54 protein-coding genes, 1 tRNA gene and 2 pseudogenes (1 of these 57 running past the window's edge) are annotated in these 56,522 nt (G+C 63.0%); 29 read left to right on the top strand and 28 right to left on the bottom strand.

The genetic code is table 11. The annotated features are described in order from the left end of the window. A protein-coding gene (locus tag H1S03_RS11865) for an urease accessory protein UreD (RefSeq protein ID WP_185804643.1) crosses the window boundary here: on the bottom strand, window positions 1-752 show its 5' portion. It extends 88 nt beyond the left edge of the window; only the first 752 of its 840 coding nucleotides appear in the window; it begins with the start codon at window positions 750-752; its stop codon lies off the left edge, out of view. 154 nt (window positions 753-906) lie between these two features. Between H1S03_RS11865 and H1S03_RS11860 the strand changes: the two genes are divergently transcribed. Further along, a tRNA-Gly gene (locus H1S03_RS11860) sits at window positions 907-982 on the top strand. Window positions 983-1,035: 53 nt separating this feature from the next. Here the strand turns inward: H1S03_RS11860 and H1S03_RS11855 are convergent. Further along, entirely contained in the window at window positions 1,036-1,746 is a 711-nt protein-coding gene (locus H1S03_RS11855) for an SDR family NAD(P)-dependent oxidoreductase (RefSeq protein ID WP_185804642.1), read from the bottom strand. 127 nt (window positions 1,747-1,873) lie between these two features. Between H1S03_RS11855 and H1S03_RS11850 the strand changes: the two genes are divergently transcribed. Together H1S03_RS11850 and H1S03_RS11845 are read left to right on the top strand one after the other, a co-directional pair. Next, window positions 1,874-2,827 (top strand): radical SAM protein, encoded by a 954-nt coding sequence (locus tag H1S03_RS11850; protein WP_249777898.1) that lies wholly within the window; start codon window positions 1,874-1,876, stop codon window positions 2,825-2,827. 44 nt (window positions 2,828-2,871) lie between these two features. Continuing rightward, window positions 2,872-3,765: an EamA family transporter gene (locus H1S03_RS11845; protein ID WP_185804641.1), complete on the top strand. Its 894-nt coding sequence runs from the start codon at window positions 2,872-2,874 to the stop codon at window positions 3,763-3,765. Window positions 3,766-3,821: 56 nt separating this feature from the next. Here the strand turns inward: H1S03_RS11845 and aroB are convergent, their stop codons facing one another. Both aroB and H1S03_RS11835 read right to left on the bottom strand, forming a co-directional pair. Then, window positions 3,822-4,961: a 3-dehydroquinate synthase gene (gene aroB, locus H1S03_RS11840; protein WP_185804640.1), complete on the bottom strand. Its 1,140-nt coding sequence runs from the start codon at window positions 4,959-4,961 to the stop codon at window positions 3,822-3,824. Then, window positions 4,958-5,503 carry a shikimate kinase gene (locus H1S03_RS11835; protein WP_185804639.1) on the bottom strand — a complete coding sequence of 182 codons (546 nt, stop codon included), beginning with the start codon at window positions 5,501-5,503 and terminating at the stop codon, window positions 4,958-4,960. The genes aroB and H1S03_RS11835 overlap by 4 nt, the downstream gene beginning before the upstream one ends. 145 nt (window positions 5,504-5,648) lie before the next feature. On the opposite strand from H1S03_RS11835, the gene H1S03_RS11830 reads away from it, so the two are divergent. The 5 genes from H1S03_RS11830 to H1S03_RS11810 all read left to right on the top strand — a co-directional run bounded on the left by H1S03_RS11830 (window position 5,649) and on the right by H1S03_RS11810 (window position 10,833). Beyond that, window positions 5,649-5,786: a hypothetical protein gene (locus H1S03_RS11830; protein ID WP_185804638.1), complete on the top strand. Its 138-nt coding sequence runs from the start codon at window positions 5,649-5,651 to the stop codon at window positions 5,784-5,786. After that, complete coding sequence (locus H1S03_RS11825; RefSeq protein ID WP_185804637.1) at window positions 5,783-7,243, top strand: hypothetical protein; 1,461 nt, start codon at window positions 5,783-5,785, stop codon at window positions 7,241-7,243. Before H1S03_RS11830 ends, H1S03_RS11825 begins: the two co-directional genes overlap by 4 nt. Next, window positions 7,240-8,166, top strand: a complete 927-nt coding sequence (locus H1S03_RS11820) for a tyrosine recombinase (protein ID WP_185804636.1) — start codon at window positions 7,240-7,242, stop codon at window positions 8,164-8,166. The genes H1S03_RS11825 and H1S03_RS11820 overlap by 4 nt, the downstream gene beginning before the upstream one ends. Before the next feature lie 169 nt (window positions 8,167-8,335). Next, window positions 8,336-10,297 (top strand): DNA topoisomerase IV subunit B, encoded by a 1,962-nt coding sequence (gene parE / locus H1S03_RS11815; protein WP_185804635.1) that lies wholly within the window; start codon window positions 8,336-8,338, stop codon window positions 10,295-10,297. 194 nt (window positions 10,298-10,491) lie between these two features. Next, on the top strand, window positions 10,492-10,833 hold the full coding sequence (locus tag H1S03_RS11810) for a hypothetical protein (protein ID WP_185804634.1): 342 nt from the start codon (window positions 10,492-10,494) through the stop codon (window positions 10,831-10,833). 2 nt (window positions 10,834-10,835) lie between these two features. On the opposite strand, the gene H1S03_RS11805 is transcribed toward H1S03_RS11810, so the two are convergent. Beyond that, window positions 10,836-12,647, bottom strand: coding sequence for an ABC-F family ATP-binding cassette domain-containing protein (locus H1S03_RS11805; protein WP_185804633.1), 1,812 nt, complete (start codon window positions 12,645-12,647; stop codon window positions 10,836-10,838). A gap of 75 nt (window positions 12,648-12,722) precedes the next feature. Between H1S03_RS11805 and H1S03_RS11800 the strand changes: the two genes are divergently transcribed. The 3 genes from H1S03_RS11800 (at window position 12,723) to trpE (ending at window position 17,371) form a co-directional block, all read left to right on the top strand. Beyond that, entirely contained in the window at window positions 12,723-13,907 is a 1,185-nt protein-coding gene (locus tag H1S03_RS11800) for an aminotransferase (protein ID WP_185804632.1), read from the top strand. A gap of 89 nt (window positions 13,908-13,996) precedes the next feature. After that, a complete protein-coding gene (locus H1S03_RS11795; protein WP_185804631.1) occupies window positions 13,997-15,856 on the top strand; it encodes a peptidylprolyl isomerase in 1,860 nt (619 codons plus the stop codon). Window positions 15,857-15,859: 3 nt separating this feature from the next. Beyond that, window positions 15,860-17,371, top strand: a complete 1,512-nt coding sequence (gene trpE, locus H1S03_RS11790; RefSeq protein WP_185804630.1) for an anthranilate synthase component I — start codon at window positions 15,860-15,862, stop codon at window positions 17,369-17,371. Between the two features lie 96 nt (window positions 17,372-17,467). Here the strand turns inward: trpE and H1S03_RS11785 are convergent, their stop codons facing one another. Beyond that, a complete protein-coding gene (locus tag H1S03_RS11785; protein WP_185804629.1) occupies window positions 17,468-18,874 on the bottom strand; it encodes a polysaccharide deacteylase family 2 protein in 1,407 nt (468 codons plus the stop codon). A 175-nt stretch (window positions 18,875-19,049) separates the two neighbouring features. On the opposite strand from H1S03_RS11785, the gene H1S03_RS11780 reads away from it, so the two are divergent. The 7 genes from H1S03_RS11780 (at window position 19,050) to lexA (ending at window position 24,609) form a co-directional block, all read left to right on the top strand. Then, on the top strand, window positions 19,050-19,646 hold the full coding sequence (locus H1S03_RS11780) for an anthranilate synthase component II (RefSeq protein ID WP_166191560.1): 597 nt from the start codon (window positions 19,050-19,052) through the stop codon (window positions 19,644-19,646). Then, a complete protein-coding gene (gene trpD / locus H1S03_RS11775) occupies window positions 19,639-20,652 on the top strand; it encodes an anthranilate phosphoribosyltransferase (protein WP_185804628.1) in 1,014 nt (337 codons plus the stop codon). The genes H1S03_RS11780 and trpD overlap by 8 nt, the downstream gene beginning before the upstream one ends. A 26-nt stretch (window positions 20,653-20,678) precedes the next feature. Then, the gene (locus H1S03_RS11770; protein ID WP_185804627.1) at window positions 20,679-21,359 is read left to right on the top strand and encodes a uracil-DNA glycosylase; all 681 of its coding nucleotides are present in this window, start codon (window positions 20,679-20,681) and stop codon (window positions 21,357-21,359) included. Further along, window positions 21,356-22,171 (top strand): indole-3-glycerol phosphate synthase TrpC, encoded by an 816-nt coding sequence (trpC, locus tag H1S03_RS11765; protein ID WP_185804626.1) that lies wholly within the window; start codon window positions 21,356-21,358, stop codon window positions 22,169-22,171. Before H1S03_RS11770 ends, trpC begins: the two co-directional genes overlap by 4 nt. Next, window positions 22,168-22,635, top strand: coding sequence for a cyclic pyranopterin monophosphate synthase MoaC (moaC, locus tag H1S03_RS11760; protein WP_185804625.1), 468 nt, complete (start codon window positions 22,168-22,170; stop codon window positions 22,633-22,635). Before trpC ends, moaC begins: the two co-directional genes overlap by 4 nt. Beyond that, window positions 22,632-23,801, top strand: coding sequence for a molybdopterin molybdotransferase MoeA (locus H1S03_RS11755; RefSeq protein WP_185804624.1), 1,170 nt, complete (start codon window positions 22,632-22,634; stop codon window positions 23,799-23,801). Before moaC ends, H1S03_RS11755 begins: the two co-directional genes overlap by 4 nt. Window positions 23,802-23,922: 121 nt before the next feature. Further along, window positions 23,923-24,609 (top strand): transcriptional repressor LexA, encoded by a 687-nt coding sequence (gene lexA, locus H1S03_RS11750; RefSeq protein ID WP_185804623.1) that lies wholly within the window; start codon window positions 23,923-23,925, stop codon window positions 24,607-24,609. On the opposite strand, the gene H1S03_RS11745 is transcribed toward lexA, so the two are convergent. Beyond that, a complete protein-coding gene (locus tag H1S03_RS11745) occupies window positions 24,603-26,699 on the bottom strand; it encodes a ComEC/Rec2 family competence protein (RefSeq protein ID WP_221892689.1) in 2,097 nt (698 codons plus the stop codon). The two genes, lexA and H1S03_RS11745, sit on opposite strands and share 7 nt — an antisense overlap. A gap of 46 nt (window positions 26,700-26,745) precedes the next feature. Here H1S03_RS11745 and gltX point away from each other — a divergent pair, with 46 nt between their 5' ends. Both gltX and gltA read left to right on the top strand, forming a co-directional pair. After that, a complete protein-coding gene (gene gltX / locus H1S03_RS11740; protein ID WP_185804621.1) occupies window positions 26,746-28,146 on the top strand; it encodes a glutamate--tRNA ligase in 1,401 nt (466 codons plus the stop codon). Between the two features lie 110 nt (window positions 28,147-28,256). Then, window positions 28,257-29,549, top strand: a complete 1,293-nt coding sequence (gltA, locus tag H1S03_RS11735; protein WP_185804620.1) for a citrate synthase — start codon at window positions 28,257-28,259, stop codon at window positions 29,547-29,549. Window positions 29,550-29,603: 54 nt separating this feature from the next. Here gltA and lpxB read toward each other — a convergent pair whose 3' ends face one another. From lpxB to pyrH, 12 genes are read right to left on the bottom strand one after another with little or no spacing between them, the layout of a single operon-like run. Further along, window positions 29,604-30,776 (bottom strand): lipid-A-disaccharide synthase, encoded by a 1,173-nt coding sequence (gene lpxB / locus H1S03_RS11730; protein ID WP_185804619.1) that lies wholly within the window; start codon window positions 30,774-30,776, stop codon window positions 29,604-29,606. After that, window positions 30,773-31,594, bottom strand: coding sequence for a UDP-2,3-diacylglucosamine diphosphatase LpxI domain-containing protein (locus tag H1S03_RS11725; protein ID WP_185804618.1), 822 nt, complete (start codon window positions 31,592-31,594; stop codon window positions 30,773-30,775). The genes lpxB and H1S03_RS11725 overlap by 4 nt, the downstream gene beginning before the upstream one ends. Next, on the bottom strand, window positions 31,591-32,391 hold the full coding sequence (gene lpxA, locus H1S03_RS11720; protein WP_185804617.1) for an acyl-ACP--UDP-N-acetylglucosamine O-acyltransferase: 801 nt from the start codon (window positions 32,389-32,391) through the stop codon (window positions 31,591-31,593). Before lpxA ends, H1S03_RS11725 begins: the two co-directional genes overlap by 4 nt. Continuing rightward, window positions 32,391-32,885: a 3-hydroxyacyl-ACP dehydratase FabZ gene (gene fabZ, locus H1S03_RS11715; RefSeq protein WP_185804616.1), complete on the bottom strand. Its 495-nt coding sequence runs from the start codon at window positions 32,883-32,885 to the stop codon at window positions 32,391-32,393. The genes lpxA and fabZ overlap by 1 nt, the downstream gene beginning before the upstream one ends. 15 nt (window positions 32,886-32,900) lie before the next feature. Continuing rightward, window positions 32,901-33,458, bottom strand: coding sequence for an OmpH/Skp family outer membrane protein (locus H1S03_RS11710; RefSeq protein ID WP_185804615.1), 558 nt, complete (start codon window positions 33,456-33,458; stop codon window positions 32,901-32,903). Next, the gene (gene bamA / locus H1S03_RS11705) at window positions 33,458-35,806 is read right to left on the bottom strand and encodes an outer membrane protein assembly factor BamA (protein WP_185804614.1); all 2,349 of its coding nucleotides are present in this window, start codon (window positions 35,804-35,806) and stop codon (window positions 33,458-33,460) included. Before bamA ends, H1S03_RS11710 begins: the two co-directional genes overlap by 1 nt. Window positions 35,807-35,855: 49 nt before the next feature. Then, entirely contained in the window at window positions 35,856-37,190 is a 1,335-nt protein-coding gene (gene rseP, locus H1S03_RS11700; RefSeq protein ID WP_185804613.1) for an RIP metalloprotease RseP, read from the bottom strand. Window positions 37,191-37,202: 12 nt separating this feature from the next. Beyond that, window positions 37,203-38,363, bottom strand: a complete 1,161-nt coding sequence (gene dxr / locus H1S03_RS11695; RefSeq protein ID WP_185804612.1) for a 1-deoxy-D-xylulose-5-phosphate reductoisomerase — start codon at window positions 38,361-38,363, stop codon at window positions 37,203-37,205. Further along, on the bottom strand, window positions 38,357-39,130 hold the full coding sequence (locus H1S03_RS11690) for a phosphatidate cytidylyltransferase (protein ID WP_221892688.1): 774 nt from the start codon (window positions 39,128-39,130) through the stop codon (window positions 38,357-38,359). Before H1S03_RS11690 ends, dxr begins: the two co-directional genes overlap by 7 nt. A 38-nt stretch (window positions 39,131-39,168) precedes the next feature. Beyond that, window positions 39,169-39,894 carry a polyprenyl diphosphate synthase gene (uppS, locus tag H1S03_RS11685; protein ID WP_185804610.1) on the bottom strand — a complete coding sequence of 242 codons (726 nt, stop codon included), beginning with the start codon at window positions 39,892-39,894 and terminating at the stop codon, window positions 39,169-39,171. Window positions 39,895-39,941: 47 nt separating this feature from the next. Further along, on the bottom strand, window positions 39,942-40,505 hold the full coding sequence (gene frr, locus H1S03_RS11680; RefSeq protein WP_185804609.1) for a ribosome recycling factor: 564 nt from the start codon (window positions 40,503-40,505) through the stop codon (window positions 39,942-39,944). A 15-nt stretch (window positions 40,506-40,520) separates the two neighbouring features. Further along, window positions 40,521-41,249 carry a UMP kinase gene (pyrH, locus tag H1S03_RS11675; RefSeq protein WP_166191622.1) on the bottom strand — a complete coding sequence of 243 codons (729 nt, stop codon included), beginning with the start codon at window positions 41,247-41,249 and terminating at the stop codon, window positions 40,521-40,523. A gap of 152 nt (window positions 41,250-41,401) precedes the next feature. Between pyrH and H1S03_RS11670 the strand changes: the two are divergent. Continuing rightward, window positions 41,402-42,946: pseudogene (locus H1S03_RS11670) on the top strand (Hint domain-containing protein); the annotation flags it as partial. Between the two features lie 146 nt (window positions 42,947-43,092). Here H1S03_RS11670 and H1S03_RS17485 read toward each other — a convergent pair. The 6 genes from H1S03_RS17485 to H1S03_RS11645 form a co-directional block, all read right to left on the bottom strand. Then, window positions 43,093-43,506, bottom strand: a complete 414-nt coding sequence (locus H1S03_RS17485; protein ID WP_249777897.1) for a YitT family protein — start codon at window positions 43,504-43,506, stop codon at window positions 43,093-43,095. A 9-nt stretch (window positions 43,507-43,515) separates the two neighbouring features. Next, on the bottom strand, window positions 43,516-43,755 hold the full coding sequence (locus H1S03_RS11665; RefSeq protein ID WP_185804727.1) for a hypothetical protein: 240 nt from the start codon (window positions 43,753-43,755) through the stop codon (window positions 43,516-43,518). Window positions 43,756-44,210: 455 nt separating this feature from the next. After that, on the bottom strand, window positions 44,211-45,086 hold the full coding sequence (gene tsf / locus H1S03_RS11660) for a translation elongation factor Ts (protein ID WP_166191627.1): 876 nt from the start codon (window positions 45,084-45,086) through the stop codon (window positions 44,211-44,213). 78 nt (window positions 45,087-45,164) lie between these two features. Beyond that, the gene (gene rpsB / locus H1S03_RS11655; protein WP_166191630.1) at window positions 45,165-45,935 is read right to left on the bottom strand and encodes a 30S ribosomal protein S2; all 771 of its coding nucleotides are present in this window, start codon (window positions 45,933-45,935) and stop codon (window positions 45,165-45,167) included. A 277-nt stretch (window positions 45,936-46,212) separates the two neighbouring features. Continuing rightward, on the bottom strand, window positions 46,213-46,692 hold the full coding sequence (locus tag H1S03_RS11650; protein WP_185804607.1) for a hypothetical protein: 480 nt from the start codon (window positions 46,690-46,692) through the stop codon (window positions 46,213-46,215). A gap of 48 nt (window positions 46,693-46,740) precedes the next feature. After that, window positions 46,741-46,953: a hypothetical protein gene (locus H1S03_RS11645; protein ID WP_185804726.1), complete on the bottom strand. Its 213-nt coding sequence runs from the start codon at window positions 46,951-46,953 to the stop codon at window positions 46,741-46,743. Between the two features lie 8 nt (window positions 46,954-46,961). Between H1S03_RS11645 and H1S03_RS11640 the strand changes: the two are divergent. Then, window positions 46,962-47,843: pseudogene (locus H1S03_RS11640) on the top strand (IS1595 family transposase); the annotation flags it as partial. Window positions 47,844-47,969: 126 nt separating this feature from the next. Here the strand turns inward: H1S03_RS11640 and H1S03_RS11635 are convergent. Together H1S03_RS11635 and H1S03_RS17775 are read right to left on the bottom strand one after the other, a co-directional pair. Next, window positions 47,970-48,692: a DUF3800 domain-containing protein gene (locus tag H1S03_RS11635; RefSeq protein ID WP_185804606.1), complete on the bottom strand. Its 723-nt coding sequence runs from the start codon at window positions 48,690-48,692 to the stop codon at window positions 47,970-47,972. A 68-nt stretch (window positions 48,693-48,760) separates the two neighbouring features. After that, window positions 48,761-49,006, bottom strand: coding sequence for a hypothetical protein (locus H1S03_RS17775; RefSeq protein WP_430700911.1), 246 nt, complete (start codon window positions 49,004-49,006; stop codon window positions 48,761-48,763). 235 nt (window positions 49,007-49,241) lie between these two features. Between H1S03_RS17775 and H1S03_RS11630 the strand changes: the two genes are divergently transcribed. The 6 genes from H1S03_RS11630 (at window position 49,242) to miaA (ending at window position 54,165) form a co-directional block, all read left to right on the top strand. Beyond that, entirely contained in the window at window positions 49,242-50,162 is a 921-nt protein-coding gene (locus H1S03_RS11630) for an AEC family transporter (RefSeq protein WP_185804605.1), read from the top strand. Then, the gene (locus tag H1S03_RS11625) at window positions 50,159-50,983 is read left to right on the top strand and encodes a PfkB family carbohydrate kinase (protein ID WP_185804604.1); all 825 of its coding nucleotides are present in this window, start codon (window positions 50,159-50,161) and stop codon (window positions 50,981-50,983) included. The genes H1S03_RS11630 and H1S03_RS11625 overlap by 4 nt, the downstream gene beginning before the upstream one ends. Then, the gene (locus tag H1S03_RS11620) at window positions 50,980-51,885 is read left to right on the top strand and encodes a pseudouridine-5'-phosphate glycosidase (protein WP_185804603.1); all 906 of its coding nucleotides are present in this window, start codon (window positions 50,980-50,982) and stop codon (window positions 51,883-51,885) included. Before H1S03_RS11625 ends, H1S03_RS11620 begins: the two co-directional genes overlap by 4 nt. A gap of 80 nt (window positions 51,886-51,965) precedes the next feature. Further along, complete coding sequence (gene modB / locus H1S03_RS11615; RefSeq protein ID WP_185804602.1) at window positions 51,966-52,661, top strand: molybdate ABC transporter permease subunit; 696 nt, start codon at window positions 51,966-51,968, stop codon at window positions 52,659-52,661. After that, a complete protein-coding gene (locus H1S03_RS11610; protein ID WP_185804601.1) occupies window positions 52,658-53,251 on the top strand; it encodes an ATP-binding cassette domain-containing protein in 594 nt (197 codons plus the stop codon). Before modB ends, H1S03_RS11610 begins: the two co-directional genes overlap by 4 nt. Next, on the top strand, window positions 53,248-54,165 hold the full coding sequence (gene miaA, locus H1S03_RS11605; protein WP_185804600.1) for a tRNA (adenosine(37)-N6)-dimethylallyltransferase MiaA: 918 nt from the start codon (window positions 53,248-53,250) through the stop codon (window positions 54,163-54,165). The genes H1S03_RS11610 and miaA overlap by 4 nt, the downstream gene beginning before the upstream one ends. A gap of 4 nt (window positions 54,166-54,169) precedes the next feature. On the opposite strand, the gene H1S03_RS11600 is transcribed toward miaA, so the two are convergent. Then, window positions 54,170-55,054 (bottom strand): MBL fold metallo-hydrolase, encoded by an 885-nt coding sequence (locus H1S03_RS11600; protein ID WP_185804599.1) that lies wholly within the window; start codon window positions 55,052-55,054, stop codon window positions 54,170-54,172. A 50-nt stretch (window positions 55,055-55,104) separates the two neighbouring features. On the opposite strand from H1S03_RS11600, the gene H1S03_RS11595 reads away from it, so the two are divergent. Then, complete coding sequence (locus H1S03_RS11595) at window positions 55,105-56,442, top strand: ATP-binding protein (RefSeq protein WP_185804598.1); 1,338 nt, start codon at window positions 55,105-55,107, stop codon at window positions 56,440-56,442. Window positions 56,443-56,522 lie beyond the last annotated feature (80 nt).

Here is a 56,522-nt window from a genome sequence, read left to right as displayed (position 1 = left end):
GCATGCAGGCGAACGATCAACTGGCCGTTCCACGCGCTTGCCCCGCATGCTACGGTTTGAGGCAGGCGCGCGCGCAGCGGCTCCAACCTGTCGGCGGCATCCGGCGCGCTCAGAATGATCGTGGCGACGGCCCGGATATCGCGCAGGGTGGCGGGGCCGGACAGTACTTCGTGCAGGTCACCGCTCAGACGGAAGGCCTCTGCCTGAACCAGTTTGCCATCGCGCCGGATGCGCCAGTGATCGGCGAAATGCGCATGGGTCAGCGTTTCCCCCATCGCGGCACGGCCCAGCACCAGCGCCTCGACCCCCAGAAAGGTCGCATCGCCTGACAGGTCGATTTCGATCCGGCGGTCAACGGCGCAGTGTTCGAACAGGATCGTTTCCATTGGCAGCCAGTGCAGCGTCGCCCCGGCAGCGGCGGACAACACGGTCTCGATCCGTCCGCGACCACCGCTGGCGCAATACAGACGCTCCGCTGCCTGCGTGGTTCCGGTGGCCGAAGCGCCCTGCCCGACCGACAATTCCCAGCGGAAGCGGTCGCCGCCCGTGACCCCCCCGCAGGTGTTTACGAAAACCGCCTCCGGCATCGCGCCGTGGGTGCGCGGCAACATCACCTTGCCCGATCCCTGCTGACGCAAAGCTGTCAGACGCCCCTCTGGTCCGAAGCCCACCCGTGCAAGGCCGCGCGCCCGCTGATGCGGCACGATCGGACTGTCGGGCGGACTGTCGGCAAGGTGGCGAAGCTGTTGCATTGCACAATATAAAGCAGGCGCGCGCCGAACTGGCAACGCCTTATGCACCTTTCGCGCCACTGTGCAGAAATCAGGCGGTGAGGCGCTGAGGCGCGTCATGTGCAGGAACGCTTGACGCCCGGACAGACGTGTCGTAGCCCATCTGCACTGGAACGCGGGTGTAGCTCAGTTGGTAGAGCATCAGCTTCCCAAGCTGAGGGTCGCCGGTTCGAGCCCGGTCGCCCGCTCCAGTAAACCACCCTTACAACTTCATTCTTGCGGACGCGGTGCTGGCTGGTGCGGATCACAATCTGTGCCACAGCATCTCCGGCATACGCTCGATAGCCCAGGCGACGTATCGCCAACGGCGGGTGACCACGATGCGGCTGCGGCGGGCCTTCATTCCAGACAGGATCTGGCGCACGGCCTTGTCCACCGGTTGCAGCCACGGAACCTTGCCTTGCACGATGGCGGTATCGACATAGCCGGGCTGCACGTCGGTCACTGTTATGTTGCTGCCCTTGCGGACCGCATATTTCCGCAACCCCTCGGCATAGCGAGCCTGATAGGCCTTCGACGCGTTGTAAGCCGGTGCCGCCCGATCCCCCCGGCGCGACGCGATCGAGGAGATGATGACCAGATGCCCCGCCCCCTGACCCAGAAAGTACCGCATCGCGGCGAGGGCCAGATGCGTGAAACCGATCACATTCACGTCGATGGTCTCCACCTCCGGCAGTGTCTCGAGCGCCTTGTTGAACTTGCCGACGCCTGAGGACAGGACGATCGTGTCCACACCGCCCATGCGCGTGATCAGATCGGCCAGCCCGTCCTCGGCCGCTTCGGGGTCGGTTACATCCATGCGCTGCACCTCGACCTTGCCGGGATGCGCGCGGGCGAGCGATTCCAGCCGGTCGATCCGGCGGCCTGTAATGCCGACGTGCCAGCCTTCGTCCAGCAGCTGACGTGCCATTTCCTGACCAATTCCACTGGTCGCGCCGATTATGATTGCCCGCATCGCGCCTTCGCTCCACATTAAGACGGCCCTTCCACATCAAGTTGTGATCCAGACTGTCTGGCAAACGGGCGCTGTTCAAGCTAGGTCATGCAAGCCAGATCCGGTGAAACAGGTGAGGAACTGATCTTTGAATACGCATATCGCCGCGCCGCTGGCCCCCACGAAATTTTCCGATCCCGACATTACGGCCAAGGGCGAAACCCGTGCCGAAGTGCCACTGATGAAGGCGGAGACGTTGTGGTTCAACACCGGGACGCTGTGCAATATCGAGTGTGTGAACTGCTACATCGAAAGCTCCCCCACGAACGACCGTCTGGAATATATCACCGCGGATGAGGTGAGCGCCTATCTGGACCAGATCGTCGAGCGCAAGTGGTCCGTGCACGAGATCGCCTTCACCGGGGGTGAGCCATTCATGAACCCCCAGATGATCGAGATGACGCGCCGCGCACTCTCCGCCGGGTTCGAGGTTCTGATCCTGACCAACGCCATGCGCCCGATGATGCGCCCCCGCGTTCAGGAGGGCTTGCGCGAACTGCGCGATGCCTATCCCGGCAAGCTGACCATGCGGGTCTCGCTCGATCACTTCCGGGCGGAGATGCATGATGAGGAGCGGGGCAAAGGTGCCTATGCCGTGACGCTGGATGGGATGCGCTGGCTGCGCGACGAAGGATTCGCGATGGCCGTCGCCGGTCGCACCCTGTGGGGCGATAGCGAAGCGGACAGTCGCGCCGGCTATGCCGCTCTGTTCGATGTGGAACGCTTCCCCATCGACGCGGCGGATCCCGGTCAGACCGTACTGTTTCCCGAAATGGACGCGCAGGCCGACGTGCCGGAGATTACGACCTCCTGCTGGCGTATCCTGAACAAATCCCCACACGATGTGATGTGTTCGTCCAGCCGCATGGTGGTCAAGCGCAAGGGCGCGGACAGCCCTGCCGTACTGGCCTGTACGCTGCTGCCCTATTCGCCGGAATTCGAGTTGGGCACGACTTTGGAGGAAGCGGAACGTCCGGTAAAACTGAACCATCCGCATTGTGCGAAGTTCTGCGTGCTGGGCGGGGCCAGCTGTTCGGTTTGACGGTCTCGTATCCCACCAATATTGCGCCGAAGCCGCCGCGCAGGGTGAACGAGACCGTTCTCGCCTGGGCTGCGGTCGCGGTGACGATGATGATCTGGGCCAGCTTCCTGATCGTCACACGGGCGGCGGCGACGGCGCAGCTTGGCCCGGTGGATGTGGGGTTGCTGCGCTTCGTTCCGGCGGCGCTGCTGTTCGCCCCGATCTGGCTGCGCCGCTCACCCCTGCCCCCGGGGGCGAGGCCGATCGAGATCGTCACCATCGCCCTGACAGGCGGATTCGCCTTCGTCTTCCTGCTCAGTTGGGGAATGCGCTACGCGCCGGTTGCGGACAGCGGCGTCTTCGCGCCGTCGATGCTTCCGTTTCATGTGGCGGTGCTGTCGTTCTTTCTGCTGGGGGAGCGGTTCTCACGAATGCGGATCGCGGGGTTCGCGATGATCCTCGCGGGCGCATTGGGCATCGGGGGATGGGACATCGTGCACAATGCGGGCGGCGGGGCGTGGCCGGGGCATCTGCTGTTCTCGCTCGCCGCGATTTTGTGGGCCTGCTATACCGTCGCGTACAAACGCAGCAACATCAAACCGGTGGATGCGGCGGCGATGATCTGTTTCTGGTCGTCGCTGGCGTTCTTGCTGTTGTTGCTGGTGATGCCCAGCCGCATTCCGGCTACCCCGCCCTCGACTTTGGCATTGCAGGTGGTGATGCAGGGTGTGCTCAGCGGGTTCGTGTCCACGATGACCTATGGCTACGCGCTGTCGCGGATCGCGCCCAGCAAGGTTGCCGCCTGCGCGGCGCTGGTTCCGGTCATGGCGGCGGTTGGCGGTTGGGTGTTTCTGGGGGAACAGCTGGACCCGGCCAAGGCATTTGGCATCGCGGTCGTGGCCACCGGCGTTCTGCTGGCCTCGGGCGCGGTTCGTGCACGGCAGCGCACCGCCGGATAACATCTGGCGGATTTCGCTCGATCCGGGATGCGTTCGGTTCCGGCCTTGTATGAAAACTAGACGGCCCGCGCGGCCAGTTCCTCAACCAGCAGGGAGCGCACAACTGCCATATCAACGCCATTTGCCACAAAGGCCTCACCTATTGCGCGTGCCAGAATGAAGGTCACCTGACCGTCACGGACCTTCTTGTCCTGTGCCATCAGGTCAATCAGACCGTCCGCGTCTGGCAAATCGCCCGGAATGTCCGACAGGGTGGTCTTCATGCCCATCGCGCGCAGATGCGCGGCCACGCGGCTGGGATCCTCCTGCGCACACAGACCCAACCGGGCCGACAGCTGGAACGCAAGCGCACAGCCGATCGCCACGCCTTCGCCATGCAGCAAACGGTCGGAATAGCCGGTCGCGGCCTCCAGCGCGTGGCCGAAGGTATGGCCAAGGTTGAGCAAGGCACGCTCGCCCCGCTCCTCCTCATCCCGCGCGACAATCCCGGCCTTCATCTCACACGACCTGCGCACGGCATATGCGCGTGCGGTAACATCGCCCCGCGCCATCGCGGGGGCATTCCGCTCCAACCAGTCAAAGAAACCGGCATCGCCCAGCAGACCGTATTTTACCACCTCGCCATAACCGGCGAGGAAATCGCGCGGCGGAAGCGTTCCCAACAGATCCATGTCCGCAATGACCAGACGTGGCTGGTGAAATGCGCCGATCAGGTTCTTGCCCCGCACGGAATTGATGCCGGTCTTGCCGCCAACCGCGCTGTCCACCTGCGCCAGCAGGCTGGTGGGCACCTGGACGAAGCCGACGCCCCGCCGCAGGATCGACGCGGCAAAGCCCGCCAGATCGCCAATCACCCCGCCGCCGAACGCCAGAACCAGATCGTCGCGCTCCACCTTGCGTTCCAGCAGCCATTCAACGGTGCGTTCCAGATTCGCCCAGTTCTTCGTCGTCTCACCCGGGGGCAGGATCAGCGCCTCGCTTTCGATCCCAGCGCCAGTCAGCGCGGTTTGCAAGGCCTCCAGATGCAGGGCCGCGACCCGCTCCTCCGTCACGATCGAAATGCGCGGGCGGGGGAGCAGCGCGCCAATCCGCTGCGCCGCGTCGGCCAACAGACCGGGACCAATGACGATATCGTAACTGCGCGCGCTCAGACCCACATTAACAACCTCTGTCGAAGGATTGATAACATTGCTCATTTTTCTTGCTCCTGCTCTATGGCGCGCAGGATGCGGTCCACCATCGTCTCATGATTTGCGCCTGCTGTGGACAGCACGCGCACGTCCGCCTGTTCATAGAGCGGATAGCGTTGCGCGATCAGCCGTTCCAGCACCTGCTTTGCGTCCTGCCCGTCCAGCAGGGGCCGTCCAGGCTTGCCCGCGACCCGCGCGTGCAGCGTGTTCAGCTTCGCGTCCAGCCAGACCGACAGCGCATCCTTTTCGATGGCGGCGCGGGTCTGCTCGTTCATCCAGGCACCGCCGCCGGTGGCGATAACCTTGGGCGCGCCGGTCAACAGCCGCGCGATCACCCGCCGCTCACCGTCGCGGAACGCGCCCTCGCCCAGCGTGGCGAAGATTGAGGGAATGTCCTGCCCCGCGGCTTCCTCGATTTCATGGTCGGAATCCACGAAGGGCCTGCCCAACCGGGCGGCCAGTCGCTTGCCCACGCTGGTCTTGCCCGCACCCATCAGACCGATCAACACGATCGAGCGTCCGGGCGCCGGGTCCACGACTTCGTTCATCACGCTGACCCCCTCTACTATGCCACCTCGACCGGCCGGGCCTGCTGGACCCTGCCGCGCCATCGCGTTAGCATCTGTCAAAAATGAGGCGTCCGGGCAAGGCACAACGCGAAGTCCGGGCATGTTGCACACAGGCGGGGGCCCCATGGGCAAAGTCATTTTCTACCTTATCGTACTGCTATTGCTGATCGTCGCGGGATTCGCGGTCTATTCCGTGATCGTACCTCCCGCCGCGCCCACTGCGCCGGTGGAACTTCAAATCGACCTGCAAGACAGATCGTGACGATGCGCGTCGGCGCGGTCGTTGCGATCGTCGGATCACTCATCCTGGCTCCTCCGCTGATGGCGCAGGAAGCCGGACCTCAGACCGGGGCGGGTGTGGATCAACAGATCCTGCCTGGGATCGACGGCACTGCGCTGGGTCTGCTGCCGTCGCGGGCCACCGGCCTTCCGACAGATCTGTGGTCATCCAGCACCTCGTCACGCGTGGTGCGCGATATTCGCGCCGTCAAGGGCACCGGAACCCCCAGCGCCCGCGCCTTGTTCGAGCGTCTGCTGCTGGCCGAGGCGATCCCGCCTGAGGGGGACACCGGCGAAATGCTCGCCGCGCGGATCGAGGCCTTGCTCGAACTTGGCAGTCTGGATGCGGCGGAGGCGATGCTGGCCCGCGCGCCTGTAACGGCCAGCGATGCGGAGATCGTGGCTCTGGCTCTGGATGTCGCGGCCCTGACCAACCGGTCCGCCCCGGCCTGCGCACGCCTTGCCGCGCGCCCCGGTCTGTCGCCGGGTCTGGCCCATACCATCTGGTGCAAGGCTCGGCATGGGGAGTGGCCGCTGGCGAAACTGACACTGGATACCGCCGTGGCGCTGGATCAGTTCGACCCCGTCATGGCCGATCACCTGCATTGGTTTCTCGACAGTGAGGCATTCCCCCCCACGACCGAACTGCCCCTGCCCGAACCGATGACCGCCCTCGCCTTCGCCCTGCGCGAAAGTACGGGACAGGTCCGCGCCCCCGGTCCGCTGCCTTTGGCCTGGATGGATGGTGATCTGACGGGAAACCGGACCTTGCGGGCCCGCATGGCCGCAGCGGAGGCGCTGGCGCGGGGCGGAGTCCTGCCGCCCTCGGTGTTGTTCTCCGCCTACCGGGCGGGTTCTCCGGCAGCTTCGGGAGGCATCTGGGGCCGCGCGCAGGCCGTGCAGGATTTCGACGCGGCGCTGCGCTCGAACGACACCGAAACCGTGATCGCCGCCCTGCATGAGATGGACAGCCTGCTTGCCCCGCTTGGCCTGCGGGCCGCGGCCGCGCGGGAATACGGCTCCGCTCTGGGTGCAATTCCGGTCGGCGAGGCTGACGACCTAGTTGCCCATTACATGCTGCTGGACGGACGCAGCGCGGGCGCGCGCGCGTGGATGCCGGATCCCGCCCCCTATGCCGACCGCGTGGCCTATGCGATTCAGATGACGCCGCCCGCGCCCATGCCGGACGAACCGCCGCGCCACGATCGCGACATCCTCTCCCGCGCGATCTACGATGCGTTTGACACAGCCATCGAGGATCCCATCGCCCCCGGCGCCATCGGCAGTCGGCTGCTCGACGCGCTGCGCATTCTGGACGCGGGCACGATGGTCGAGACGGACGACCTGCGCCGCGCGCTGATCCTGCTGCGCCGCGCCGGGCAGGACCGATTGGCCCGTGCCATCGCGGTCGAGACGTTGTTCCTCGGAGATCGGGGATGAGCCATACCGGCACAGCAGAGGGTTGGCTTCGTGCCTTTCTCGATACGATCCGGGCGGAGCAGGACGCCGCGACCAATACTCTGTCCGCCTATACCCGCGACATCCGCCTGTTCATGGATTTTCAGAGGGATCGCGCCCCGGTCGAGGAGGCCACCCGCGCCGATATCGAAGCCTTCCTGAGCGCGCTGGACTCCCAGGGCATGGCCACCGCCACCCGTGCCCGCAGGCTCAGCGCGCTGCGACAATTCTACCGCTTCGCCTTTGTCGAGGGGTATCGCAGCGACGATCCCGCCGCCCTGATCCGGGGGCCAGCCAAGGCAAAGCGGGTTCCCGACTCCCTGACCATGGCGGAGGTGGACGCCCTGCTCGCCGCCGCGCCACGGGTTGGCCGCACCGAAACCGACCGGTTGCGCAATACCTGCATGATGCAGATGCTCTACGCCACGGGTCTGCGTGTCAGCGAACTGGTCAGCCTGCCGGTCGCCGCCGCGCGTGGTCGCCCACGCATGATCCTGATCCGGGGCAAGGGCGGGCGCGACCGCATGGTCCCCCTCTCAGCAGATGCGCATGATGCCCTCGCCGCATGGTTGACCGAACACGACCGGATCGAGGAGGCTCGCCCCCGTGGCACGCCCCCTGCCCGGTTTCTGTTTCCCTCACGCGGGAAATCCGGCCATCTGACCCGCGTGAGCTTTTTTCTGACGCTCAAGCAAATCGCAGCGCAGGCCGGCCTCAACCCTGAGAAGGTCAGCCCCCACAAACTGCGCCACGCCTTCGCGACGCACCTGTTGCAGGGTGGAGCCGATCTGCGGGCGATCCAGATGCTGCTGGGCCACGCCGACATTTCCACGACCGAAATCTACACCCATGTGCTGGACGAACGTCTGCGGGCCCTGGTGTTGGAGAAACATCCACTGGCTTGATGAAATGGCAAACTTGATGGAATGGCAAACCGGGCCCGTGGCGGCCTCGAATACGCGGCTGGGGCGGGCCAGCGCCCGACCTGTCGTGAAACCACGCAGGCCCCCTTACCCCCGCCCCCCACATCTGGTCTAATAGGGCCGAGCACAACACCAGACTCGGGGACCACCCTTGCCAAACGATCTATTTAAAGACGCTGCCGAGCAAAGCTACGACGCCTCCTCCATCGAAGTGCTGGAGGGGCTGGAACCGGTGCGCAAACGCCCCGGCATGTATATCGGTGGCACGGATGAGCGGGCCTTGCACCATCTGGTGGCAGAGGTGCTCGACAACTCGATGGACGAAGCTGTCGCCGGTCATGCCACCCGGATCGAGGTGGAATTGAACGCCGATCATTCCGTCACCATCCGCGACAACGGGCGCGGCATTCCCATCGACCCGCATCCCCGTTTTCCCGACAAATCCGCGCTGGAGGTGATCCTGTGCACCCTGCACGCGGGTGGCAAATTCTCGGGCAAGGCGTACCAGACCTCGGGCGGTCTGCACGGCGTGGGCATTTCGGTGGTGAACGCGCTGTCCGATCACGTCCGGGTCGAGGTTGCCCGCAACAAGGAGCTTTACGCGCAGGAGTTCTCACGCGGGATCCCGCAGGGTCCGGTGGCCAAGGTCGGTGCCGCCCCCAACCGGCGCGGCACCACCGTGACCTTCCATCCCGATGCGGAAATCTTCGGCACCGCCGCGCGCTTCAAACCCGCCCGATTGCTCAAGATGGTGCGGTCCAAGGCGTACCTGTTCTCAGGGGTCGAGATCCGCTGGAAAACCGCGGTTGAGGCTGACGGCGTGCCCGCCGAGGCGACGTTCAAGTTTCCCGGCGGGCTGGCGGACTACCTCAAGGAAATCCTTGAAGGCGTTGTGACCTATGCGGAAAAACCCTTCGCAGGCAAGGTGGATTTCGGCGAGCGTTTCAACCTGCCCGGCTCCGTCGAGTGGGCAATCCACTGGACCCCGGCGCGTGATGCCTTCATGTCGTCCTACTGCAACACAGTCCCCACGCCTGAGGGCGGCACGCATGTCAGCGGCTTCTGGAATGCGCTGACCAAGGGCATCCGCGCCTATGGCGAACTTGCCCAGAACCGCAAGGCCGCGCAGATCACCCGTGACGACGTTATGGCGGGGGCGTCCTCCCTGATCTCCGTCTTCATCGCGGAGCCGGAATTTGTCGGCCAGACCAAGGACCGCCTCGCCACGACTGATGCACAGCGGCTGGTCGAAACCGCGATCCGCGATCGTTTCGACACCTGGCTGGCCGCCGATCCCAAATCGGCTGGTGCGATTCTCGACTACCTCGTGCTCAAGGCCGAGGAGCGTCTGCGCCGCCGGGCGGAGAAGGAGACCGCGCGCAAGACCGCGACCAAGAAACTGCGCCTGCCGGGCAAGCTGGTGGATTGCTCCACCGCCACGCGTGAGGGGACCGAACTGTTCCTGGTGGAGGGCGACAGCGCCGGCGGGTCCGCCAAGATGGCCCGCAACCGCAAGACGCAGGCCCTGTTGCCGCTGCGGGGCAAGATCCTCAACGTACTCGGTGCTGCCTCGGCCAAGCTCACCTCGAATCAGGAAATCAACGATCTGGGTCAGGCGCTCGGCACTGGCATGGGCACCAAGTTCCGGCTGGACGATCTGCGCTACGACAAGATCATCATCATGACCGACGCGGACGTGGACGGTGCGCATATCGCGGCGCTGCTGATGACGTTCTTCTTTACCCAGATGCGGCCCCTGATCGACGCCGGGCACCTCTACCTTGCCGCACCTCCGCTTTACCGGCTGAAACAGGGCGCGATCAGCGTTTACGCGCATGACGATGCGGAAAAGGACGCCCTGCTGGCCAAGGGCCTGGGCGGTCGCGGCAAGATCGACATCTCACGCTTCAAGGGTTTGGGGGAGATGGACGCAAAGGACCTCAAGGAAACCACGATGGACCCGTCCAAACGCACCTTGATCAAGGTCACGGTGGACGAGGACGCCCCCGGCGAAACCGGCGGCCTGGTCGAGCGCCTGATGGGAAAGAAACCGGAATTGAGGTTTCAATACATTCAGGAGAACGCCCGGTTCGTGGAGGATGTGGATGTCTAGAAGACCGTTTGGCATGGCAACTCAGGAGCGCGCCAGAGTCCGGGGCGAGTGCAAAGCCCTCTTGGGCCGAGTTCGGCCTCGCCCGGCTATGGCGGCCATGGATGGATTGTGATTTTCTGAACTTAATCGCGGTTGATCCATCGCTCCCACCTTATCCTGCATCAGGCAGAATCACTTAGTTAGGAATGTCCGCCATGAACAAGATTTTTGCGTTGCCCATCCTCCTCCTCGCCGCCTGCACCGCCCCCGGCGACGAAGCCACCTTCGACCGTGGCCCCCTGCTCTCCGAGGCGCAGCCGACCTTGGCCGAGGACACGACGATCACCGTCACCGCCTCCGCGCGCAACGGCATCCTGACCGGGGAGAGATGTCACGCCATGGTGTCGGGCGAGCGGGTTTTCTTCTCCACCCCGGGGGAGTTGACTGCGCCCGATGGCGTGATCACCGATCTTCGCTGCACCGCGCGCGGCACGACCCTGGTCCATGACGGCCCCGTCGCCGGGACCACCTCGCAGGTCGCGTTCGTCTTTAACTGAGGTCAGCCCTCGGAAAGCTCCAGCCAGGTCTCCTCGACCTTCGCCAGCTTCTCCTGACGTTGCATCAGCCCCGCCGTCGCCTTGTCGAACTTGGCGGGGGATTTTGCGTAGAGGTCGGGATCGGCGAGGAAGGTTTCCAGCTTCGCGATCTCCGCCTGAAGGGTTTCCATCTCCGCCTCCAGCGCCGCGATCTTCACCGGGTTTCCGGCGGGCGCGGCGGTGGATTTCGGCGGCGCTTGAGTGGTTTGCTGCGCTGCCCCGCCGCCGCTTGGCTGGCGAACCGCAGTCGTCTCGTCTTCGCCGGTATCGCCGCCCTGTGCCGCGATATCGGACCAGCCGCCGGCATAGATCGTGGTGCGTCCGCCGCCTTGCATCAGAACCGTCGTGGTCGCCACCCGGTCCAGAAAATCGCGGTCGTGGGACACCAGGATAACCGTGCCATCGTAATCGGTTACAAGCTCCTGCAACAGATCCAGCGTCTCCACGTCCAGATCGTTGGTCGGCTCATCGAGAATCAGCAGATTGCTTTCGCGCGCCATCAGCTTGGCCAGCAGCAGACGCGCCTTCTCCCCCCCGGACAGGGCGCGGACAGGCGATCTGACCTGTTGATCGTCAAACAGAAAATCCTTGAGGTAGCCCACGACATGTCGGGCCACACCCCGCACCATCACCTGATCCGAGCGCCCGGAGACCCCCAGCAGCGGATCCCCCGCAAGGCTTTCCCAAAGGCTCGCATCCGGGTCCAGCGCCGCGCGATTCTGATCGAACACCACGGCGTCCAGCCCGGTGCCGATCTTGATGGTGCCGGAGTCGGGATTTTCCTGACCGATCAACAGCTTGAGAAGCGATGTCTTCCCGGCGCCGTTCGGACCCACCAGCGCCAGACGCTCCCCGCGCATCACCCGGATTGAAAAATCCTCGACGATCACGGTGTCACCGAAAACCTTCGTGACATCGGTGGCCTCGACAACCAGACGGCCGGATTTCGATCCAGCCTTGAACCCCATCGCGGCCGTGCCCTGCCGTCGAATCTGGCTCGACCGTTCGTCGCGCAGCTCGCCAAGACGCCGCACACGCCCTTGATTTCGTTTGCGTCTTGCCGAAATACCCTCGACCGCCCACCGGGCCTCCTCCTTGATGAGGCGGTTGAGCTTGTGGCGCTGCATGTCCTCCTCCTCGAAGGTCTTGTCGCGCCAATCCTCGAAGGCCTCGAAGCCGCTTTCCAAACGCCGCACCACGCCCCGGTCAACCCACAGGGTCGCGCGGGTCAGTTCGCGCAGGAACGTCCTGTCGTGTGAGATCATGACGAATGCCGACCGCGTGGCCTTCAGATGTTCCTCAAGCCAACCGATCGCCTGAATGTCGAGGTGGTTGGTCGGTTCGTCCAGCAGCATCAGATCGGGTTCAGCGGCAAGCAGTTTTGCCAGCGCGGCCCGGCGCCGCTCCCCCCCCGATGCCTGCGCGGGATCACGCTCCAGCGCCAGTTTCAGGCCCTCGGCGGCGGCGTAGACCTTCCATTCCATGCCAAGCTCCAACCCCTCCATCGCGAAATCGCCCAGCGTGTCGTAGCCGGTGAAATCAGGGTCCTGATCCATATAGCTGACCTGCATTCCGGGGCGCAGGAACCGCTGACCGGCATCGGGTTCAATCATGCCTGCCATGATCTTCATCAGCGTGGATTTGCCGGAGCCGTTGCGCCCGACCAGACAGACGCGGTCGCCCGGCTGCACGATCAATGCGGCTTGCGTGAACAGGGGATCACCGCCGAAGGTCAGCGCGATGTCGGAGAGGGTGAGGATCGGAGGTTGTGCCATGCGCCCCACTTGGAGGGGTGGGCGGTGCGCGTCAAGTGGCTTGCATCGCAGACAGCCGCGCGGCACCGTCCGCGCATGAACACGATCACCACGAACCCGCACCTCACCGCCACATTCTCCCCTCCTGTCATGCGGGCGCGCGAATGGATCGCGGGGCGCATATTTCCGCCCGACCGTCCGTTGCTGAATCTCAGCCAGGCGGCACCGACGGATCCGCCCCCAGCGCAGATGCGGCAGGCAATGGCCGAGATGATCGTGAACGATCCGGGGGCGCATCTTTATGGTCCCGTCCTGGGTTTGCCGGAATTGCGTGAGGCAGTCGCGGAGCGGTGGTCGCATGATTACGGCGGGCGGATTTTATCCGATCAGGTCGCCATCACCTCGGGCTGCAATCAGGCGTTTTGCGCGGCGGTCGCGTCATTGGCGCGGCAAGGCGACAACGTGATTCTGCCAACTCCGTGGTATTTCAATCACCGGATGTGGCTGAAGATGAGCGGGATCGAGACCCGGGCCCTGCCCGTGCGCGACCGCATGTTCCCCGATGTGGCGGAGGCGGAGCGCCTGATTGATGCCCACACGCGCGCCATCGTTCTGGTCACGCCGAACAACCCCACGGGGGCGGAATATCCCGCAGGTTTGATGCGGGCATTCCTCGAACTGGCGCGACGGCATGGCCTTGCCCTGATCGTGGATGAGACATATCGCGATTTCCATTCCAGCGACGCCAGTCCGCACGACCTGTTCACCGATCCCGATTGGCACGACACGCTGATTCACCTCTATTCGTTCTCCAAGGCCTTCCGGCTGACGGGTCACCGTGTCGGCGCGGTGACGGCAGGTGCTGACCTTATGGTGCAGATCGAGAAATTCCTCGACACCGTCACGATCTGCGCCAATCAACTGGGCCAGCGGGCCGCGCTTTACGGTTTGCGTCACATGAGTGATTGGTTGCGCGGCGAACGTTCGGAGATCCTGTCGCGCAAGGCTCTGATCGACGGGCTGATTGACACGCTGGACGGGTGGGAGCGTCTGGGTTCTGGCGCCTATTTCGCCTATCTGCGCCACCCCTACGACATGACCTCCGATCTGCTGACGCAGCGGTTGGTGGCGGAGCAATCTCTGCTCGTATTGCCGGGAACGATGTTCGCGCCCGAGAGCACCGATGGCTTTGCCGAGACGACCCTGCGCGTGGCATTCGCAAATGCCAGTGAAGAGGGGCTGCGGCAGATGGCCCACCGGCTCGCCGCTTTCACCCCCTGAGGGCAGTCTGAGATCGGCGGCTCGCTTGCGCATCGTCAGCCCATCCCATATCACTTCGCAAACTTCTTACCGACAAGGGTCGCGACACCATGCTCAGCACCATGCGCTCGAAAAAATCCGGCATTTTCGGTTGGATCATCATCGCCCTTCTGATCCTGGGGCTGGGCGCGTTCGGTTTTACCGATATCCTCACCGGGGGCAGCGCCTCCAGCGTGGCGCGGGTGGGCAAGACCGACATCACCGTGACCGAGTATCGGCTGGCGTTCGAAAACCGCGTCAACGCGATTCAGCAGCAATACGGCCTGCGGCTCGACGCGCAGACGGCGCAGGCACAGGGTGTCGATCAGCAGGTTCTGGGGGAATTGCTGCGCGCCGCCGCCTTGAAGGATGAGGCAACCCGGCTGGGCCTGTCCATGCCGGATCAGGTCGTGCAGCGCGCCCTGCTCGACACACCCGGTCTGGGTGGCACATCGGGGGAGTTCGATGCCGCCAACTATCAATTCTTCCTCAACCAGCGTGGCCTGAACGCGCAGAGGTTCGAGCAGATCATCCGCGATTCCGAAACGGTCGCCCTGCTGGGCGAGGTGATCGCTGATGGCGCGGTGCTGCCGCCGGTCGCCGCGGACGCCCTGCTCAGCTATCTGGGGGAGGAGCGCAGCGTGAACTGGGTGCTGGTTCCCGCGCAGCCCATGACCCTTGACCTGGCCGGGGACGATGCCTTGCAAGCCTATCTGGATGAGAACGCCGATCAGTTCCGCACACCGGAGCAGCGCGCCATCACCTACGCCTATCTGACGCCGCAAATGCTGGCCGCAGATATGGATTTCGATGAGGAGGCCCTGCGCGCCGAATATGAGCGGGACATTCAGGAGTTTCAGGTGCCCCAGCGCCGTATCGTGGATCGTCTGGCATTTTCCGACGAAGCCGTAGCGCAAACCGCGCTTGAGTCGATCGAGAGCGGTCAGACGACACTCGGCGATCTGGCGGTGGAGCGGGGATTGCAGCGCGGCGACATCTCGCTCGGCCTGATCAGCGAAACCCAGCTTGCCCGCTCCGCCCGCGCGGCGGTCTTCGGACCGGATGCGACTGGCATCGTTGGCCCGGTCACGACCGATCTGGGCCCGACCCTGTTTTCGATCAACGCGATTATCCCGGCCAGCGAAACCGCCTTCGAGGATGCGCGCGACGACCTGCGGCAGCGTCTGGCCCTCGCCGAGGCGGAGGAGATCGTGATCTCCGAAAGCTTGCGGGTCGAGGAACTGATCGCGGGGGGTGCCACGCTCGAACAGATCGCAGAGGAAAGCGCCTATGTACTGGGCACCGCCACCGTCACACAGGACCAATCCGGCGAACTGCCGTCCGAGGTGATCGAGGAAGCCTTCGCCAGCGATATCGGCGCGGATCGTGACCAGATCGAGGCGGGCGACCTGTCGTTCTATGCCGTGCGCGTGGATGAGGTCATCGCCCCCGCCCTGCCCCCACTGGCCGACATTCGCACCGATGTTGCTGATGCATGGCGCGCCGACGCGGCCCGCGATGCGGCGATGGAGCGGGCGCAGGAGATGCAAACCGCGCTTTCCGACGGCTTGACCCTCAGCACACTGGCACAGCGCGAGGAGCTTGAATTGCAAACGAATGAGGGGCTGACGCGCGACGCGGAGAACGGCTTCCTCAGCCCCGAGGCCACCGCCGCTTTGTTCGAGGCGGAGCAAGGCGCGTCGATGATCTTCGAGGATGAGGCGGGCGCGATCCTGCTCACCCTCACGGACGTGACGCCCTACGAGCTGGAGGACGAAAACGCCCAGACCCTGCGCGACCTGTTCACCGATCAGACCCGCGTCGATGTCGAACGGGACATGATCGGATATTTCGCAAACGCCATCGCGGATGAGCGCGGCATCGTCGTCAATCAGGCCGTGCTCGATCAAATCGTGCAAAGTCTGCGCTGAGCCATGCATCTGCTCCCCGAACTTTCCGATTTCACCGCCGCGTTCGAGGTTGGTCGCAATCAGGTCGTGTGGACCAGACTGGTCGCGGATCTGGACACTCCGGTCAGCGTGATGCTCAAGATTGCGGGCGCGCGGCGCGACAGCTTCATGCTGGAATCCGTTACCGGGGGCGAAAACCGTGGGCGCTATTCGGTCATCGGGCTGAAACCGGATCTGATCTGGCGCTGTCGCGGGCCGCAGGCGGAAATCAACCGCAATGCCCGTTTCGACGCGGACGCCTTCGTTCCCGATCAGGCCGAACCTCTGGATAGCCTGCGGGCGCTGCTGGCGGAATGCCGTGTGGATCTGCCACAGGATCTGCCGCCGATGGCCGCCGGTCTGTTCGGATATCTGGGCTACGACATGGTTCGCCATGTGGAGCATCTGCCCGACGTCAATCCAGATCCATTGGACCTGCCCGACGCGGTGATGATGCGCCCCAGCGTCGTGGCCATCGTCGATGCGGTCAAGGACGAGGTAATCGTCGTCTCGCCTGTCTGGGCCGGTTCCGGGCAAAGCGCCCGCGCCGCGCACGCGCAGGCGGCGGAACGGGTGATGGATGTCGTTGCCGACCTGGACCGCGCGCCCACCGGCGCTAGGCGAGAGGTCGTCGGCACCTCCGAAATGCCTGAGCCAGTCTCCAACACCACGCGTGAGGGCTACGCCGCCATGGTGGAGAAGGCCAGGGATTACATCCGCGCGGGCGACATCTTTCAGGTGGTTCCGTCGCAGCGGTGGTCACTGCCATTCGCGGAATCGCCCTTCGCGCTGTATCGCTCGCTGCGCCGCACGAATCCCTCGCCCTACATGTTCTATTTCGATTTCGGCGGGTTTCAGGTTATTGGCGCCAGCCCCGAGATTCTGGTGCAGGTCCGGGCGGGAAAGGTAACGATCCGGCCCATCGCAGGCACACGCAAGCGGGGTGCAACGCCCGAGGCGGATCTGGCGCTGGAGCGTGAATTGCTGGCTGATCCCAAGGAACGGGCGGAGCACCTCATGCTGCTCGATCTGGGGCGCAACGATGTGGGGCGCGTGGCCCGAATCGGCACGGTCAAGCCGACGGAAACCTTCATCATCGAACGCTATTCCCATGTCATGCATATCGTCAGCAATGTTGAGGGACGCCTGCGCGACGGTGTCGATGCGCTCGACGCTTTGCTGGCCGGTTTGCCCGCAGGTACGGTCTCCGGCGCGCCCAAGGTTCGGGCCATGCAGATCATTGATGAGCTGGAGACGGAAAAACGCGGTGTCTATGGCGGTGGCGTCGGCTATTTTTCCGCCGATGGCGAAATGGACATCTGCATCGCCCTGCGCACCGCCGTGCTCAAGGACAGCACTCTTTATGTTCAGGCCGGTGGCGGTGTCGTCTACGACAGCGATCCGGAGGCTGAATATCAGGAAACGGTCAACAAGGCCGGTGCCCTGATGGCCGCCGCCCGCGACGCGATCTCTCAGGCGCGGCGGGGCAACGGCTAGGCGCGCAACGCGGGCCTGGCCACTTTCCTCAGATTTAGTCACCTTCCTCAGATATACTCGCCTAAGGCTCCAACCCGCGCAGGATCGCTCCCCGGTTCAACGGCTGTCCTCGAACCGTTCCAGCAGGGGCGTGACCGGTGACAGGGAGACCGCCCGGCTGGCGGGTGAAAATGCCCAGGTCACGATGCTGGTGATCGTCTCGGAATTGCCCTGCCCGATCAGCATCGCACCGCCGCTGCTGCGTGCTTCCAGCGCAACGCGTTGCAATCCGTTGACCATCGCGGCCCCCCCCAACGAGCTGTCGAGTCTGCGATCCACGGTTGCGCTGGGAACGCCGGCTGCGGCAGCCAGACGATCCGCCTGATTGAAGCCCCGCCCGGCCTGCGTCACCATCACGTGCCCGCTCAGCGACAGATAGTCGAGGGCGGCGCGGGTCACGCGGCTGTCGGAACTCATCGCGCCCCCCTCGGCATCGATCACACCGATGGCTTCAGGCACAGCCATGAAAACACTGGCGAGGGTTTCGGCCACACCCTGATCGTCCATCTCACCCATTGCGGTTGCTATATCCTGCGGGATCATTGCCAGAACCTCAAACCCGGCGGCACGAAACGCGCGGGAGCGTTCGACCGCATCGGGCGCGTTGGCCGGGATCGCGACGGTCAACGGCAGGCTGAGCGCGTCGATGGTTTCCTGCGGAAAATCACCGGTGCCCCCATCTATCAGGACGACCGAGATCAGCGGCTGCCCCTCGGGAGCGAGGAAATTCGACGCGAAGATCCGGCGCGGCGCTTCCTCGGGCGGGACAGGGGCGCTGACGGGCTCTGCCTCAGGCAGGATGCTGGCAGGGGCGGCGACAAGAGGTGTGGGGGCAGGCTCCGCCTGGGGAATCGCATCGGCGGACGTACCGCCGACTTCGGGTTGAATGCCCGTGACGCGAGGCCGGGTCAGCGATCCGTCCGCATTCATGCGGGGCAAGTTCGCCGTGGGGGCATCCGCGCCCGGTGCGGCCGCAGGCTCCAAGCCCGGGCCCGGCGCATTGATTCCAGCGCGGGGCCGTGCCGGCGCGGTTGCCACGCTCAACGTTGCGGTCTGCGTTTCGGGTGCGTTCAGGCCCACCCCGCCCTGCGGCGTGGTGAAGCTGTCGGAGGGGGCGGTGGCGACCGGTGCGCCGCTTCGCGCACCCTCATTTGCATCGGGCGCGGGGGCAAGAGCCACACTGCCCGGATTGACTTGCGGGTCCACCGCCGGGGCACTGGATGGCACGACCGGTTCAGAGGTCCGGGGCCGCGTCGCCTCCAACTGACGGGTCACCGGCCCGGTATTGGTCTGCCCTTCGAGGGTCGGCAAGCGCGGTGGCAGTTGGATTTCGTCTATCTGCTGCACCTTATCGAGCGTGGGCGGAGGAAAGGCGATCGCCGCGCCGACAAACGCCGCCACGCTCAGGACGAGACCGCCGATAAATCCGCCGAAAAACCCTGATCCATCGCGTCGTGCCGCCATGTCGCTCTCCCTCAATCGCTTTGCCGCGCCAGTGATCCCTTGACCCCGGCATGGACTTCCCCGCATTTATACCGCGCACAGGCAGGTGTAACAGCATGAATGTGCGAACCTATCAGGTCGCAGGGCGGATTGCGCCCCGCGCAACCAGGAAAACGGGCAGGGAAACGGGCCGGATATGCTGCTTCTGATCGATAATTATGACAGCTTCACCTACAATCTTGTCCATTATGTGGGCGAGTTGGGCGTTGATGTTCGGGTCGAGCGGAACGACGCCCTGAACGTGCAACAGGCGATGGCGCTGCGCCCTTCGGCCATCCTGCTCAGCCCCGGTCCATGTGACCCCGATCAGGCCGGAATTTGCCTGGCGCTGGTGGCGGCGGCTGCGGAAACGCGCACGCCGCTGATGGGTGTGTGTCTGGGCCACCAGGCCATAGGGCAGCATTTCGGCGGCAAGGTCGTGCGCGCCGATGACATCATGCACGGAAAGGTCGATACCATCCGCCACACCGGACGCGGGCCGTTCGCGGATATCGACGGCCCCTTTCAGGCGACCCGCTATCATTCCCTGACGGTGGCGCGAGATTCGATTCCCGATTGTCTGGAAATCACCGCGGATGTCGCTGATGGAACCGTGATGGGGTTGAGCCATCGTGAGCTGCCGATCCACGGCGTGCAGTTCCACCCCGAATCCATAGCCTCCGAGCACGGTCACCGTATGCTGCGGACCTTCCTCGACCTGGCCCCTGAATTGAAAGCGCCCGCGCATGTCTGAACGCCTCAAACCCCTGATCGCCGCCGCCGTCGATCGCCCCCTGACCCGTGCCGAGGCGGAGGAAGCATTCGACGTGCTGATGACGGGTGAAGCCACCGCCCACCAGATCGGCGGGTTTCTGATGACCCTGCGCACACGGGGCGAGGTGGTGGACGAATACGCCGCCGCAGCCTCGGTGATGCGGGCGAAATGTGCTGCCGTCAGGGCGCCCGAGGGCGCGATGGATATTGTGGGAACCGGCGGTGACGGCAAGGGCACGCTGAACATCTCCACCGCCACGGCCTTTGTTGTCGCGGGGGCCGGGGTCGTGGTGGCCAAACATGGCAACCGCAACCTGTCGTCGAAATCCGGGGCGGCGGATGCGCTCGGCCAGATGGGCATCGACGTGATGGTCGGCGTGGACGTGGTGGAGCAGGCGCTGAACGATGTCGGCATCGCCTTCATGATGGCCCCCATGCACCACCCCGCCAATCGCCATGTGATGCCCGCCCGGCAGGAGCTTGGCACACGAACGATTTTCAACATTCTGGGTCCTTTGACCAATCCGGCTGGCGTAAAGCGGCAACTGACGGGCGCGTTTTCGCGTGAGCTGATCCGTCCGATGGCGGAAACGTTGCAGGCTCTCGGCTCGGACCGGGCGTGGCTGGTCCATGGCTCGGACGGAACGGATGAATTGAGCGTTGCGGGGCTCAGCTGGGTTGCCGCCCTCGAAGATGGCGTCGTGACTGAGCTTGAGGTGCACCCCGAGGATGCCGGCCTGCCCGTGCACCCGTTCGAGGATCTGCTGGGCGGCGATCCGGCGGACAACGCGGTCGCGCTTCGCGCTCTGCTCGACGGTCAGCACAGCGCCTATCGTGATGCGGTCCTGCTCAACGCCGCCGCCGCACTTCTGGTCGCGGGCAAGGTGGACGATCTGAAGGATGGTGTCGGCATCGCGCGTGAGAGCATCGACAGCGGCGCCGCGCGCGCCAAGGTCGAGGCATTGGCGAAGGCCACGCAAGCCTGAACCGCAAATGGTCGAGGTCCCCCGGAATGCAGATACCTCAGGCATGGTCGCATCTTTCGTTCTTCGACGCGCATTATCCGGCGATCGCGCGGCACCTGGCCGGACAGGAGCACGTCCTGCCCCCGGAACCGCTGCGCTTCGCCGCGCTGGACGCCGTGCGACCCGAGGATGTCCGCGTCGTTATCCTGGGTCAGGATCCCTATCCCACGGCGGGTCACGGCAACGGACTGGCCTTTTCCGTCAATGCGGAAATTTCGCCATTACCCCGTTCCTTACGTAATATCTTCAAGGAGATGCAGGACGATATTAACGCCGCGCCCGCCACCGGCGATCTGTCCCACTGGGCCGCGCAGGGGGTCTTGCTGCTCAACACCGCGTTGAGCGTGCGTGAGGGTGAGGCCGGCTCGCACGCGCGTCTGGGATGGGATCGTCTGGTGGTGGAGGTTCTGGCCGAGGTCTCGACCCGCCCGACGGCGTTCGTCCTGTGGGGGCGCCATGCACAGGGGTTGCGCGGCCATATCGCACTTGGCGACCATCTGATGATCGAAACGGCGCACCCCTCGCCCCTGTCAGCCCGACGCGGGTTTTTCGGGTCCCGTCCCTTTAGCCGCGTGAACACCTGGCTGAAGGCGCGAGGTGAGTCCCCCATCGACTGGGCCGGACAGGCTTTTCAAGCCGCACGCCCCGGCGTAAAGGTGACCCCATGACCAATGTTCTGGACCGTATCAAAGCCTACAAGCTCGACGAGATCGCCGCGCGAAAGGCCCGCTGCCCGCAGGGTGAAATCGAGGCTCTCGCCCGGCAGGCATCGCCGGTTCGCGACTTTGCAGGTGCGATACAGACCCGCATCGCGCAGGGCGATTATGCCCTGATCGCGGAGGTAAAGAAGGCCAGCCCGTCGAAGGGGTTGATCCGTGAGGATTTTCAGCCCGCCGCGCTGGCCGCCGCATATCAGGCGGGTGGGGCGACGTGCCTCAGCGTTCTGACAGATGCGCCCAGTTTTCAGGGGCATGAGGATTTCCTCATCGCTGCACGCGCTGCTGTCGATCTGCCGGTGCTGCGCAAGGATTTCATGTACGATCCTTGGCAAGTGGCGGAGGCGCGCAGCCTCGGCGCCGATTGCATCCTCATCATCATGGCCAGCGTATCCGACGCGCAAGCGGTGGAGCTGGAGGCCGCGGCCGAGGAATGGAACATGTCCGCCCTGATCGAGGTGCACGACGCGCCGGAACTGGAGCGCGCCCTCGCCTTACGCTCCCCCCTGATTGGCATAAATAACCGAAATCTCAAGACGTTCGAGACGTCTCTTGAGACGACGCGCGATCTGGCGGCGCAGGTTCCGGCGGACCGGATTCTGGTTTCCGAAAGCGGCATGTCCACTGCGGGGGATCTCGCGACCCTGTCCGGCTACGGCGCGCGCGCCTTCCTGATCGGGGAAAGCCTGATGCGCCAGCCGGATGTCGAGGTCGCGACCCGCACCCTGCTTTCGAACCCGGTGCCGATGGGGGCCACGACATGAGCCTGACGCATTTCGACGCCAAGGGTGACGCCCATATGGTTGACGTGACGGACAAGGAGGTCACCACCCGCACCGCCACCGCGCGCGGTTCGGTCGTGATGTCCGAGGAAACCCGCGCGCTGGTCCGTGACGGCACCGCCAAGAAGGGCGACGTTCTGGCCGTCGCACGACTTGCCGGGATCATGGCCGCCAAGAAGACCGCAGACCTGATCCCGCTCTGCCATCCTCTGCCCTTGTCCAAGGTCTCACTCGACCTCGACCTCTCCGCATCGGGCGTCGAGATTTCGGCGACTGTGCGCACAACCGGTCGCACCGGGGTGGAGATGGAGGCGTTGAGCGCCGTCACCGTCGCCGCGCTGACCGTCTATGACATGCTCAAGGCGGTGCAAAAGGACATGCAGATCACCGATATCCGACTGACCTACAAGGATGGCGGCAAATCCGGACGGTTCGAGGCGGAATGATCCCTGTTCAAGAGGCATTGCAGCGTATCCGCGCATTGATCACAACGATGCCGGTGGAGGATGTGTTTCTGCGTGACAGCACGAACCGCATTCTGGCGCGCTCGGTCGCGGCGCGACGCACTCAGCCGCCCTTTGCGGCTTCGGCCATGGATGGCTATGCGGTGCGGGATGTCGATGCAACGCTCGGCGCTACGCTCCGGGTCATCGGCGAATCTCAGGCGGGTCGTGGGTATACCGGCGATCTGGCGGCGGGCTGCGCGGTGCGCATCTTCACCGGCGCACCCGTTCCCGAGGGGGCTGAACGGGTCGTCATTCAGGAGGATGTCAGCCGTTCCAGCGACCACATCACGATCAATCAGACCGGGGACGGGCGCAACATTCGCCCCGCAGGAGGCGATTTCACCGAGGGCGATCGCGTGCAACCCGGCCGGATCACCCCGGCGCGCCTTGCCCTGTTGGCCGCGATGAACGTTCCTGAGGTCCCCGTCTATCGACGCCCGGTGATCGCACTGATCGCGACGGGCGACGAACTGGTTGTACCGGGTGAGGTTCCCGGCCCGGATCAGATCGTCAGCTCCAACATCTACGCCGTTGCCGCCATCGTTGAGGCCGCAGGCGGCATCGCGCGAATCCTTCCCATTGCGCCCGATACGACTGAAGGTCTGCGTGATGTTCTGGATTTGGCCAGCGGTGCCGACATGATCGTCACATTGGGCGGCGCATCGGTGGGCGATCACGATCTGGTCGCTCAGGTCGCGAGTGAGGCGGGTCTGGCGCTGGATTTCTACAAGGTTGCCATGCGCCCCGGCAAACCGCTGATGGCGGGGCGTCTGGGACAGGCGGTGATGATCGGCCTGCCGGGCAATCCCGTGTCCGCCTTTGTATGCGCGCAGATTTTCCTGCGCCCCGCGCTCGACCTGATGCTGGGCGGCAATGGCGATGCCCTGCCGCGAACGCAGCGCCCCCTCGCCGAAGCAGTCGGCCCGAATGGGGATCGGGAACATTACATGCGCGCCGTGCGCGTCGGTGAAAAAGTGCGCATATTCCAACGGCAGGACAGCGCATTGCTGAGCGTTCTGGACGCCGCCGACACATTGGTCGTGCGCCCGCCCAACGATCCACCGCGTGAAATCGGTGATATGGTAGCGACAATCCATCTGGATTGAGGACGCGCGGCCGTTGACACAAAACGAGAACTTTTATAGAACCATCAGGAACGATCGCTTTTGATCGTCGCATTGTCCTGTGACCCTTGATGCGGCGAACGCGATGACAGGGAGTTTTATGATGCTGACGCGCAAGCAGCTCGATCTGCTCAACTTCATCCATGCCCGTGTCCAGAAGGACGGCGTTTCCCCCTCTTTCGATGAGATGAAGGAGGCGCTGGATCTTCGCTCCAAGTCCGGAATTCACAGGCTGATTACAGCGCTGGAGGAACGGGGCTTCATCCGCCGCCTCGCCCATCGCGCCCGGGCGATCGAAATCGTGCGTATGCCCGACAGCGCGGAACCCTCCGGCTTCCGCCCCACTGCCATTCCCGGCGGGTTGAGCGAAATGCCCCCCGCCGCACTGAAAGTACGCGCTGGCGACTCGATCGAGTTGCAGGTGATGGGCCGGATCGCGGCCGGTACGCCGATCGAGGCGATTCAGCAGGTCGCCAGCCACGTTTCCGTCCCCGGCGGCATGATCCAGCGCGGCGGTCGCCACTACGCGCTGGAGGTCAAGGGCGATTCGATGAAGGACGCCGGCATCAACGATGGCGATATCGTGGTGATCCAGGAACAGGACGATGCGAACAACGGTGACATCGTCGTCGCGCTGGTCGAGGATCAGGAGGCGACGCTGAAGCGTCTGCGCAAGCGCGGCAGCGCCGTGGCGTTGGAGGCCGCGAACCCTGCCTATGAGACGCGCGTCTATCGCGATGATCAGGTAAAGGTGCAGGGGCGTCTCGTCGGGCTGATCCGAACCTACTGACCTGTTGCGGTCCAGGGCCGCGCCGCCTCATGCCCTGCCACCGTGGCAAGGTCGAAGCCGTCATCGCTCAGCCAGTAGGCAACCCCTTTCGTTGCGCGCAGCGGATCGCGACGCCACACCTGCCCGCATGTTTGCGTGGACGGCGGCAAGGGCAAATCGGGCGACCATGCTGTCGCGATCAGGATCGTGTGATCATCGCATTCCGGCAGATCGGCGGGCCAGCGACTGCGGCTCGATATCTGGATTAACTGCCACCCGTTTGTCAGGTCCACCTTTTGCCAGCCCTGCCCGCTCTGCGCTGTCCATCTTTGCGCAGCCGCTGCCTGTGATGCATCATCGCCATCATCCGCCAGCCAGCTGCGCGCCGCGAAGCTGTTACCGGACGCGCGACTGAGTGCGCGATCATCCTCGGTCATTACCCCGATCAAGCGACCGCTGGCGGTGATCAGGACCTCGGGTCGCTCACTATCGAACCATAACCATGCGGCGAGACTGAACAGAATCACCCCCACCCATCGCCCCGCTCCGCGCCAGAGGATCGACCAAATGCCGCCCAAGCTGATCATCGGCAGGACGTACCCCGGCCCCGCCTTGACACCTCGGGTCGCACCGTCCAGCCCCGCCACCCAATGGGCGACACCCAGAACGGTCTCGATCCCGAAGGCCATTACCCAAAGGGCGACTGCCTCCATCCCGATCAGTGCGAGGCACCCCGCAAGAACCCCCGCCGGCATGATGACCGCGCCCATCAGAGGCACGGCCATCAGGTTTGCGATCAGCCCCAGTTGCGACACCTGATTGAAATGGAACGCGCCCAGGGGTGCCGTCGCCAGACCCGCAACGCTGGACGTGATGAGCAGCGCGATACCGGCGCGATACCGGCTGACCCAGCCCTTTCCTTCGTCCCGCCACCAGGTGAACCCGCGCAAGGCCTCGAACACCGCCACCAATGCAGCGGTCGCCGCGAATGAGAGCTGGAATCCGGCTTGCAACAGGCTCTCCGGTCTGACCAGCAGGATCAACATTGCCGCAAGGGCCACACCGCGCAGGGTAAAGGCGGGCCGGTCCAGCAGAACCGCCGTCAGGACCACCGCGACCATGACAAAGGCACGTTGCGTCGGGACCGAGGCGCCGGACAGCACCAGGTAGCCCGCTCCGGCGATCAGCGCCGCCACGGCACCCCATTTCTTGATGGGATATCGCACAGCCAGACCGGGGATCAGAGCCAGCCCACGGCGCACCACCGCAAACACGAACGCGGTCAGCAGACCCATGTGCAGGCCCGAGATCGCCAGAAGATGTGCCAGATTGGATGCTCTGAGATCCCGCAAGACCTCCTGATCCACGGTGGACCGATCCCCTGTCAGGATCGCCGCCGCGAAACCTGCCGCAGGTTCGCGCATTTCGGCCCGGATCCCATCCGCCAGCGCCATGCGCGCTCGAAAAATTGGTGCGCTCGGCCCGTCCTCCAACACCATCGCCGGTAATTCGGTATAGCCCACGGCGCTGAGCCGTTCGAACCATGCCAGCCGTCTGAAATCGAACCCACCGGGTGAGACCGGCCCGCCCGGGGGGCCGATGCGCGCCGTCAGCATCACCGTGCGCCCGGCAATTGCAGGCGGCAAGCCCTCCGCCCCGGTGAGCGAAATGCGCACCCGTGCGACCGGGGGGCCACCATAGAGGATCACTTCATCAAGCAAGAGGCGTGGATTGCCTGAAGCGGAGCGGCCTATATCAATCACCCGCCCCGATATCGTGCCGTAGAAATCGCGCTCCAACACCGGATGGCTGACGATCTGTGTCCTCAGCGTTGCGTTGACGAATCCAAGGCACGGAATGGCGATGAGGAAAGCAAGCGCACCCGCGCTCAACCCGCCCCGATATCCCAGCAAACACAGCCCCGCCCCGATCAGGACCAGCATGGCGTGCCAGATCGTCGGTTCGGACGGCCACGCGAAATAGATACCTATGCCGATACCGAACAGCACAGGCACCCACAGAACCAACTGGCGACGTTGCGGTTCGAGGGCTTCATCCAGCCATGTCAGAGCCGAGCGCCTTGTCGGCGGGAGCGCGATTGCATTAAACACGGGGAGCATCTTCGATCCCGTATGGTTACCGGAAAGTTAACGCCTCATGAACACCCCTGTCGTCACGCGCTTCGCCCCATCGCCCACGGGCTTCCTGCATATCGGCGGCGCACGCACGGCGCTGTTCAACTGGCTGTTTGCGCGCGCAAATGGCGGCAAGTTTCTGCTGCGCATCGAGGATACGGACCGCGCCCGCTCCACCCCCGAAGCGACGGAGGCCATTTTCAACGGCTTGAAATGGCTGGGGCTGGATTGGGACGATGAGGCGGTCAGCCAGGCCGCCCGCATGGACCGCCATGCCGAGGTGGCGCACCAGATGCTGGAAAATGGCAGCGCCTACAAATGTTTCGCCACGCAGGAGGAGATAGCGGCCTTTCGTGACGCGGCGAAGGCAGCCGGGACATCGACCGTCTACCGCTCCCCCTGGCGCGACGCGACCGACCTGCCCGATGCGCCCTATGTCGTACGGCTCAAGGCGCCGCGTGAGGGGGAAATCGTCGTCGAGGATGCGGTTCAGGGCCGCGTCGCGTGGAAAAGCGAGACGCTGGACGATCTGATCCTGCTGCGGTCGGACGGAACGCCGACCTATATGCTGGCCGTGGTGGTGGACGATCACGACATGGGCGTGACGCATGTGATCCGCGGCGATGACCACCTGACCAATGCCGCGCGACAGGTGCTGATCCTGGATGCGATGGGCTGGCCTCGCCCGGTCTACGCGCATATCCCGCTGATCCATGGTGAGGACGGGGCGAAATTCTCGAAACGTCACGGTGCGCCCGGCGTCGAGGATTACCGCGACATGGGCTATCCGGCCGAGGCGATGCGCAATTACCTCGCACGGTTGAGTTGGAGCCACGGCGACGATGAGTTCTTCACGACTGCGCAGGCGATCGAATGGTTCGGGTTGGACGCGATTTCCAAGGGGGCCGCGCGATTCGACTTCAAAAAGCTCGACAACCTGTCCGGTCAGCACATCCGCGCGATGGATGACGCGGACCTGACGCAACTGCTAACGGACTATATGGCGCTGCAACAAATGCCCGTTCCCGGCCCCGAAATCCGCGAAAGCCTGACCCAGGCGATGCCCGCCCTGAAAGAGAGGGCGAAGAAACTGCCCGATCTTATTGAAATGGGTCACTATCTTCTGACCTCACGGCCTCTCGAGATGGATGCCAAGGCGGCCTCGCAGATCGATGATGTATCCCGTGGTATGCTGGAAAGATTGACTGAGCGGTTGCGGAATGTTACTTGGACGCACACTGATCTGGAGGCTACGATCAAGGCCTTCGCCGGGGAAGAAGAGCTCAAGCTGGGCAAAGTCATGCAACCGATGCGCTCGGCTCTGACTGGTCGCTCCACCTCTCCCAGTATATTCGATGTGCTCGTCCATCTGGGGCGGGAGGAGAGCCTGGCGCGGATCGACGACGTGCTCGCTGCCGGTTGAGGTACGGGCCATCGGGGTGCCGATGTGATTCGGCCCAGGGGGATCGCTCCCCCGGACATATAGAACACCGAGGCGGGGCCTTTGCCTGCCCGTAGGACAGGGACGTACGAATGACCGACAACAAGACCGCTAAACTCAACGTCAACGGCAAGGATCTCGAACTTGGCGTAATGAGCCCGACCCTCGGGCCGGATGTCGTGGATATCTCCAAGCTGTATGCTCAGGCCGACGTGTTCACCTTCGATCCGGGCTTTACCTCCACCGCGGCGTGCGAAAGCGCGATCACCTTCATTGACGGTGACAAGGGTGAGTTGCTGCACCGTGGCTATCCCATCGACCAGTTGGCGGCGAAATCACATTACCTCGAGGTGTGCTACCTGCTGCTCTACGGTGAGCTGCCGACGGCGCAACAGCTTGAGGATTTCACCAACCGCGTGACGAACCACACCATGCTGCATGAGCAGATGACGCACTTCTTCCGTGGCTTCCGGCGCGATGCGCACCCCATGGCCATCGTGTGCGGCGTCGTTGGCGCGATGTCGGCATTCTATCACGATTCCACCGATGTGAACGATCCGTGGCAGCGTGAGGTCGCGTCGATTCGCATGATCGCAAAGCTGCCGACGATCACCGCCTGGGCCTACAAGTATTCGGTCGGACAGCCCTTCGTTTACCCCGACAACACGCTGGATTACGCCTCGAACTTCCTGCGCATGTGCTTCGCGGTTCCGGCGGAGGAATATGTCGTCGATCCGATCCTGGCGCGCGCAATGGATCGCATCTTTACCCTGCACGCGGATCACGAGCAAAACGCCTCGACCTCCACCGTCCGCCTTGCCGGGTCGTCGGGCGCCAACCCGTTCGCCTGCATCGCCGCGGGTGTTGCATGTCTGTGGGGGCCCGCTCATGGCGGCGCGAACGAGGCTGCGCTGAACATGCTGCGCGAAGTCGGTTCGGTGGACCGTATCCCCGAGTTCATCGCAAGGGCGAAGGACAAGGACGATCCCTTCCGTTTGATGGGCTTCGGCCACCGGGTCTACAAGAACTTCGACCCGCGTGCCAAGGTGATGAAGGAAAGCGCGGACGAGGTGCTCGCCCTGCTCGGCGTCGAGAATAACCCGACGCTTCAGGTTGCCAAGGAACTGGAGAAGATCGCGCTGGAGGATCCGTATTTCGTAGATCGGAAACTCTATCCCAACGTTGATTTCTATTCCGGCATCATCCTCGACGCGATGGGCTTCCCCACGTCCATGTTCACTCCGATCTTCGCACTGTCGCGGACCGTGGGCTGGATCTCTCAGTGGAAGGAAATGATCGCCGACGAGAAGCAGAAAATCGGCCGTCCGCGCCAGCTTTACACCGGCGCGGCACATCGCGATTACATCAACGTCGAAAACCGCTGATATTTGGGGGCGTCCTTCGGGGCGCCCCATTTGCATTGCGGTATGGGACCGGCTCTACGGTGCCAGCCGCTCCACCGCCGCCACGACGGAACGCGCTGCGCGAATGCCGGGTTCATCCTCGGCTGTGCCAAGCATAGTCATCGCCTGCATCAGATCACTGCGCTGCGCCGCCGCGACTGCGGGGTCGTCAAGAATAGGGCGCAATGCCGCTGCAATATTTTGCGGCGTGCAGTTCTCCAGCAAGACCTCAGGCACTGCTGCGCGCTGCAGCAACACGTTGACGAGATTGACATATTTCGTCTTCACCATTCGTTTGACGATGAACGAACTGATCGGGGACATACGGTAGGCGATCACCGAGGGGCACCCCGCCATCGCCAATTCCAGCCCCACGGTGCCAGACGCTGCCAGCGCCGCATCCGCCATATGGAACAAGGCGCGTTTGCGTGCCTGCGCATCTGCGGGGGCATGTCCGTGCGGATCAAGAATCGTCGCGCGGAAGGGCCAGTTTTCGACCTCCCCCACGACTTGATCGTGAACATGGGCGACCGTTGGCACGACGACATGCAGGTCATTATGGTTCAGCAGACCCAACGTCGCCCCGAATGGAGCCGCAAGACGGCTGACCTCACCACGGCGCGAACCGGGCAAAACCGCCAGAATGCGCATTCCGTCCGCGATGCCCAATTCTTGTCGCAGCGCCTCCATCTGCGCCGGGGTCGGTTGCGGCTCGGCCACGACGGGGTGACCAACGAAATCGCAGGTCATTCCGGCGGCGCGCATGTAAGGCGGCTCGAAGGGCAGCAAGGCCAGCACGTGATCGACATACCGCGCCATCTTCGCGGCACGGCCCGCCCGCCAGACCCAGACCGAGGGCGCGACATAGTGAATCACCGGCAAGGCGCGGTCCTCACGCACCTTGGCCGCCACGCGCAGGCAGAAATCCGGGCTGTCGATGGTGATAAGCGCGTCCGGGTTCAGGTTGAGCACGGCCTGAGCCGCCTCGTCACGCCGTTTGAACAGATTGCGCAGTCGCGGCAGAACCTCGATCAGGCCCATAACGCTCAACTCTTCCATCGGGAACAGGCTGTCCAGCCCCTCCGCCTGCATCAGGGGGCCGCCGATGCCGTGAAACTCGACCCGAGGGACCACTGTTTTCAGGCCAGCCATCAGCGCCGCGCCCAGCTTGTCGCCCGACGGCTCACCCGCGATCAGGAATACCTTCATGGTTTGATCCATATGAAAAGCCCCGCCTCATCCGCCGCCGCAACGGTCGCGTCACGGTCCAGGATCAGGACGCCATTTGCCTCGATCACGATGCCATCCAGACCGGCGCGGACAGCATTTTCAACCGTTTGTGGGCCGATTGCAGGCATGTCAATCGCGCGGTCCTGTCCCTGTTTGAGCCGTTTGACCAGAACCCCACCGTGATCCGAGCGGACCTGGCCAATCATCTCCAGCATGTGATCCGTGCCAAACAGCGTCTCGATACCCAGGGTAAGTCCCCGGTGCACCACCGCCCCCTGCCCGACATCATGTGCGGCCAGCGCGGCCAGAATCGCCTCAGCCTTCGCCACGTCGGAGGCACTGTCGGCGCTCGGCTTCGCAAGGGTTGGCACATCCTCAGTCCAGGTCAGTGGAACAATCTGGTCCGCGCCGATCAGGATCAGGCCCTCTGCCTCCAACAGACCACGAACGGTGCGCAGTAGCGCGTCGTCCCCCTTGCGCAAGGCGGGTAGCAATTTTGGCAGCCAGGTCAATGCCTTGCCGTCGAGCTTGAGCGGATTGACCACGGGCCTTTCCACGCCGCCAGCCATCGTGACATGCGTACATCCAGCCGTGGCGAGGGCATTCAGGATGCGCCGGACGGCGGTAATCGCCTGAATCTCATGCGGGTGGTCGTGAACCCAATCCCCGACGAAGCCGTTCAGACCGACGATCATGTAAGGCAGCCCTGCCTGCGCCCGCGCCTCCGCCACCAGTCGCGGCAATGCGCCGCGCCCGGCGATGATTCCCAGCGGCGTCGCCGGGCCGGGCCCAGTCACGGCGTGGCGACAGAGCGCGCATGCTCCGACAGAATGAAGCCTGTGATCTGCTGAACCAACGCGTTGTCCGGGTGATCATCGGCGGTTCGTCGTGCCCGCTCATGCAGAGTTCCCGTGCCATCGACGAATATCGCCTGATAGGCGGCCCGCAGGGCATGAAGTCGCGCCCGCTCCACGCCGCGTCGTTTCAACCCGGTGATGTTAAGGCCGGCCAAACTTCCCCGATTGCCCACGACGGAGCCGTAGGGGATCACGTCCTTCGTTACCATAGACACGGCGCCGATCATCGCGCCCTGCCCGATATGCACGAACTGATGCACGCCGGACTGACCGCCGACGATAACGTTGTCCTCCAGCACGCAATGCCCTGCGATTGCAGCGTTGTTGGCCAGAACGATCCGATTGCCCAGATTGCAGTCATGGCCGACATGCGTGCCCAGCATCATCAGGTTGTCGTCCCCGAGGATGGTTATGCCGCTGCCACCCGCGGTGCCCGGATTGATCGACGTCGACTCGCGGATCATGTTGCGCTTGCCGATCCGAATCCTAGTCCGCTCACCGGAGAATTTCAGATCCTGCGGCTGATGCCCGATCGACGCGAAGGGCCAGACGCGCGTCTCATCCCCGATCTCGGTCAGTCCGGCCACCACGACGTGAGAGAACAGATGCACACGCTCGCCCAGCACCACCTCAGGCCCGATCACGCAAAATGGACCGATCACACATTGTGAGCCGATGATTGCGCCCTCCTCGATGATCGAGGTGGGATGAACCGTGGCGTCGGGGGCAATGGCCATCAGCCTTCCTCGGGCGGAACGATCATCGCCGCAAAGACGCATTCCGTCGCGATCTCACCGTTGACGCGGGCCTCGCCCTTGAATTTCCAGACCTTGCCCCGCCCGCGGATCGTAGTGACCTGCAACTCCAGCACGTCGCCCGGCACGACCTTGCGGCGGAAACGACACTCATCCACCGTCATGAAATAGACCAGCGCATTCTTGTCGATCAAACCCAGAGAGGCGGAGACGAGCACGGCCGAGGTTTGCGCCAGCGCCTCGATCTGAAGCACGCCGGGCATGACGGCCTCCTGCGGGAAATGCCCTTCGAAATGCGGTTCGTTGGCGGTTACGTTCTTGATGCCGACGGCGAATTTTCCCTCAACCATATCGCGCACAGCGTCGATCAGAAGGAACGGATAACGGTGCGGAATCATCCGCTTGATCTCCGCCAGATCGGCGGTGGGCTTGAACGGGTTGGTCTGCTCAGTCACCGGTATGTTCCTTTTCGACATGGGATGGTGAAAGGATTATTCGGCAGGTTGCTCAGGGTCAACCGATGGGCTGTCCGATCGACTGTCGAGACGGCGGATCACCTCCTGCGTGATATTCAGGCGCGCATCGGCGAGGATGACGCTGCGCAGGTCAATGACGGCGGCGCCGCCGATCTCATTGAGTATTTCGGCATAGATCGGGTTCAGGCCCTCGATGAACGCACGCTCACGCGCCTCGATTTCTACGATCAGGTCCTCCGCCTTCGCGTCCTGTTCGGAGCGTGCGGCGCGAACCCTTCTGTCGAAATCCTCCGCGAGTTCGGCAAACGCTTCGCGGGTCAGCAGCGAACGCCGGGCGGCAAGCTCCAATTCATCCTTCTCGAACTGTTCCGATACCGCGTCCGCCTCGGCCTGCAAGGCGACACGCTGGGCGTGATTGAGGGCCAGCACCTCCCGACCCGCCTCGGATTGCTCCAACACGGCGCGGGGATCCACCACCAGGATCTGCGGCGGTATGCGTAGCTGCTCCTGCGCTGCGACGCCGCCCACCGGCAGCGCCAGAAACAACGCGAGGGTCAGCGCATGCAAGCGCATCAGAAGCGACGACCGCCTGTCAGACGGAACGTCTCCTCATCATCGCCTTCGACAGTCTTGACCGCGTTGGCGTAGTCGATGCGCAGGGCACCGATGGGGCTGTCCCAGAACAACGAAACGCCGACCGCTGCCCGCACTTCCGCGCTGTCGTCGATGGTATACGTGCCGCGTGTGTCGGTGAATGTCGTATCGTTCAGACCCCACAACGACCCGGCATTGGCAAAGACGCCGCCGAACAATCCAACTTCCTCGGGCAATCCAAGCGGGAACGAAGCCTGCGCCCGAACGACCGCATAATAATTGCCGCCGAGCGCGGAATCGACCGAAGTGGCACCTGTGGTGTCGAGATCACGCGGACCGAAACCGCCGGCCTGGAAACCACGGAAGTTGCCACCGCCGAGGAAGAACCGGTCCGTAATGCGGGAGCCGTCGGAGTCAGAGGCCAATGCGCCGACCTCACCCTCGATGAACGTGACGATATCGTCGTTGCGGAAGCTTTGATAGTACCGCCCCGTCGCTGTCGCCTTGAGATATTGTGCATCGCCGCCCAGTCCTGCCAGATCGCCGGTGAAGGTCAGAACATAGCCATCCGTCGGGGCCGCGGTGCTGTTACGCCGATCATAGAGGTAGGTAAATCCGATGGAGGAGGTCAGCGCCGACCCCTCATCCGCTATGATTGCGGGGGAAACATCGACAGAATCGTTTGCCTCGATCTCATCCTGCGAAATTCGGTAGCGCAGCTGCAACGTGCCGTTGTCGCTGACGGGGAAGGTCACGCGCGGATCGAACCCGATATTCGTCTCATCGAAATTCGACGTGTCGCGATCGACTTCGCGGAAGTACAGATCAAACCCTGCGGAGACCTCTCGATCCAGAAAGCGCGGCTCGGTAAACGCCAGGCTGTAGACGTTCTCATCCGTTCCAGTCGAAAATTCGATGGCGGCATACTGACCCCGACCAAGGAAGTTGTTTTCCGAAAGAGCGACCGTTCCCCCGACACCCGAGGCGGAGGAATATGCCACACCGAAATTCACGGATCCGGTCAGGCGCTCCTCCACCACGGTTTCAATGATGGCACGATCCGGAGCGGAGCCTTCCTGAACTTCCACCGACACGTCACCGAAATAGCCGGTGCTGCGTAGGCGGTCGGCGGTCTCACGCACGGAGGAGGCGTTGAAGGCATCACCTTCGATCAGATCGAATTCGCGCCGGATCACACGGTCCAGCGTCGCTGTGTTGCCACTGATGTCGATCCGCTCGACGAAGACACGGTCGCCGTCCACGATCTCGAACGCGACGTCCACGGTCCGCTCCTCGACATTCTGGCGCACACGCGGAACGACATTGGCGAAGGCGAAGCCCATTTGGCCGGTGATCTCAAGAATATTCTCGATGGCGTCGTCCACCACACGCTGGTCGAAGCCGTCCCCGGGCCGCGCCGGAATGGTGCCGTCGAAATCCGCCGCTTCCAACCCGTCCACCTGTGGATCAACGAACAGCTCGCCAAAGGTATAGCGCGGCCCCTCCGTCACGGTATAGGTGAGGAAAAATCCCTGCCGGTCCGCGGACAGTTCGACGACGGAGCTTTCCACCTCGAATTCCGCGAAGCCGTTCTCCAGATAGAACTGGCGCAGCAATTCCTCATCCAGGCGGACCTTGCCGGGGTCGTAGGTGTCGTTGCTGAAGAATTGCGACAGCAGACCCGCCTCACGGCTGACGATCACATCCTGCAAATCACCGTCCGAGAAGACCTCGTTGCCGACAAAGGTGATCCGCTCGATCTCGGTCACGTCGCCTTCGAATATCTCGAACACCACGTCCACGCGGTTGTCCGGCCGCTCGATGATGACGGGGTTGACCTGCGCGCCGAACCGCCCGACCGAACGGTAGATGTCGATGATGATCGCGGCGTCCGCCTCGACCGCGGCACGGTTATAGGCCAGACGGGGGCGGATCTCGATGTTCTGGTTCAACATGTCATCGCTGATGACGTCGTTGCCCTCGAACGCGATCACGTTGATCGACGGGTTTTCGACGACGACGATCCGCAGGGCATTTCCTTCGACCAGGATCTGCGCGTCCTCGAACAGTCCAGTGGCATAGAGCGCCTGAACCGCCGCGTTCAGGCGGGCGGGCGTCACCGTTTCGCCGGGGTCCAGATCGGTATAGACGCGCACCGTCTCCGCCTCGACCCTGCGGTTGCCCTCGACCTGCACATCCGACAGCACGAAGCTGCCCGGTATCGGCTGCGCCGCCACGGGGGCCGCGAACAGGGCTGCGCTCGCAACGCAGGCAAGAAGAGCGGCGCGCGTGCCCCGCATGACGATCTTCGTGGTGATGGAGCGCATGTGACCCGCCTCTTTGTCAGGTGTGTTCTGCTTTGCGGCGTCGATGCGCCTACAAACGTGTAATGTCGTTATACGTCGCGAAAAGCATCAGGGACAACACCATAGCGAGGCCGAGAGCCATCGCGAAATCGACCCACTTCCCGCTCGGAACACGACCCGTGACCGCCTCGATCGCATAGAAAACAAGGTGCCCGCCGTCCAAGACCGGAATCGGGAACAGGTTCATCAGCCCGATCGCGGTAGAAATCAATGCGATCAACATGATGAAATTCGTCAGACCCTGGCCCGCCGTCTCTCCCGAGACCTGGGCGATTCCCACCGGGCCCTGCAAATTGGTCGGGCTGACATTGCCCGAAATCATCTGGCCGATCCCGTCAAAGGTGCCGGTCACGATATTGATCGTCCGGTCCACGGCGAGGGTCACAGCCTCCACCGGACCTGCCGCACGGACCTGCGGTTGCAGATAGGTGGAAACACTGACCCCGATGATGACCTGCCGCGCGAACGATCCGTCGGGCTGCGGCACGTCCTCCTCCGTCGGGATCATCTCCACCGTCAGGGTTTGCGCATCGCGGCGCAGCACGATCTCCAGCGGTTCGCCCTCGGACCCCTGCACGATTTCCTGAAGCCGGGTGATGTCGGGCAGATCCTGTCCGTCCGCCGTCAACAGCAGATCGCCCGCGCGAATACCGGCGCGACTGGCCGCCGAAAGCGGACGCACACCGGCCACATAGGGGGGGCGCAGGTTCGTCACGTCCAGCGACAGGTCCTGCCCGTCGCGTATGACATCCAGTTCTACCGGGGCCGTGCTCTCACTGACGGCCCGAGCCAGATCACCGAAGGTCGCCACCGGCTCACCGTTCACCGCCGTTACCAGATCGCCCTGCATCAGCGGCGTTTCACCCGCGACGGAGGCCGGAATCTCTCCGATCCGGGCCTCATCGACAGCCACGCCCGACCAGAAGATCAGACCGAGATAGATCACGATGGTCAGGATGAAGTTCGCCACCGGACCCGCCAGCACGGTCAGCGCCCGTTTCCACAATGCCGCACCGGGAAAACTGCGCGCTAGCGTCGCCGCGTCCATCCCCTCGACCGAATTGCGGTCCGGCCTGCTGGAGCCGTCCGCATCCCCCAGAAACTTGACATAGCCGCCCAGCGGCAGCGCACCGATCCGCCAGCGTGTGCCGCGACTGTCTGTCCGGGCATACAGCTCCTTGCCGAAGCCCAGACTGAACACCTCCGCATGGATGCCGCACCAGCGACCAACGATATAATGTCCGAATTCATGGATGAACACGACGATGCCGATGACCACGACGAAGGGCAGAACCGTCGCCAGAAAGCCACCGATCAGGGGGATGTTCGAAATAAGCTCGATCATGAAACGCCGTCCTCAACTGATCTGTTTACGCACGTGGCTCCGCGCGGCTGCGTCCATCTCCAACACGGAGGACAGATCGCCCGGCTCACCCTCGCAAGGTAAGGCATCCAGTGCCCCCTCAACAAGATCAGCCATAGATAGAAATCCGACCCGGCTCGCAAGGAAACCGTGCATCGCCTCCTCCTTCGCCGCGTTCAGGACGGTGCCCGCCAGCCCGCCCGCCGCCAGCACACGTTCGGCCAGGCGCAGGGCGGGAAACCGGTCCGGATCGGGTGCCACGAAATCGAGCGTTGCCAGCTTCGCGAAATCCACGCGATCCACCGGCAGGTCAGGCCGGTCGGGATAGTTCAGCGCATATCCGATGGCCCCGCGCATGTCGGGCGGTCCCATCTGCGCCATGATCGCCCCATCGGTGAACCCCACCATGGAATGTACGATGGATTGACGGTGCACCAACACCTCGATCTGATGAGCCTGCAAATCGAAAAGGTATTTCGCCTCAATCAGTTCCAGGGCCTTGTTAAACATGCTGGCAGAGTCGATGGAGATTGCCGCCCCCATGTCCCAGTTGGGATGCGCCATCGCCTGTTCCGGCGTCACGTCCTGCATCTGGTCGCGGGTAAAATCGCGGAACGGCCCGCCCGAGGCGGTGACGATCACCCGCTCGACCTCGGCCAGACGCTCCCCCCGCAGACACTGAAAAATGGCGCTATGCTCACTGTCGGCGGGCAGCAGAGTGGTTCGCGCCCGGTCGCATTCATCCAGCAGCAGACGCCCGGCACAGACGAGGCTTTCCTTGTTGGCCAGCGCCAGTGTGCCGCCATTCGCCGCGGCCCGCATGGTGGGGGCCAGTCCCGCCGCGCCGACAATCGCGCTCATGGTCCAATCCGCAGGCTCCGCCGCGGCGTCCAGCAACGCCTCCGGTCCTGCTTCGGCCCGCACGTCACTGCCGGCCAGCGCGTCGCGCAGATCGCCCAGTCGCGCGGGATCCGCCGTGACCGCAACCTTCGCGCGCAACCGCCTTGCGGCCTGCGCCAGACCGGCGATATTGCGCGCGCCGGTCAGGGCCACGACCTCGAACCGCTCGGCCCCGCCTGCCCGATCCAGCAGATCGAGAGTGCTGGTGCCGATGGACCCGGTCGCCCCCAGGACGCTGACCCGCCTTTTTACCACAGGAAAATGCTCTGCCCGCGCACGAAGCTGACCGCCGCCACGACCAGCGCCGCCGCCATCAATCCGTCCAGACGGTCCAGGATACCGCCATGTCCGGGCATCAGACGGCTGGAATCCTTGACGCCGAAGAACCGTTTGGCCGAGCTTTCGATCAGATCGCCGCCGACCGCGACCAAGGCCACCAGCGCGGACATAAAGGCAACCTCCGCCGGATAGCTCAACCCTACCGCCAGCGCGAAAACCAAACCGATCAGCTGAGCGCACACGACGCTGCCGATCAAGCCGGCCCAGGTCTTCTTGGGGCTGACGCGGGGCCACAGCTTCGGCCCACCGAACACGCGCCCGCCGAAATAGCCGCCGACATCGACCGCGATCACCACGAGGACCAGCCACAGCACGGCGAGGAAACCGAACCGGAAATCGTTGCGCAGCGCCTCGATACAGATCATCGCGGCGCCGATATACAGGGTTCCCGTCACGACGAAACGCAGGCTTGCCCGCTCCCACACCGCACCGATTGCGGTTCCGATGGCCAGAACTGCGAAACCGGCGGCGGGCATCCACAGATCCGCCGCGATAACGGCAAGGGCAGCTGCCGCGATCATCAGCACGCCGGGCGCACGCAATCCCTGCCCCTGACCGACAACCATTTCACGCCATTCCCAAACCATCGCACCGGTTCCGATGGCCAGCAGAGACGCGCTCCACAATCCGCCGAACAAGAAGACCAGCAGTGCTACCACCGCCAGCACGAGGGCGGAGATCAATCGAACCCGAAGGTCCGCGAATTTGGAAGATGATGTACTCAAACTTTACCGCCCTGTGCCTCAACCGCGCCGAAACGGCGTTCCCGCGTTCCGAACTCATCGAGAAGTTGACCGAATATCGCGGCGGTGAAATCCGGCCAGCATTCGGGAATGAAAGCATATTCCGCATATGCCGCCTGCCAAGGCAGAAAATTCGAGGTGCGGTATTCCCCGCTGGTGCGGATCACGAGTTCAGGATCCTCAATCTCACCGGTGTCCAGCGCGGCGGCGAAGCTGTCCTGCGTAATCTGCTCGATCGTCATATCGCCGTTAGTGACATCCGCAGCGATCCGTTGCGCGGCGCGAACGATCTCATCCCGGCCACCGTAGTTCAGCGCGATCTGAAGTGTCAGGACATCGTTATCCGCGGTTCGCGCCTCCAACCCTCGCATCATCGCCTGAATGTCGGGGGCGAGAGCGGAGCGTTCCCCGATGAAGCGGACACGCACGCCATTCTGTTCCAGAGCCGCCGCTTCCATACGGATATAAATGCGAAACAACCGCATCAGGGCCGCAACCTCGATCACCGGGCGTTTCCAATTTTCGGTGGAGAACGCATAGAGCGTAAGCGTCGTGACATCCAGATCGGGACAGGCGGACACGATCTCACGCACCCGTTGGGCGCCCTTCTTGTGACCGGCAACCCTTGGCAAACCCCGCCGGACAGCCCAACGGCCGTTGCCATCCATGATGATGGCTACATTCTGGGGTCTTTTGCTGGTCATGTCGGTCCTCCGACGGAGTTCGGGCGAGAAGTCAGGTCGGTGTAGCCTTACACCTGCATGATCTCTTCCTGCTTGCTTTCCAGCGCGGCGTCGATTTTGGCGATATGTGACTTTGTGATGTCCTCAATCTCATCGGAATAGACCTTCTGATCATCCTCGGGCATGCCGTTGGCCTTGCCCTTCTTGATCTGGTCCATGCCGTCGCGGCGCACGTTGCGCACGGCGACGCGGGCATTCTCGGCATAGGTGCCCGCGACCTTGGCCAGATCCCGGCGGCGCTCCTCGTTCAACTCGGGGATCGGCAGACGCAGGGTCGTACCATCCATCACCGGGTTGATGCCGATGCCCGCATTGCGGATCGCCTTGTCCACTGCGCCGACCAGCGACTTGTCCCAGACGTTGACTGTCACCATGCGCGGCTCTGGCACGTTGATCGTGGCCACCTGATTGATCGGTGTCATCGCGCCATAGGCATCCACCTGCACCACGTCGAGCATGGAGGCGGACGCGCGTCCGGTGCGCAAGCTGGCGAAGTCGCCGCGCAGGCTGGTCAACGCACCGTCCATGCGTTTTGTAATTGCATCAATGTCGATATCGATCTCGTCGGACATCGGTATTCCCCTGTCTTATTCCGTCACCATGGTGAATTTTCCCTGTCCGCTCAAGACCCCGGCCAATCCGCCGGGTGCTGCGAGGGAAAATACCACGATGGGCAACTTGTTGTCGCGGGCCAGCGCGATGGCGCTGGCATCCATTACCTTGAGGTTTTTGGCCAGAACCTCATCATAGCTCACTTTTTCGTAACGCACGGCATCGGGATTCGTTTTCGGATCGCTGTCATAAATGCCATCGACCTGCGTTCCCTTGAAAATCGCCTGACATTTCATCTCGTTCGCACGCAGGGTCGCGGCGGTGTCCGTGGTGAAGTAGGGATTGCCCGTGCCAGCCGCAAAGATGCAGACCCGCTTCTTTTCCAGATGTCGCACGGCACGGCGACGAATATAGGGTTCGCACACCTGATCCATCGGAATGGCCGAGATGACGCGGGTGTTGACCTTCAACGCCTCCAGCGCGGACTGCATCGCCAGCGCATTCATCACCGTGGCCAGCATCCCCATATAATCGGCGGTCGTCCGCTCCATCCCCTGCGCGGAGCCTTGCAGCCCGCGAAAGATATTGCCGCCGCCGATCACCATACAGACCTCGACGCCCAGCCGGTGCAACTCCTCCACCTGACGGGCAACACGTTCCACGGTGGGGGGGTGCAGACCGAACCCTTGATCGCCCATCAGCGCCTCGCCCGAAATCTTCAGCATGACGCGCGCGTAATTGGGGGTCGGTGCCGTATCGGGCATTCAATTCTCCTGATGTTCGGTTCGCGCGGACACTGCCCCGAAACGGGTCTGCAATCAATCGTTAAACACTTTATACGCAGCAGGTGTTATCGGGAATACGACATGCTAAAAGGTCAGAAGACACGCGAGCAGCGTGCAAGGACAGATCTAGCATGGCGAATTTATACGCATTGTCAGCCTATACTCGGACGAGTATCGGGAACGGAGGCAGCAACGTCAGAAATGGCGATGTCGTCACCCTGTCCGGCCCCCCTGATGTCGAGTTTGTGGTCAGTGATCTGGACTCCAGCGTCCAGTTCAATAGGTCCTTCGATGCGTATATTGACAATTCTTTCAATACAACGCGGTTCCGCGATACATTCACGCTGCGCAATACCAATGGCATCGATACGACCGACTATGTTTTCTACGAATTCCGCGACGGTTCCACCCGCTACTATGTCTTCGAGGGTAACAGCCCCCCGGCCGGTCATACATACGAGGTCAGCAACGCCAGCAATCCGTCCTCCGTCACCTATACCGATCTGGACAGCCATGATGAAACGGTAACGGGTCTGGATGGCGTTACATCCGGCAACGACACCATAACCGCGGGCGATGGCAACGATGATGTCAGCGGTGAGGGCGGTAATGACAGCATCCTCGGCGGCGCGGGAAACGACACTCTGAACGGAAATGCCGGCGACGATACGCTGATCGGGGGAGATGGCGACGACAGCCTGAGCGGACAGGAAGACGACGATTCCCTCAGCGGCGGCGCGGGTGCCGACACGTTGCTGGGCGGCAGCGGCAACGACACGCTGTTCGGTGGCACTGGCAACGATACGTTATTCGGTGACGGCGGCGGCGATCTGATCTTCGGTGGCGATGGGAATGACGACATCATCGGGGGTAGCGGTGCGGATACACTGGCAGGTGACCAGGGGAATGACAGCCTGACGGGCGGTGCGGACAACGACTCCCTGTCCGGCGGCGGTGGGAATGACACATTAAACGGCGGCACCGGCACTGACACTTTGAGCGGCGGTGACGGCTTCGACATCTTCGTGGCGGACGGAACGGCCGATACCATAACCGATTTCAATTTCGCCACCGGCGGCGACATCGACGATGACGACCCGACCAATAACGATTTCGTCGATCTGACCGCTTTCTACACTCAGCTATCGGACCTTCGCGACGATCAGAACGATGACGGCATCTTGCAAGGTGCGGGCGGACTGGTCATTTCCGGCATCTCCGGTGACGATCTGACAACGGACAATACCGGTGTGATCTGCTTCGCCGCGTGTACGCCGATCTCCACCCCCACCGGGCTGCGGCGGGTCGATGAGCTGAAAGTCGGCGATTTACTCTGCACGGCGGATCGCGGTTTGCAGCCTATACGCTGGGTTGCGTCGCGCCATGTCAGCGCGCAGGAAATCGCGAATGATCCCTCCATGCGCCCCGTGCGCATTCGGGCCCATGCCCTGGGACGCGGGATGCCCGACCGGACACTGATCGTGTCACCACAGCACAGGATCCTTATTCCAACGCCTGCCCCCTGGTTTGACAAGCGTGAAATGCTGGTCCCCGCCTGTACACTGATAGACGGGTTTGCGGTGGATTGGGCCCCTACCGGCGACGGCGTTACCTATGTGCATTTCCTGTTTGATCGACACGAACTGGTGCTTGCGGCCGGAACCTGGTCGGAGAGCTTCCACCCCGGCCCGGTGGCCATGAGCACTCTGGACGATCCGACGAGAACCGAGTTGATGCGCCTGTTCCCCAACATTCGGATGGAGGGAGGCGACACCGCATATGTACGCGAGGTGCCGATCGGCGCCGATCGCAGATTGATCGTTCAGCGCGCGATGTACCGGTCCAGACGATGGTTCACCGTCAGAAACAGGTTCAGGACCAACGCCCCCAGCAACGACCACGCCATTGCCCCCCACGGCAAGACGAACATGCCGACCGCAAATATGCCCAGGTCCAGGACCAACTGAGTCAAGCCCGGCCGCCATCCCATGCGGTCCTGAAGGTAGAGCGCCAGAATTCCGATGCCGCCCAGACTGGCGCGGTGCCGAAAAAGCCCCAACAGACCGAAGCCAACCAGAACACCCCCCGCAACTGCGGCATATCCCGGATGCAGATCGACCATAGTGACCCACCTGCCCTGTAGTGAAACCAGAACCGACAGGCCGGTAATCGCCCCGAACGTCTTGATCGTGAACGCCCAGCCCATACGCAGGATTGCCAGCAGATAGAACGGCAAGTTCAGGAGCTAGAACAAAATTCCCGTATCCCATCCCGTTGCGTAGGACAGAACCAGCGCCAGCCCCGCCATGCCCGAGGTGACCAGGCCAGCGGTCTGATACAATGCCAGCCCCAGTGCCGTAACAACGACCCCCGCGCCGATGCCCTGAATATCTTCCAACCAGGAATGGACAGTCGCCGTCCCCTCCCAGTGAGCGTAGCGCCGTGCCAGTTGGCCGGCTTCGTTGTTGCAGTGCAGCATTGCCATTCCACCAAGTTGCGCAGATCTTTATTCACGTCAAGTCTTCTGACCTAATAACGCAATAGATGCGGCCTCACCGACCCTGTGGCGCCTAGAATGTGATCCGCGCTTTTGATCCCCTTGAATCGCCGGGATGCACGGAATCAAAACTTAAATAACAAATGAAACCGCGTGAAACGGTACACAATCAGCCGAGGATCTAAACGTGGAATGTTGCCGTATCGTGGCCGAAGCGGATTTTCGGAGGCACTACGCACTCTGCAATTATCGCATCGACGGCGACAGTTTCGCAACTCACGCTGACGGACGGATCACCGGCTTTTCGGCGGGCTGGATCGGGAAATCATCGCTATCGTGGCGACGATGGCGCGGGGGTACCGCGTGTCGCGCGCCGTCTGCCGTAACGCAAAACGCCGCCCGGTATACCCGGACGGCGCAAAGTATCAGAAAGTCGGGTGGGATCAGCCGCCCATGGTTTTCGCGACTTCCGCTGCGAAATCCTCTTCTTCCTTCTCGATGCCTTCGCCGACTTCGACGCGGGCATAGGCGACGATTTCGACGCCTGCATCCTTCGCGGCCTGCGCGACGGTCACGTCAGGGTTCATCACGAATTTCTGGTTCAGCAGCGTGACTTCCTCGAAGTACTTCTTCATGCGGCCAACGATCATCTTCTCGATCACGGCTTCCGGCTTGCCGGATTCGCGGGCCTGATCGGTCAGGACCTGCTTTTCACGCTCAACCAGCGCCTGATCCAGATCGCTCTCGGACAGCGAGGCAGGGTTGGTGGCTGCGACATGCATCGCGACCTGCTTGCCAAACGCGGCGTTGTCCCCCTTGAAGGCGACGACGACGCCGATCTTGCCCATGCCCTCGACGATGGCGCCGTGCACGTAGGACGCGACGCTCTCACCCTCGACCTTCGCCATGCGGCGCAGGGACATGTTCTCACCAATCGTGGCAACCTTGGCGGTGATCGCGTCGGTGACGGACTTGCCGCCCATATCCGCGGCGGCCAGTTCCTCGGTGGAGTTCACGCCCATCGCGACGTCGGCCACGTCACCGACCATTTTCTGGAAATCGCCGTTGCGTGCCACGAAATCGGTCTCGGAGTTCACCTCAACCGCGACGGCGACGCCGCCCTCGGATTTGACGGCGACCAGACCCTCTGCCGCGATACGGCCGGATTTCTTGGCAGCCTTGGCCAGACCCTTGGTCCGCAGCCAGTCCACGGCGGCTTCCATGTTGCCGTCGTTCTCGGTCAGGGCCTTTTTCGCATCCATCATGCCTGCGCCGGTCGTGTCGCGCAGTTCCTTCACCATTGCAGCGGTGATTGCCATGTTATCTCTCCTGAAAAACTCGGTCGCGCTCCCGTCAGGCGGAAGCGCGTTTCAGTTGGTACGTCATGCGCCGGGCGATCAGCCCTCTGCGCCGGCCTCTGCCAGGGCGTCTTCGCCCATCGCTTCTTCCATCTCGCCCAGATCAACACCGGCCGCGCCCAGCTGATCTGCCATGCCGTCCAGCGCCGCGCGGGCGATCAGGTCGCAATACAGCGCGATCGCACGGGCCGCATCGTCGTTGCCGGGGATCGGATAGTCGATGCCCTCGGGGTTGGAGTTGGAATCCAGAACCGCGATGACGGGGATGCCCAGCTTGCGTGCTTCGGCGATGGCCAGCGCTTCCTTGTTGGTGTCCACGACGAAGATGATGTCAGGAACGCCGCCCATGTCGCGGATGCCACCCAGGGATGCGGTCAGCTTGTTCTGCTCCCGGTCGAGTTGCAGACGCTCTTTCTTGGTGTAGCCCGCACCTTCGCTGCTCAACTGCTCATCCAGCGTCTTCATGCGCTGGATCGAGTTGGAAACGGTTTTCCAGTTGGTCAGCGTGCCACCCAGCCAGCGGTGGTTCATGTAGTACTGCGCGCAACGCTCAGCCGCATCCGCGACGGGCTTTTGCGCCTGACGCTTGGTGCCGACGAACAGGACGCGGCCACCCTTGGCGACGGTCTGCTGCACAGCCTGCAGCGCGGCGTCGAGCAGGGGAACGGTCTGTGTCAGATCGATGATGTGGATGCCATTGCGATCACCGTAGATATACTCACCCATACGGGGGTTCCAGCGGTGCTTCTGGTGGCCGAAATGTACGCCAGCTTCCAACAGCTGACGAAGCGTGAACTCGGGAAGAGCCATCGTCGTTTTCCTTTTCCGGTTTCGCCTCGGCGGGGGAGAGGGCATTTTGCCCAACCGGTGGACCGTGCGGGATTTCTCCCCGACCGGCCCGTCCCCGCCTGCGGTTTCAGTGGGGTGCCTTTAGACTGCTTTCACACGGAAGGCAAGTGCCCGTCTGTCCTCACATCCCGGGCCGCCGCCCCGGACCCCGGGATATTTCGGGACACAAGATAACGGACAGTGGCGCGCACCATCTTGTGTCTTCAAATATCCGGCCTTATGTATCAAACGCACCAAGCTATTCTTCGTCGCGCTGGTTGCTTTCGTGAATTTCGACAATTGTGTAGCCTTTCGGCTCCCCGTCAATCCGCTGAACGTTAACATCAACAACAAAGACTAGATTAAGTGGGGTTTCCTCACCCTGCATCATTCGTTCTTTCAAGTCTTGGATGCTTCGACGAAAGTACACCGGCAAGACCTTATCTGAAACTTCGGGAATGCGCCCGCGATCAGCTGTGCGGCCCTTCTCCTTGCCGGGGCCACGGTTCGCTTGCTCTAAGAACAGCATGACCTCACTACGAATACCGCTGTCTGTAGGCTCCGGCTCAGCCTTTGTTGCAGGTAATGCGATGGCTTGTTCCATATTGATTGAAGCCTTGTTTATTTCGGCCTCATCGAAGTTGTATTCAACGACCGTACGCTTGTCGCCATCGGTCTTTTCATATCTCGCGTGTTTGACGCCTAGACGCGCTCCGGTCTTACCTGTCAGGGGCTTCATGAACTCCTTAAGATCAGCAGCGTCTTCCTTCGTTGGCGGTTCAAGTTTCTAAACCTCATCACGCTTGCCAGAAAAGAAACTGATCCCCCGCCAGACACGATTAGCGAAGTCTGTAACGATCATGCCGCCGTCCATCAGGGCGATCCCGCCCATCATTACTCCGTAAGGCGCAATCTCGGCGATTACCGATCCGGTTTCTAGACGGGTAACGAATAGCTTTGGCGCAGCCTCGTCATTGCTGCGATAGTGCCTCTCGTACATGCGGGCCCTATGCGACCTTCTGCGAAATGCGCTGGCCTGAGACGAATGGTGAAGCCGTCTGCCCCCGTTGCGGATGCTGGGAGACGTACAAGATCACCACGCGCCGCAAGTTCAAGTGCAAGGGCTGCGCGCACCAGTTCAGTGTTACGTCCGGCACGATATTTGCCAGCCGCAAGATGGACTTCGTGGATCTGCTGGCCGCGATCTGCATTATCGTGAACGCCTCCAAGGGCGTGAGTATGGTTCAGTTGTCCCGCGATCTGGATTGCCAGTACAAGACCGCCTTCGTGCTGGCGCACAAACTGCGTGAAGCTATGGCCGAGGAAGTCCAGACGGGCGCACCGCTGGTCGGTCATGTCGAGATTGATGGCGCTTACTTCGGCGGTCACATTCGCCCTGAGAACGCCAAGGCTGACCGCAAGGATCGTCGCTTGAAGCGCCACCAGACGGGCAAGCGCCGGGTCGTGATCGCGCTGCGTGAGCGTGAGGTCCGTACCCTGCCATTTATCGGGCTGTCTGAGGCTGAGGGCGTGGCGCTGGCGAACGAGAACGTATCGCGCCTCTCCACCATGTCAGCCGACGAAGCGAGCCACTGGGATGAGTTGCACATGGGCTACCACGTTGACCGCGTGAACCATTCCGAAATCTACAGCGACCACGGTAAGCACACGAACATGGTGGAAAGCTTCTTCTCCCGCTTGCGCCGTATGGTTGAGGGTCAGCACCACCACGTCAGCCCTCAGCACCTTCACCAGTACGCTAACCACGCTGCATGGTTGGAAGATAACCGCCGCACCGATAACGGCACTCTCGCACACGTTCTGGTGTCTAACGCGATGGATGCGCCTGTAAGCCGGAATTGGAAAGGATATTGGCAGCGCGCGGCTTGATGCCGTTTTCGTTTGATATCTTGCGCCTACGGCATTATGTTTGCCTTAGGCCTCCGCACTCCGAATACGTTGGCTAGACCGACTGTGCCAACAGGCAAGCGCCTGATGGATAGGGGGGCGGGGGACCTAACCCTCTTTATAATTCCACACGTTGATTGATCTAGCAGTGCGTGGCGTCTCGTCTCTCCAATCGTGCCTGCCTGACAATCTGCGGATGAACTCAGCCAACCTGCCTTTTTCGGTGTCAGTCCTGTTCGAATTTAGCTGCGATGCAATTCCGCCAACAATTAGATCAGCGGCTTGAATTAGGCCCGACGCTTTCGAGTCCATAGGTTCAATGGTTCTAAAGCAATTAGGCATCGCTCCGTGCTTTCTATAAGCCTTGGCGCATAGCTGGTTCCGCATATTGCAAATGTCTTTGCAGTCGTTTCCTGCATCTAGCCGGATATGTATTTCGCGTTTTTTCCCATAGAATGCAGCAAGCCGATACTCAAAAAGGCTCCAGTAAATCTTGTTTACGCTTGTATCCCTAGTTTGCTCAGGCTCCCTCTTATGGTCAAATTCACGAAAATCACACGAAATGACAAATAGCTCAGCGTAATTTTTATGCACTAAGTCAAAGACGTACTCGATTAACTCTTCGTATGGGACGCGCTTCGCGCCGCCTCGGTACTCCTTCCAATGAAATTCTCGCCGGATTCCACCTCGCTCTCTAATATCTGCAATATAATCTTCAATTTCTTGCTGCCTGTGTCCGCTAACTGCCAATCCCCCCAGCACCATGAAGTCTGAGTTTTTGCTGCTAGCGTCACCAAAGAATGATACTTTAGGGGGCATAACGGCTTTCATTGATTTCCTGCTCGTTCGCAGGATGGACCAAGTAGCCGCTTTGGGGAAGGCGTTACTATAAAATCAGCCTAAGGGGCCAGCCACACCCGCCCATCCCGTCGAACCCTGCCTCTAGCCTCCAACCTCAACAGGCACTGATACGTCCTGTTCGCAGCGGCCTTGTGTGCAATGTCAGGGCGCGAAGCCTGAACAAGCCTGCCGAGTTCCGAGTTGGTCTTAGGCCCCTCCGCCAACGCCGCCAGAATAAGCCTCTGCGTGTCGCCACGCCTAAAGGGCCGATCCTGATAGAACGCGGGCAACTGAACCTCCCGCATATCCAGCAGCACCTCAGCAAGCTTTCCCTGCTGCCCGCCTTGCTTCCGAAGCGCTAGTAGCGCGTTGTCTATCGTCCTGTCCTGCATGGCCGTAGCCTAGCAAAACAGGGCGTTTATGGATTCACAAAACTTGGTGCGTTTGATACATAAGGCCGCAAATATCCCCGCCGGAGGCTCCCACGCTTGCAACCCCGCACCGATCCCTTAAACCGGGGCAGACCTGACAGGACGTGACATGCTCCCCATATTCTTGAAGATCTTGCCCTTCTTTCTGTTGATCGGGCTGGGCTACATCTCCGCCGCGACCAGATTTTTCAGCAAGGAAGCCGCGGTTGCCCTGACCAGGTTCGTCTTCTGGTTCGCGCTCAGCGCGATGCTGTTCAATTTCACCGCGACGCTGGAATTCTCTGAAATCGCTAACGTGCCGTTTCTGCTGTGCTATCTGGCGGCATCTATCCTCGTTTACGTCCTTGCGACGGGCGTCGCCCTGATGCGCGGCAATACGGCCTCTGTCGCCGCGATCGAGGCGCAATGCGCGGTGATCGGCAATGTCGGTTTCCTTGGCATTCCGATGCTGGTGGGCCTGTTCGGACCACGGGCCGCGGCCCCGGTCCTGATGGTGCTCAGCGTCGATCTGCTGATCTTCGGCAGCCTCGTCGTCGCCGTGATAACCGGCACCCGGGGAAAACTGGAACCCGCAATCGTGCTGACCATCGGCAAGGGGTTGCTGACCAACCCGATGGTAATGTCCATCGCTGCCGGTCTGCTGTGGTCGCTTGCCGATCTGCCCATGCCTGTACCGATGGGGGAGTTCATGACAATCCTCGGTGCGGCCGCAACCCCTGCCGCCCTGTTCGCCATCGGTGCCAGTCTGGCGGGAAAGTCAGCCGAACGGCCCAGCGTGGCGCTTTGGCTATCGTCGCTCAAGCTGGTGCTGCATCCGCTGCTGGTTGCGATCTTCGCGTTGTACCTGTTCGATCTGGATCCGTTTTTGTCCGCGATGATGATCGCCGCCACCGCCATGCCGGTTGCCGGCAATATCTATATCATCGCGCAACACTATGATGTCGCACCGCAAAGGGCCTCGTCCGCCATCCTGTTTTCCACGATCCTGTCGGTCCTCACCTTGACGGCGGTTCTGGGATGGGTGGGATGATGCTGCTATGTGCCGGTTCGGTTCACTGGGACATCATCGCCCGCGCCGACAGGGCTGTCGGTCGGGGCGACGACGTGCCCGGCACGGTGCGGCGGCGCCCCGGGGGCGTGGCGGGGAATATCGCGCGCCACCTCGCGCGGCTGGGTCGGCCTGTGGCGCTGGCCGGATGTATCGGGCGCGACCCGGCGGGTGAGGAGCTGTGCGCGATCCTGCGCACATTGGGGATCGACCTGCGCGTGCACCGCAGTGAAGCGACCGACAGCTACCTTGCCATAGAGCAAGCGGATGGCGATCTCGTCGCCGCTGTCGCTGACACTGCCGCGTTGACCCGGCATGCCGCGCAAGTGGTTGACACGATCAATGCCTGCGACGGCCCTGTCGTGGTGGATGGCAATCTGCCGTCCGATGCGCTGACGACCCTGACGCATCGCGATATGTATCTCGTTCCTGCCAGTCCGGTCCGTGCGGCCGGTCTCGCCCCGTTGATCGCGCGGGGGGCGGTTCCCCTGCTGAACCGCGCCGAAGCGATGGCACTGACCGGGCGCGAAGGTGGGACCGCACAGCTTGCGGCCCAGCTAGTCGAGATGGGCGCACGCATGGCCCTGGTGACGGACGGTGCCGAACCGGCTGGGCTGGCGACATCGCAGTGCAAGATCAGCCGCGACCCGCCGCCCATTACGGTGACGGCCGGCGTGACGGGTGCGGGCGACGCCACCGTTGCGGGGTTCTTGCATGCGCATCTGTCTGGCGCTTCCCCCGGTGACGCGCTAGAAGCCGCCCTCGCCTGTGCCGCCGCTCATTTGCAAGGACTCACCCCATGACCCTTCCGCTGACCTTTTCCGCCGAAGTTTCCGCCGCCCGTGCGGCAGGCAGACCCATCGTGGCACTGGAATCGACCATCATCACACACGGAATGCCGTGGCCGCAGAACCGCGACACCGCGCGCGCGGTTGAAAAGACGGTGCGCGATGCAGGGGCAATCCCGGCGACGATCGCCATTATCGACCGGCAGATCCGCATCGGGCTGGAGGCGGAGACGCTCGACACGCTTGCGCAGACCAAGGACGTGATGAAGTTGTCCCGCGCCGATCTGGCCGCTGCCCTCGCGACGGGCGCGACCGGCGCGACGACTGTCGCCGCAACGATGATCTGCGCTCATCTGGCCGGGATCGAGGTTTTCGCCACCGGCGGTATCGGCGGCGTGCATCGCGGGGCGGAGGACACGTTCGACATTTCTGCCGACTTGCGTGAACTATCCGAAACCCCGGTCACGGTCGTGGCCGCCGGGGCGAAGGCGATCCTGGACGTACCCAAGACGCTCGAAGTGCTCGAAACCCTCGGCGTGCCGGTGATCGGTTATCGCACAGACACTCTGCCTGCCTTCTGGTCGGCGCAATCGTCCAACCCGATTCCGCTGCGAATGGATAATGTCGCACAGATCGCGGCGGCCCAGCGGATGCGCGGCACGCTCGGCCTGCCGGGCGGACAACTGGTTGCAAACCCGATCCCGGTGGCGGAGGAGATCGCACAAACCACCATCGACCCGATCATAGAGCGCGCATTGCAGGAAGCGACCGCGCAGGGCATTGCGGCCAAGCAGGTGACACCCTTTCTGTTGCAGCGGATTTTCGAGCTGACCAATGGTGCGTCCCTGACCGCGAACATCGCGCTGGTGCACAACAATGCCCGGCTCGCCGCCGCCATCGCCGCGGAACTGATCTGATTTTCCGGCCGTCCGCATTCGTTCGGTCATACGACCTTCGGCGGCTGGACCGACGCCGCACGCCGCGCTAGGGCAAGGTCATGACGCTTTCACCCGCAGAATGGCAGGCCTTCGCACTGTCGCTACAGGTCGCCGCCGGGGCGACCGCCGTCGGTCTGCCGCTGGCCTATCTGGCGGCGTGGACATTGGCGCGGCGGCATTTCTGGGGCAAGGGGCTGGTGAAGGCCGCAATCCAGTTGCCCTTGGTCCTGCCGCCCGTCGTTGTGGGGTATCTGCTGTTGCAGGTCTTTGGTCGCAATGGGCCGGTCGGGGCGCCGCTCGCCGCGCTCGGCATCACGCTGCCGTTCACCACTTTGGCCGCCGGGATCGCGGCGGGTGTCATGGCCTTTCCGCTGATGGTCCGCGCCTGTCGCCTGTCGATCGAGGCGCTCGACCCGAAATTGGAGGACGCCGCCCGGATTCACGGCGCGGGGGCGGTCCGGCGGTTTCTGACCTTATCGCTTCCCCTCTCCCTGCCCGGTCTTCTGGCCGGTGCGACGCTGGGCTTCGCTCGCGGATTCGGAGAGTTCGGGGCCACCATCGTCTTTGCCGCCAACATTCCCGGTGAAACCCGCACCCTGCCCATCGCGATCTATTCAGCGCTGCAGTCCCCGAATGGCGATGCCGCCGCAGCCCGGATGGTCACGGTATCGGTCATTGCGGCGCTTGGGGCGTTCTTGTTGAGCGAATGGCTGGAACGGCGCACTCGCGCCCGATTGTCGGGACGCTCGAAATGAGTGGGTTGAGCATCCGTACCACCATCGCCCGCGCCGGATTCGAGCTGCGCGTGGACATCGCATCCGACGCCCGCATTACGGTTCTGCACGGACCCTCCGGCGCGGGAAAGACGCTGACCCTGCACGCGGTTGCCGGCCTGATACCCTGCCCCGGCGCGCGGATCGTGCTGGAGGGGCGGGACCTTTCGTCGCTGCCCCCGCAACGACGCAACCTGTCCATGGCCTTTCAGGAACCCCGCCTGTTTCCGCATCTCAGCGTGAGGCGCAACATCCTTTACGCCTGCCGCAAAACAGGCGGGCTGGCCGCGCTGGCGGATGCGCTGGACATCACGGATCTGCTCGACCGACGTCCGGCGGATCTGTCGGGCGGTCAGGCGCAGCGGGTGTCGCTCGCACGGGCGCTGCTGCGCGACAGCGACCTGACGCTGCTGGATGAGCCGTTCACCGGGCTGGACGCCTCACGCAAGGACGCCGCCATCACTCTTTTGTCACAGCTGCGGCGGCGCATCCTGATGGTCAGTCACGATCCCGACGACGCCGCGCGCCTGAACGCACAGGTCGTTCATGTGGCAAACGGAACCGCGCAATGAAACCGATCCTGATCGCCGGCCCCACCGCGTCGGGAAAGTCGAGCCTCGCGCTCGACCTCGCGCAGCGTACCGAAGCCACGATCATCAATGCCGATGCTTTGCAGGTCTACGGCAACTGGCGCATCCTGACCGCGCGCCCCGATCCGGCTGAGACCGCACGCGCCCCGCACCGGCTGTACGGTCATGTCGCCCCGGACGTTCCCTATTCCACCGGCCACTGGCTGCGCGAAGTCCGTGAGGTGCTCGCCGCAACGCCCCGTGCCATCATCGTGGGCGGCACCGGCCTGAATTTCACGGCTCTGACGCAAGGATTGGTGGACATACCGCCGGTGCCGCAGGACATCCGTTTGCAGGCCAATGCGTTGGGGTCCGAGGCTCTGCGCGCCGACCTCGCCGCCCGCGATCCCCGGACATTCGCCGCGATCGACACCGCCAATCCGATGCGCGTCCAACGTGCATGGGAAGTTCTGACGGCGACCGGCCGTGGCCTCTCGGCCTGGCAGGACCTGACGCCGCCACCGCTGTTACCGCTCTCATCGGTACAGCCCATCGTTTTGCGCCCGGACATCGCGTGGCTGAACGACCGCATTGCGAGACGCTTTGACATGATGCTGGACCAAGGCGCCCTGGATGAGGTCCGCGCCGCCCTGCCCGACTGGGATCCATCACGCCCCTCGGCCAAGGCCATCGGCGCGCCCGAACTGATCGCGTATCTTCGCGGTGAGTTGACGCTGGACGATGCCCGCGAACGCGCCGTGATCGCCAGTCGCCAATATGCGAAACGTCAGCGCACGTGGTTTCGCAATCGGATGAAGGACTGGCAGAGCCTGCCCCTCGACGAAACGACCGACATGAACGCCGTGGTCCAGCGGCTGCTGGCGGATGCCTCCGGCGGGGATATTGGAGGAAAGTGAAAGTTCAGGCGCGGGCCCAGTCCACGTCCGCGCCGGGAAGGCCATCGCAGACCACCAAGCCCCGCCCATGCAGATCAATCAGATGGGCGAAGACGTTGCGCGCGGCGGCGGGCAGCAACCTGGGATCGACATCGGTGTAGATCGCCGCCGTCAGCGTCGAGATTCCGGCCGGTCCTGCCGTCAGTGCCGCGAGTATCTGCGCCTCGCGTCCTTCACGATGGGCCAGAAGATCCGCGATGCGACCTTCTGCATCGCGAACCGCCTCACCGTGGCCAGGATGAAGAACGAGCCTATGGCAACGGCCCTGCATCTTGCGCAGAGAAGCCATGAACGCTGTCAGATCGCCATCGGGCGGCGACACCAGCGTGGTTGCCCATTCCATGACGTGGTCGCCTGAGAAACCCGCCTGACCCTCATGCCAAACGAAACACAGATGGTTCGCCATATGACCGGGCGTGTGCCATGCCTCCAACGCCCAATCGCCGCCGTGCAACACGTCGCCATCCGCCAGAACCTCATCCGGGACGAAGCTGTCATCGACCCCCTCACCCCCGCCCAGATGCGCCCCGGCCTGCGCCAGTGCGACCATGGTGTCGCTGCGACCAGCCCTGGCATCGCCGAAACCGTAGACCGGCACGCTCAGCTCATCGCCCATCCTGCGCGCCAGGGGGGTGTGGTCCAGATGTGCGTGGGTCACCAGGATATGCGAGATCCGTTCCCCGGGTTCCAAGGCCGCCATGATCGCCGCCCGATGCACGGACATGTCCGGGCCCGGATCGATCAGAGCCACCTCGCCGCTGCCTACCAGATAAGTCTGCGTGCCGGTATAGGTCATCGGCCCGCCATTCGGGGCGCTGATCCGCCGCACATTGTCCTGAACGTAATTCATGACTGTCCCTCGCGCTTGCACGTCCGGGGCGCAGTGCCTACCCCTATCACATGATCAGTTTTAAATGGCTCAAACGTTACACGCCGCGCAACCTGTTTTCGCGCACGTTGCTGATCCTGTTCGTGCCGGTGATCGGAATTCAGCTGGTCGCCTCCACCCTTTTTATCAGCCGTCACGTGGAAGGCGTTACCCAGCAGATGGCCCGTTCCGTTGGGAGTGAGCTGAACTACGCGATATCCCTGCTGGAGGAAGCCCCCACCCGCGCACAACGCGAACGGCAACTGGATACGGTCAGCGGACTGCTGAACCTTACGCTGTTTCTGGAGGAATCGGGATTCGAGCCGGGCACCCAGCTGGGGCTGTTGGATATCTCGGGTCAGGCCGCGTATGATGCGCTTCGCACAACGTTGGATCGCCCGCTCCACCTCGACACGACATCGCTGGACAAGATCATGTTGGTGCAGGTCGCGACCGAGGTCGGCACCCTTACGGCCTTTCTGCCCAGCCGTCGGATGGTTGCCTCGAACCCGCACTTGCTGCTGACCTGGACGATCTTCGCCTCGGCTGTTCTGGCCACGATCTCTGCTCTGTTTCTGCGCAATCAGATCCGCCCGATCAAGGAACTCGCCCGCGTTTCCGAAGCGTTCGGCAAGGGCCGGTCCGAGGCATTTCGCCCCCGTGGTGCCGAGGAAGTGCGCCGCGCGGGCGGAGCGTTCCTGTCGATGCGCAACCGGCTGGAGCGCCAGATCGAACAACGCACATCCATGCTGTCAGGTGTAAGTCACGATCTGCGCACACCGCTCACACGGCTGCGGCTGGGATTGAGCCTGGCCGAACCCGGCCCCGATACTGACGCCATGATACAGGACGTGACGGAGATGGAGCGGATGCTGGACGGGTTCCTCGCCTTCGCCCGGGGTGAAGGGATGGAGGAGACCAGCGCCGTCGATCCGGCCGAGATCGCCCGCACGATGGTCGCGAACCTGCGGCGCGACGGCGCGCGCATTACCTCCCTGATCGAATCGGACACGCCCGATGAGCCGACGGTGGATCTGCGGCCCGTCGCAATCTCGCGCGCACTGCAAAATCTGTTGATGAATGCGACGCGCTATGGGGATCGGGTGCGGCTGACCATGCGGCTGACGCGTTTGAGCCTGGAATATATCGTCGAGGATGACGGCCCCGGTATCGATGAGGACCAGCGCGAACAGGCCCTGCGCCCGTTTTCGCGTCTCGATGCGGCACGCAATCAGAATGACGAGAGTGGGTCAGTCGGGCTGGGCCTTGCGATTGCCGCAGATGTCGCACGCACCCATGGGGGCGCCTTGCGGCTGGACAGATCCAATGATCTGGGCGGGCTTCTGGCGGCCTTGCGGATTCCACGCTGAGGTCTAGGGTGTGGACTCATTGATCAGCAATCCAGATGCGGATCGCTGCGAGCTTGATGGCTGCCAGGAAGTTCTCCGGA

Origin of the sequence: Pontivivens nitratireducens (assembly GCF_014235845.1) — a bacterium.
Taxonomy (GTDB): Bacteria; Pseudomonadota; Alphaproteobacteria; order Rhodobacterales; family Rhodobacteraceae; genus Pontivivens; species Pontivivens nitratireducens.
The sequence above is the reverse complement of the archived record's forward strand: the minus strand, read 5'-3'. Positions and strand labels throughout refer to the sequence as shown.

Bases quoted from the DNA above. Each gene is read 5' to 3' on its own strand.
- H1S03_RS11755 (WP_185804624.1), top strand. From the start codon at position 22,632: ATGATCCCTGTTCAAGAGGCATTGCAGCGTATCCGCGCATTGATCACA.
- trpC (WP_185804626.1), top strand. From the start codon at position 21,356: ATGACCAATGTTCTGGACCGTATCAAAGCCTACAAGCTCGACGAGATC.
- H1S03_RS11625 (WP_185804604.1), top strand. From the start codon at position 50,159: ATGATGCTGCTATGTGCCGGTTCGGTTCACTGGGACATCATCGCCCGC.
- gltX (WP_185804621.1), top strand. From the start codon at position 26,746: ATGAACACCCCTGTCGTCACGCGCTTCGCCCCATCGCCCACGGGCTTC.
- H1S03_RS11595 (WP_185804598.1), top strand. From the start codon at position 55,105: ATGATCAGTTTTAAATGGCTCAAACGTTACACGCCGCGCAACCTGTTT.
- H1S03_RS11785 (WP_185804629.1), bottom strand. From the start codon at position 18,874: ATGGCGGCACGACGCGATGGATCAGGGTTTTTCGGCGGATTTATCGGC.
- aroB (WP_185804640.1), bottom strand. From the start codon at position 4,961: ATGAGCAATGTTATCAATCCTTCGACAGAGGTTGTTAATGTGGGTCTG.
- gltA (WP_185804620.1), top strand. From the start codon at position 28,257: ATGACCGACAACAAGACCGCTAAACTCAACGTCAACGGCAAGGATCTC.
- miaA (WP_185804600.1), top strand. From the start codon at position 53,248: ATGAAACCGATCCTGATCGCCGGCCCCACCGCGTCGGGAAAGTCGAGC.
- rpsB (WP_166191630.1), bottom strand. From the start codon at position 45,935: ATGGCTCTTCCCGAGTTCACGCTTCGTCAGCTGTTGGAAGCTGGCGTA.
- H1S03_RS11650 (WP_185804607.1), bottom strand. From the start codon at position 46,692: ATGAAGCCCCTGACAGGTAAGACCGGAGCGCGTCTAGGCGTCAAACAC.
- trpD (WP_185804628.1), top strand. From the start codon at position 19,639: ATGTCTGAACGCCTCAAACCCCTGATCGCCGCCGCCGTCGATCGCCCC.
- lpxB (WP_185804619.1), bottom strand. From the start codon at position 30,776: ATGAAGGTATTCCTGATCGCGGGTGAGCCGTCGGGCGACAAGCTGGGC.
- rseP (WP_185804613.1), bottom strand. From the start codon at position 37,190: ATGATCGAGCTTATTTCGAACATCCCCCTGATCGGTGGCTTTCTGGCG.
- H1S03_RS17775 (WP_430700911.1), bottom strand. From the start codon at position 49,006: ATGCGGGAGGTTCAGTTGCCCGCGTTCTATCAGGATCGGCCCTTTAGG.
- H1S03_RS11645 (WP_185804726.1), bottom strand. From the start codon at position 46,953: ATGTACGAGAGGCACTATCGCAGCAATGACGAGGCTGCGCCAAAGCTA.
- H1S03_RS11610 (WP_185804601.1), top strand. From the start codon at position 52,658: ATGAGTGGGTTGAGCATCCGTACCACCATCGCCCGCGCCGGATTCGAG.
- H1S03_RS11800 (WP_185804632.1), top strand. From the start codon at position 12,723: ATGAACACGATCACCACGAACCCGCACCTCACCGCCACATTCTCCCCT.
- H1S03_RS11795 (WP_185804631.1), top strand. From the start codon at position 13,997: ATGCTCAGCACCATGCGCTCGAAAAAATCCGGCATTTTCGGTTGGATC.
- H1S03_RS11630 (WP_185804605.1), top strand. From the start codon at position 49,242: ATGCTCCCCATATTCTTGAAGATCTTGCCCTTCTTTCTGTTGATCGGG.
- frr (WP_185804609.1), bottom strand. From the start codon at position 40,505: ATGTCCGACGAGATCGATATCGACATTGATGCAATTACAAAACGCATG.
- H1S03_RS11710 (WP_185804615.1), bottom strand. From the start codon at position 33,458: ATGCGCTTGCATGCGCTGACCCTCGCGTTGTTTCTGGCGCTGCCGGTG.
- H1S03_RS11770 (WP_185804627.1), top strand. From the start codon at position 20,679: ATGCAGATACCTCAGGCATGGTCGCATCTTTCGTTCTTCGACGCGCAT.
- H1S03_RS11600 (WP_185804599.1), bottom strand. From the start codon at position 55,054: ATGAATTACGTTCAGGACAATGTGCGGCGGATCAGCGCCCCGAATGGC.
- lpxA (WP_185804617.1), bottom strand. From the start codon at position 32,391: ATGGCCATTGCCCCCGACGCCACGGTTCATCCCACCTCGATCATCGAG.
- lexA (WP_185804623.1), top strand. From the start codon at position 23,923: ATGCTGACGCGCAAGCAGCTCGATCTGCTCAACTTCATCCATGCCCGT.
- pyrH (WP_166191622.1), bottom strand. From the start codon at position 41,249: ATGCCCGATACGGCACCGACCCCCAATTACGCGCGCGTCATGCTGAAG.
- moaC (WP_185804625.1), top strand. From the start codon at position 22,168: ATGAGCCTGACGCATTTCGACGCCAAGGGTGACGCCCATATGGTTGAC.
- H1S03_RS11820 (WP_185804636.1), top strand. From the start codon at position 7,240: ATGAGCCATACCGGCACAGCAGAGGGTTGGCTTCGTGCCTTTCTCGAT.
- H1S03_RS11805 (WP_185804633.1), bottom strand. From the start codon at position 12,647: ATGGCACAACCTCCGATCCTCACCCTCTCCGACATCGCGCTGACCTTC.
- uppS (WP_185804610.1), bottom strand. From the start codon at position 39,894: ATGACCAGCAAAAGACCCCAGAATGTAGCCATCATCATGGATGGCAAC.
- bamA (WP_185804614.1), bottom strand. From the start codon at position 35,806: ATGCGCTCCATCACCACGAAGATCGTCATGCGGGGCACGCGCGCCGCT.
- H1S03_RS11665 (WP_185804727.1), bottom strand. From the start codon at position 43,755: ATGGCAATGCTGCACTGCAACAACGAAGCCGGCCAACTGGCACGGCGC.
- H1S03_RS11780 (WP_166191560.1), top strand. From the start codon at position 19,050: ATGCTGCTTCTGATCGATAATTATGACAGCTTCACCTACAATCTTGTC.
- H1S03_RS11855 (WP_185804642.1), bottom strand. From the start codon at position 1,746: ATGCGGGCAATCATAATCGGCGCGACCAGTGGAATTGGTCAGGAAATG.
- modB (WP_185804602.1), top strand. From the start codon at position 51,966: ATGACGCTTTCACCCGCAGAATGGCAGGCCTTCGCACTGTCGCTACAG.
- H1S03_RS11810 (WP_185804634.1), top strand. From the start codon at position 10,492: ATGAACAAGATTTTTGCGTTGCCCATCCTCCTCCTCGCCGCCTGCACC.
- H1S03_RS11830 (WP_185804638.1), top strand. From the start codon at position 5,649: ATGGGCAAAGTCATTTTCTACCTTATCGTACTGCTATTGCTGATCGTC.
- tsf (WP_166191627.1), bottom strand. From the start codon at position 45,086: ATGGCAATCACCGCTGCAATGGTGAAGGAACTGCGCGACACGACCGGC.
- H1S03_RS11635 (WP_185804606.1), bottom strand. From the start codon at position 48,692: ATGAAAGCCGTTATGCCCCCTAAAGTATCATTCTTTGGTGACGCTAGC.
- trpE (WP_185804630.1), top strand. From the start codon at position 15,860: ATGCATCTGCTCCCCGAACTTTCCGATTTCACCGCCGCGTTCGAGGTT.
- H1S03_RS11620 (WP_185804603.1), top strand. From the start codon at position 50,980: ATGACCCTTCCGCTGACCTTTTCCGCCGAAGTTTCCGCCGCCCGTGCG.
- fabZ (WP_185804616.1), bottom strand. From the start codon at position 32,885: ATGTCGAAAAGGAACATACCGGTGACTGAGCAGACCAACCCGTTCAAG.
- H1S03_RS11835 (WP_185804639.1), bottom strand. From the start codon at position 5,503: ATGAACGAAGTCGTGGACCCGGCGCCCGGACGCTCGATCGTGTTGATC.